Annotated in this window: 51 protein-coding genes and 1 riboswitch (1 of these 52 running past the window's edge); of the genes, 38 read left to right on the top strand and 13 right to left on the bottom strand. The window is 40.5% G+C overall.

Annotated elements, in window-relative coordinates; genetic code table 11:
* The 12 genes from B3394_RS12205 to B3394_RS12150 all read left to right on the top strand — a co-directional run.
* A protein-coding gene (locus tag B3394_RS12205; protein ID WP_177732077.1) for a T9SS-dependent choice-of-anchor J family protein crosses the window boundary here: on the top strand, positions 1-97 show its final stretch. 902 nt of this gene lie to the left of the window's left edge; only the last 97 of its 999 coding nucleotides appear in the window; its start codon lies off the left edge, out of view; its stop codon occupies positions 95-97.
* A 178-nt stretch (positions 98-275) separates the two neighbouring features.
* Positions 276-1,211, top strand: coding sequence for a T9SS-dependent choice-of-anchor J family protein (locus tag B3394_RS12200; RefSeq protein WP_286923728.1), 936 nt, complete (start codon positions 276-278; stop codon positions 1,209-1,211).
* A gap of 563 nt (positions 1,212-1,774) precedes the next feature.
* A complete protein-coding gene (locus tag B3394_RS12195; RefSeq protein ID WP_286923725.1) occupies positions 1,775-3,073 on the top strand; it encodes an O-acetylhomoserine aminocarboxypropyltransferase/cysteine synthase family protein in 1,299 nt (432 codons plus the stop codon).
* A complete protein-coding gene (locus tag B3394_RS12190) occupies positions 3,070-3,528 on the top strand; it encodes an OsmC family protein (RefSeq protein ID WP_177732087.1) in 459 nt (152 codons plus the stop codon). The genes B3394_RS12195 and B3394_RS12190 overlap by 4 nt, the downstream gene beginning before the upstream one ends.
* Positions 3,529-3,636: 108 nt before the next feature.
* Positions 3,637-4,629, top strand: a complete 993-nt coding sequence (locus tag B3394_RS12185) for an alpha/beta fold hydrolase (protein WP_286923703.1) — start codon at positions 3,637-3,639, stop codon at positions 4,627-4,629.
* The gene (thrA, locus tag B3394_RS12180; RefSeq protein WP_286923699.1) at positions 4,626-7,037 is read left to right on the top strand and encodes a bifunctional aspartate kinase/homoserine dehydrogenase I; all 2,412 of its coding nucleotides are present in this window, start codon (positions 4,626-4,628) and stop codon (positions 7,035-7,037) included. The genes B3394_RS12185 and thrA overlap by 4 nt, the downstream gene beginning before the upstream one ends.
* 40 nt (positions 7,038-7,077) lie before the next feature.
* Positions 7,078-8,250, top strand: coding sequence for a trans-sulfuration enzyme family protein (locus B3394_RS12175; protein WP_286923686.1), 1,173 nt, complete (start codon positions 7,078-7,080; stop codon positions 8,248-8,250).
* 77 nt (positions 8,251-8,327) lie between these two features.
* Positions 8,328-8,449, top strand: a riboswitch (SAM riboswitch).
* A 180-nt stretch (positions 8,450-8,629) separates the two neighbouring features.
* Complete coding sequence (locus B3394_RS12170) at positions 8,630-9,631, top strand: homocysteine S-methyltransferase family protein (protein WP_286923682.1); 1,002 nt, start codon at positions 8,630-8,632, stop codon at positions 9,629-9,631.
* Complete coding sequence (gene metH / locus B3394_RS12165) at positions 9,631-12,312, top strand: methionine synthase (RefSeq protein WP_286923676.1); 2,682 nt, start codon at positions 9,631-9,633, stop codon at positions 12,310-12,312. The genes B3394_RS12170 and metH overlap by 1 nt, the downstream gene beginning before the upstream one ends.
* A 24-nt stretch (positions 12,313-12,336) precedes the next feature.
* A complete protein-coding gene (gene metF / locus B3394_RS12160; protein WP_286923628.1) occupies positions 12,337-13,293 on the top strand; it encodes a methylenetetrahydrofolate reductase [NAD(P)H] in 957 nt (318 codons plus the stop codon).
* A gap of 192 nt (positions 13,294-13,485) precedes the next feature.
* Positions 13,486-14,577 (top strand): acyloxyacyl hydrolase, encoded by a 1,092-nt coding sequence (locus tag B3394_RS12155; protein WP_286923610.1) that lies wholly within the window; start codon positions 13,486-13,488, stop codon positions 14,575-14,577.
* On the top strand, positions 14,577-15,338 hold the full coding sequence (locus B3394_RS12150) for a head GIN domain-containing protein (RefSeq protein ID WP_273245603.1): 762 nt from the start codon (positions 14,577-14,579) through the stop codon (positions 15,336-15,338). Before B3394_RS12155 ends, B3394_RS12150 begins: the two co-directional genes overlap by 1 nt.
* A gap of 2 nt (positions 15,339-15,340) precedes the next feature.
* Here B3394_RS12150 and gldA read toward each other — a convergent pair whose 3' ends face one another.
* Entirely contained in the window at positions 15,341-16,243 is a 903-nt protein-coding gene (gene gldA / locus B3394_RS12145) for a gliding motility-associated ABC transporter ATP-binding subunit GldA (protein WP_177732115.1), read from the bottom strand.
* A gap of 294 nt (positions 16,244-16,537) precedes the next feature.
* Between gldA and B3394_RS12140 the strand changes: the two genes are divergently transcribed.
* The 10 genes from B3394_RS12140 to queA all read left to right on the top strand — a co-directional run bounded on the left by B3394_RS12140 (position 16,538) and on the right by queA (position 26,441).
* Positions 16,538-17,365, top strand: coding sequence for a prephenate dehydratase (locus B3394_RS12140; protein ID WP_286923591.1), 828 nt, complete (start codon positions 16,538-16,540; stop codon positions 17,363-17,365).
* Positions 17,362-18,507, top strand: coding sequence for a pyridoxal phosphate-dependent aminotransferase (locus B3394_RS12135; protein WP_286923586.1), 1,146 nt, complete (start codon positions 17,362-17,364; stop codon positions 18,505-18,507). The genes B3394_RS12140 and B3394_RS12135 overlap by 4 nt, the downstream gene beginning before the upstream one ends.
* Positions 18,507-19,400, top strand: a complete 894-nt coding sequence (locus B3394_RS12130; protein WP_286923571.1) for a prephenate dehydrogenase — start codon at positions 18,507-18,509, stop codon at positions 19,398-19,400. Before B3394_RS12135 ends, B3394_RS12130 begins: the two co-directional genes overlap by 1 nt.
* Positions 19,390-20,472: a bifunctional 3-deoxy-7-phosphoheptulonate synthase/chorismate mutase type II gene (locus B3394_RS12125; RefSeq protein WP_177732127.1), complete on the top strand. Its 1,083-nt coding sequence runs from the start codon at positions 19,390-19,392 to the stop codon at positions 20,470-20,472. Before B3394_RS12130 ends, B3394_RS12125 begins: the two co-directional genes overlap by 11 nt.
* Before the next feature lie 53 nt (positions 20,473-20,525).
* Positions 20,526-22,181 (top strand): hypothetical protein, encoded by a 1,656-nt coding sequence (locus B3394_RS12120; protein ID WP_286923566.1) that lies wholly within the window; start codon positions 20,526-20,528, stop codon positions 22,179-22,181.
* A gap of 71 nt (positions 22,182-22,252) precedes the next feature.
* Complete coding sequence (gene rsgA, locus B3394_RS12115) at positions 22,253-23,221, top strand: ribosome small subunit-dependent GTPase A (RefSeq protein WP_177732133.1); 969 nt, start codon at positions 22,253-22,255, stop codon at positions 23,219-23,221.
* 11 nt (positions 23,222-23,232) lie between these two features.
* Complete coding sequence (dtd, locus tag B3394_RS12110; protein WP_286923521.1) at positions 23,233-23,685, top strand: D-aminoacyl-tRNA deacylase; 453 nt, start codon at positions 23,233-23,235, stop codon at positions 23,683-23,685.
* A 19-nt stretch (positions 23,686-23,704) separates the two neighbouring features.
* Positions 23,705-24,031, top strand: coding sequence for a nucleotide pyrophosphohydrolase (locus B3394_RS12105; RefSeq protein WP_177732141.1), 327 nt, complete (start codon positions 23,705-23,707; stop codon positions 24,029-24,031).
* A 37-nt stretch (positions 24,032-24,068) separates the two neighbouring features.
* Entirely contained in the window at positions 24,069-25,304 is a 1,236-nt protein-coding gene (locus B3394_RS12100) for a 3-phosphoshikimate 1-carboxyvinyltransferase (RefSeq protein WP_286923474.1), read from the top strand.
* 87 nt (positions 25,305-25,391) lie between these two features.
* Entirely contained in the window at positions 25,392-26,441 is a 1,050-nt protein-coding gene (gene queA, locus B3394_RS12095) for a tRNA preQ1(34) S-adenosylmethionine ribosyltransferase-isomerase QueA (protein ID WP_177732147.1), read from the top strand.
* A gap of 63 nt (positions 26,442-26,504) precedes the next feature.
* Here queA and B3394_RS12090 read toward each other — a convergent pair whose 3' ends face one another.
* Entirely contained in the window at positions 26,505-27,236 is a 732-nt protein-coding gene (locus B3394_RS12090) for an SIMPL domain-containing protein (RefSeq protein ID WP_273245621.1), read from the bottom strand.
* A gap of 106 nt (positions 27,237-27,342) precedes the next feature.
* Here B3394_RS12090 and kynU point away from each other — a divergent pair, with 106 nt between their 5' ends.
* From kynU to B3394_RS12075, 3 genes are all read left to right on the top strand, one after another.
* On the top strand, positions 27,343-28,617 hold the full coding sequence (gene kynU, locus B3394_RS12085; protein ID WP_177732153.1) for a kynureninase: 1,275 nt from the start codon (positions 27,343-27,345) through the stop codon (positions 28,615-28,617).
* 92 nt (positions 28,618-28,709) lie between these two features.
* Positions 28,710-30,773: a T9SS type A sorting domain-containing protein gene (locus B3394_RS12080; protein WP_286923468.1), complete on the top strand. Its 2,064-nt coding sequence runs from the start codon at positions 28,710-28,712 to the stop codon at positions 30,771-30,773.
* Between the two features lie 134 nt (positions 30,774-30,907).
* Complete coding sequence (locus B3394_RS12075; RefSeq protein ID WP_286923421.1) at positions 30,908-31,990, top strand: agmatinase family protein; 1,083 nt, start codon at positions 30,908-30,910, stop codon at positions 31,988-31,990.
* 32 nt (positions 31,991-32,022) lie between these two features.
* On the opposite strand, the gene B3394_RS12070 is transcribed toward B3394_RS12075, so the two are convergent.
* Positions 32,023-32,181 carry a lmo0937 family membrane protein gene (locus B3394_RS12070; RefSeq protein WP_177732162.1) on the bottom strand — a complete coding sequence of 53 codons (159 nt, stop codon included), beginning with the start codon at positions 32,179-32,181 and terminating at the stop codon, positions 32,023-32,025.
* A 223-nt stretch (positions 32,182-32,404) separates the two neighbouring features.
* Between B3394_RS12070 and B3394_RS12065 the strand changes: the two genes are divergently transcribed.
* Positions 32,405-33,754 (top strand): FAD-dependent oxidoreductase, encoded by a 1,350-nt coding sequence (locus B3394_RS12065; RefSeq protein ID WP_177732165.1) that lies wholly within the window; start codon positions 32,405-32,407, stop codon positions 33,752-33,754.
* A gap of 60 nt (positions 33,755-33,814) precedes the next feature.
* Here B3394_RS12065 and B3394_RS12060 read toward each other — a convergent pair whose 3' ends face one another.
* From B3394_RS12060 to B3394_RS12050, 3 genes are read right to left on the bottom strand one after another with little or no spacing between them, the layout of a single operon-like run.
* Entirely contained in the window at positions 33,815-34,177 is a 363-nt protein-coding gene (locus B3394_RS12060; RefSeq protein WP_177732168.1) for a cupin domain-containing protein, read from the bottom strand.
* A 6-nt stretch (positions 34,178-34,183) separates the two neighbouring features.
* On the bottom strand, positions 34,184-34,552 hold the full coding sequence (locus B3394_RS12055; RefSeq protein WP_177732171.1) for a DMT family protein: 369 nt from the start codon (positions 34,550-34,552) through the stop codon (positions 34,184-34,186).
* Between the two features lie 2 nt (positions 34,553-34,554).
* Complete coding sequence (locus tag B3394_RS12050) at positions 34,555-36,072, bottom strand: helicase HerA-like domain-containing protein (protein WP_286923408.1); 1,518 nt, start codon at positions 36,070-36,072, stop codon at positions 34,555-34,557.
* Between the two features lie 367 nt (positions 36,073-36,439).
* Between B3394_RS12050 and B3394_RS12045 the strand changes: the two genes are divergently transcribed.
* The 9 genes from B3394_RS12045 (at position 36,440) to B3394_RS12005 (ending at position 43,597) form a co-directional block, all read left to right on the top strand.
* Positions 36,440-37,276 carry a MotA/TolQ/ExbB proton channel family protein gene (locus B3394_RS12045; RefSeq protein ID WP_177732177.1) on the top strand — a complete coding sequence of 279 codons (837 nt, stop codon included), beginning with the start codon at positions 36,440-36,442 and terminating at the stop codon, positions 37,274-37,276.
* 88 nt (positions 37,277-37,364) lie between these two features.
* Positions 37,365-37,979, top strand: coding sequence for an ExbD/TolR family protein (locus B3394_RS12040; RefSeq protein ID WP_273245633.1), 615 nt, complete (start codon positions 37,365-37,367; stop codon positions 37,977-37,979).
* A gap of 20 nt (positions 37,980-37,999) precedes the next feature.
* Entirely contained in the window at positions 38,000-38,554 is a 555-nt protein-coding gene (locus tag B3394_RS12035; RefSeq protein ID WP_177732183.1) for an ExbD/TolR family protein, read from the top strand.
* Positions 38,555-38,585: 31 nt separating this feature from the next.
* Positions 38,586-39,407, top strand: a complete 822-nt coding sequence (locus tag B3394_RS12030) for an energy transducer TonB (RefSeq protein WP_177732186.1) — start codon at positions 38,586-38,588, stop codon at positions 39,405-39,407.
* Positions 39,408-39,411: 4 nt separating this feature from the next.
* Positions 39,412-39,633, top strand: a complete 222-nt coding sequence (locus B3394_RS12025; protein ID WP_246297045.1) for a hypothetical protein — start codon at positions 39,412-39,414, stop codon at positions 39,631-39,633.
* 95 nt (positions 39,634-39,728) lie between these two features.
* A complete protein-coding gene (locus tag B3394_RS12020; RefSeq protein ID WP_273245637.1) occupies positions 39,729-40,652 on the top strand; it encodes a PstS family phosphate ABC transporter substrate-binding protein in 924 nt (307 codons plus the stop codon).
* Positions 40,653-40,684: 32 nt separating this feature from the next.
* Positions 40,685-42,346 carry a tetratricopeptide repeat protein gene (locus B3394_RS12015; protein ID WP_286923317.1) on the top strand — a complete coding sequence of 554 codons (1,662 nt, stop codon included), beginning with the start codon at positions 40,685-40,687 and terminating at the stop codon, positions 42,344-42,346.
* Between the two features lie 171 nt (positions 42,347-42,517).
* The gene (locus B3394_RS12010) at positions 42,518-43,150 is read left to right on the top strand and encodes a 7-carboxy-7-deazaguanine synthase QueE (RefSeq protein ID WP_177732195.1); all 633 of its coding nucleotides are present in this window, start codon (positions 42,518-42,520) and stop codon (positions 43,148-43,150) included.
* Positions 43,151-43,189: 39 nt separating this feature from the next.
* Positions 43,190-43,597 carry a DUF2059 domain-containing protein gene (locus tag B3394_RS12005; RefSeq protein WP_286923274.1) on the top strand — a complete coding sequence of 136 codons (408 nt, stop codon included), beginning with the start codon at positions 43,190-43,192 and terminating at the stop codon, positions 43,595-43,597.
* 51 nt (positions 43,598-43,648) lie between these two features.
* Here B3394_RS12005 and B3394_RS12000 read toward each other — a convergent pair whose 3' ends face one another.
* Positions 43,649-44,362, bottom strand: a complete 714-nt coding sequence (locus B3394_RS12000; protein WP_286923270.1) for a class I SAM-dependent methyltransferase — start codon at positions 44,360-44,362, stop codon at positions 43,649-43,651.
* Positions 44,363-44,438: 76 nt separating this feature from the next.
* Between B3394_RS12000 and B3394_RS11995 the strand changes: the two genes are divergently transcribed.
* Entirely contained in the window at positions 44,439-44,933 is a 495-nt protein-coding gene (locus B3394_RS11995) for a YkgJ family cysteine cluster protein (RefSeq protein ID WP_177732203.1), read from the top strand.
* 1 nt (position 44,934) lies between these two features.
* Positions 44,935-45,342: a PH domain-containing protein gene (locus B3394_RS11990; RefSeq protein ID WP_273245646.1), complete on the top strand. Its 408-nt coding sequence runs from the start codon at positions 44,935-44,937 to the stop codon at positions 45,340-45,342.
* 16 nt (positions 45,343-45,358) lie between these two features.
* Here the strand turns inward: B3394_RS11990 and B3394_RS11985 are convergent, their stop codons facing one another.
* From B3394_RS11985 to B3394_RS11960, 6 genes are all read right to left on the bottom strand, one after another.
* Entirely contained in the window at positions 45,359-46,123 is a 765-nt protein-coding gene (locus B3394_RS11985; protein ID WP_273245648.1) for a LytR/AlgR family response regulator transcription factor, read from the bottom strand.
* 59 nt (positions 46,124-46,182) lie between these two features.
* A complete protein-coding gene (locus tag B3394_RS11980; RefSeq protein WP_286923206.1) occupies positions 46,183-47,502 on the bottom strand; it encodes a RagB/SusD family nutrient uptake outer membrane protein in 1,320 nt (439 codons plus the stop codon).
* A gap of 12 nt (positions 47,503-47,514) precedes the next feature.
* Positions 47,515-50,856 carry a SusC/RagA family TonB-linked outer membrane protein gene (locus tag B3394_RS11975; protein WP_286923204.1) on the bottom strand — a complete coding sequence of 1,114 codons (3,342 nt, stop codon included), beginning with the start codon at positions 50,854-50,856 and terminating at the stop codon, positions 47,515-47,517.
* Between the two features lie 14 nt (positions 50,857-50,870).
* Positions 50,871-53,462 (bottom strand): zinc-dependent metalloprotease, encoded by a 2,592-nt coding sequence (locus B3394_RS11970; protein ID WP_286923177.1) that lies wholly within the window; start codon positions 53,460-53,462, stop codon positions 50,871-50,873.
* Between the two features lie 108 nt (positions 53,463-53,570).
* Positions 53,571-55,133 (bottom strand): histidine kinase, encoded by a 1,563-nt coding sequence (locus tag B3394_RS11965; RefSeq protein WP_177732221.1) that lies wholly within the window; start codon positions 55,131-55,133, stop codon positions 53,571-53,573.
* Positions 55,134-55,147: 14 nt separating this feature from the next.
* Positions 55,148-56,404: an exo-beta-N-acetylmuramidase NamZ family protein gene (locus tag B3394_RS11960; protein WP_286923164.1), complete on the bottom strand. Its 1,257-nt coding sequence runs from the start codon at positions 56,402-56,404 to the stop codon at positions 55,148-55,150.
* A 5-nt stretch (positions 56,405-56,409) separates the two neighbouring features.
* Between B3394_RS11960 and B3394_RS11955 the strand changes: the two genes are divergently transcribed.
* Positions 56,410-57,651 (top strand): ABC transporter permease, encoded by a 1,242-nt coding sequence (locus B3394_RS11955; protein WP_286923158.1) that lies wholly within the window; start codon positions 56,410-56,412, stop codon positions 57,649-57,651.
* The last annotated feature ends 20 nt before the right edge of the window (positions 57,652-57,671 follow it).

Raw genomic sequence — 57,671 nt, 5'->3', positions numbered from 1 at the left:
AGTACAGATCAATGTAGCGGATCTGACTGCCGGAGCATATTTTATTTCGGTAGAAACGAATGATGGAAACGCAACATCTAAGTTCTTAAAGAACTAAAAAAATAACGTTTTAGAATATTAAAACCTGTCCGGTTCCGGGCAGGTTTTTTTATGCTGTAAAAGCTGGTTATTAGGGGGTTGTAAATGTTAAAAGTAGTTTTTTGGTATTAAAACATTGTGATTCAGTGCGGTAAAAAGGTTATATTAGGGGATTATGAACTTTTAAAAATAGAATCATGAAGAAAAAATTACTTTCACTTTTTTTGTTATTATCAATAACAGCGGGTGCTCAGACAACTCTTTTTGAGGATAGTTTTGAGACGTATAATGACTTTATCATCCAGAACATTGGTTCCTGGATTACGCTCGATTTAGACGGTTCTACTACGTATGCTGATGACGGTACGATAGTTTGGAGTAATAAATTTTTACCACAGGCATTTATCATTTTTAACCCTTCGGTAGCCGGAGTCACAAACGCTGCTTCGGGTAATGAACTCCGCAATTACGATCCGAAAACCGGAAGCAAATATGCCGGCTCATGGGCGGCGGTTTTACCGGGTGACGGCGTTGGCGGAACCGGTCCGAATAATGACTGGCTGGTAAGCCCTCCCATCCCGCTTGGAGCCTCGGATAATGTTGTCAGCTTTTGGGTAAAATCAATGTCAAGCTCCTATGGACTGGAAAATTATACGGTTGGGGTATATACCGGTTCCGGTGTACCGGCAGTTTCTTCCGATTTTACGCTTATTTCCGGCGGCGGATCGCTAACGGCACCCTTTCCAAACTGGGAACAAAAAACCTTTAACCTGGATGCCTATGCCAATCAGACGGTGCGGATTGGGATACACTGTGTTTCTGTAAACCGGTATTTTTTTATGGTTGACGATTTTAAAGTCACCACAGCCACATTGGGAGCCCGGGACTTTTTTAATCAGCATTTTACAATTTTCCCGAATCCGGCAAATGAGGTGCTGCATGTTTCGGCTAAGAACAATACCGGGATTAAAGGGATTCAGATCACCGATTTAAACGGCAGAACCGTAAAAAAAATAGAGCAGCCGCCAGTGGAAGCATTACAGCTCAATGTGTCCGATCTGACTGCCGGAATGTACCTGATTACGGTGCAGACAAATGACGGAAATGCGGTTTCCAAGTTTCTCAAAAACTAAAAAAACAGCGAATGAATTACTAAAACATCCCGTTTGCCTGTTGGTTTTTAGAAATTTATAAAAAATTTAAATACGTAGTATTTATATATATAACCAAAAAATATAAATGTTAAAATTTCTGTTTTTGTTTGGTCAATTCAAAATTAGTTTTCAATTTTGCTCCATCAAAACAGAAGAAAAAATAATGAAATCAATTAAGCGATATATGTGTATGATGATGTGGAAATGTTCCGCAGAGGATACTATTGCTTAATTTGAAATTTCAATTTTAAATATACAGCATAAGCCTCTGCCCAAAGCAGAGGCTTTTTTGTTTTCTGCAATTATTGAAAAAACGAAAACGAAAAGAAATTCAGAAAACTAAACAGAAGAAAATGAAAGCAATAGCAACAAAAAAAATGATGATGAAACGAATGATGTGCATTTCCATGTATATCCCACCCTGCTATTGCCAAAAGCGAACGACTTAATCTTGTTATAGTTCAAACTGTAAAAGTCCTTTTGGTAAAAGCACCGAAAGGACTTTTTTTTTAATCGAAATCTAACTTCAAAATCTATAAAACATGAGCACTCAAAAATTTTCAACAAACGCACTTCACGCAGGACACGACGTAACTAAAAACGCAGGAACCAGAGCGGTACCGATTTATCAGACCACTTCCTATGTGTTCAACAATACAGAACATGCAGCAAACCTATTTGGTCTTACCGAAGCAGGATATATTTACACCCGTTTGAATAACCCGACAAATGATGTGTTGGAACAACGTCTTGCCGCCCTCGAAGGAGGAATCGGAGCTGTTGTGACTGCTTCGGGAACGGCCGCAATTGCCACAGCACTTTTAGTATTGCTAAAAGCCGGCGACCATATTGTAGCTTCCAGCAGCCTGTATGGCGGAACCTATAACCTACTGAATGTTACCTTGCCAAGACTGGGAATCACAACAACATTTGTGGATCCTTCCGATGCGGAAAACTTCACTAAGGCAGCAAAAGAAAATACCAGAGCCTTTTTTGCGGAAAGTTTAGGAAACCCGAAACTGGATGTACTGGACCTGAAAGCCATCGGACAAGGAGCCAGGGCATTTAAAGTTCCGTTTATCGTGGACAATACGGTAGCTACCCCATACTTACTGAATCCGATTGAACACGGTGCCAACATTGTGATTCACTCGTTAACAAAATATATTTCCGGAAACGGAACCTCTTTAGGCGGCGCCATCATAGACGCCGGAAACTTTGACTGGAGCAACGGGAAATTCCCGGAATTCACAGAACCGTCAGCAGGATACCACGGATTGGTATACCATGAAGCTTTGGGAAATGCAGCCTTTATTGCCAAAGTGAGAATCGAAGGACTGCGGGATTTCGGAGGCGCTTTAAGTCCGTTCAATGCCTTTCAGATCATTCAGGGTCTGGAAACTCTGGATATCCGGGTAAAAAAGCACAGCGAAAATGCCTTGGAACTGGCAAAATGGCTGGAACAACAGGAAGAAGTAGCTTGGGTAAACTATCCGGGATTACCCTCCAGTAAATATTACGACTTAGCCCTGCAATACCTGCCGAAAGGACAAAACGGAGTGGTAACATTCGGACTAAAAGGAGGATTTGAAGCGGCACGGCAGGTAGCCGATACCACGAAGATCTTCTCTCTACTGGCAAACATCGGAGACTCTAAATCTTTAATTATTCACCCAACGAGCACTACGCATCAGCAATTAACGGAAGAACAGCAATTGTCGACGGGAGTAACAAAAGATTTAATCCGCTTATCGGTAGGATTAGAGGATATAGAAGATTTAAAAACAGATTTGGCAGCAGCATTTGCAATAGTCAAAGCAAAAAGAACGATAACATCATGAGCACTAAAATAGTAAACGTATTAGGATTTGTAGGGAATGACGCGCAGTTTGTAGTAAAAGCGCAGGATTTCAAAGTAAGAATAAGCAGCAATGTTGCCGGAACCTCGGCAGAAGGGCCCAGTCCGGTAGAATTTTTATTAGCCGGATTTGCCGGAAGCATCAACGCGGTAGGACAGCTGGTTGCCAAAGAACTGAACCTGAACCTGAAATCACTTCAGGTGGAAATTTCCGGAGAGCTGGAAACCAATAAAGCCGAAGGAATCGCCACCCGATCAAGGCCGGGTTTCAGAAGAATAGAAGTAGTGGTAAAACCCACTACCGATGCACCGCTGACCTTATTAAAAGAATGGATCGACACGGTAAAAGACAGATGCCCGCTAAGAGACAATCTGCTCAACACCACACCGGTTTTGTTAACGCTGGTTAAGGAATACAACCAGTCGGAAGTAGCATAAAGCAATCCCGCTTTGGGATCATAAAAAGGAAAATTAAGTTGTTTTGTTTGTTTATACTGCCTCTAACGAGTCTGCAAAAAGTTAGAGGCAGTTTTTAAAAATGTAAAAATGGATACGCTGAAAAAAATAGATCTTTTCGATTTTACGTTACACAACGGGGTAAATAAAAGATGGCTGTCGTTGTACTATCAGGTCTTCGGACAACCGATAGGAACCGCTCCGGTAGTGTTGGTCAATCACGCGTTAACGGGCAATTCGCAGGTAACCGGACAAAACGGATGGTGGACCAGCCTGATTGGACCGGATGCCGTGATCGATACCGGTTTTTACACCGTGATCGCGTTTAATATTCCCGGAAACGGCTATGACGGAAATACCGAAAGCCTGATCCATAATTATCGGGACTTTACCACAAAAGACATTGCCAGGATATTTTGGGAAGGCTTACAATTTTTAGGAATCAAACAACTTTTTGCAGTAATAGGAGGAAGCCTTGGCGGAGGAATCACATGGGAAATGACGTTACTGCAGCCGGAAAATATTCGGCACCTCATTCCGATAGCAGCAGACTGGAAAGCGACAGACTGGCTCATTGCCAATGTGCTGGTTCAGGATAAAATATTGAACAACTCCGATAATCCTGTCCATGATGCCCGACTGCATGCCATGTTACTGTACCGCACACCGCAATCGCTAAAGCAGAAATTCAACAGAACCAAAAACGAAACACAAAGCATTTACCAGATTGAAAGCTGGCTGCTGCACCACGGCGAAAAACTGAAAGGCAGATTTCAGTTGGCATCCTACAAACTGATGAACCACCTTTTAAAAACCATAGGCGAAGATTTGAATTGCGGCAGTTTTCTCAGACTGGGAAAAGAAACCAAAGCACAGATACACATCGTTGCCGTAGACAGTGATTATTTTTTCACCGCAGCGGAAAATAAAGAAACCTATGAAATTTTAAAAAGGGTTAAAGAAGACGTTTACTATCACGAAATCCAATCCATACACGGGCACGATGCCTTTTTGATTGAATTCGAACAATTGAACAACATACTCAAACACATATTTATAACAACAAAACAAACAATACAATGAAGATTTTAAAATTTGGAGGAAAATCACTGGCCTATGATGGCGGATTTGATAAGGTACTCCGCATTATTCAGGATAAGGCGGATAAACAGGAAAAGATAGCCGTTGTGGTTTCCGCTATCGGGAATGCCACAAATGAACTGGAACAGATACTGGAAGCAGCCTCAAAAAACCAGACCTATACGGAACAATTAAACCACTTTAAAGAACAACAGCAAGGCAGGCGGGCAGTCGATTTATCAAACGAATTCTCCCTTTTGGAAAAACTGTTTGAAGGAGTGGCACTACTGGGAGATTACAGTCCGAAAATCAAGGATAACGTATTGGCACAGGGAGAAGTCATCGCTGCTAAAATTGTAACGGATGCTTTAAAAGAAAAAGGACTGAATGCCAATTTTTCGGATGCCCGCTTACTGATCAAAACCGATACCCGTTTCGGAAGTGCCCAACCGCTGGAACAACTGTCCCGAAAGAACGTACTGAATCACTTCAAACAAAACAACGGTACAACCATTAATGTGATTACCGGATTCATTGGTTCCAATGCCAATAATGAAACAACTACACTGGGCCGGAACGGAAGCAACTACACCGCGTCACTGATTGCCAATTACCTGGAAGCAGAAGAACTGCAAAACTATACCCACGTTGACGGTATTTATACCGCTAATCCCGATCTGGTAACAGATGCCAGAAAAATAGACCGCCTGTCGTTTAATGAAGCCAACGAACTGGCCAACTTCGGAGCCACCATATTGCATGCCAAAACGATTATCCCTTTAATCGAGAAAAACATCCCGCTGCGCATTTTGAATACGTTTAACAATAACAATCACGGTACCCTGATCACTTCCGTATCCGATAATGAAGGAATCAAATCCCTTTCGGTACTGGACAATGTCGCCTTGATTAACCTGGAAGGAAGAGGACTTTTGGGTAAAACCGGAGTCGATGCCCGTATTTTCAGGGTAATGGCAGAAAACGATATCAGTGTAAGCATTATTTCGCAGGGGTCTTCCGAAAGAGGAATCGGGATTGTGGTCGCTGCCGATAAAGCCACCAAAGCCGTTATCGGGCTGGAAAAAGAATTTGAAAACGATTTTTATACCAAAGACGTCAATAAAATTTCGGTGACAGATGATGTTGCGGTGATTTCGATAATAGGGCAGGATCTGAGTACTTTCCACAAACCGTACACAGCCCTGATCCGAAACAAAATAGTACCAATCCTTTTCAATAATACCGTTACCGGAAAAAATGTGAGCCTGGTAGTGCAGAAAGGGCAAATCCACAAAGCGCTGAATGTGATCCACGGTGAAATATTCGGGGTGTCCAAAAAAATTAATGTTGCGGTTTTCGGGCACGGACTCGTAGGCGGTACGTTAATCGACCAGATCCTGGCTTCGGCAGAAAACATTGAAAAAATAAAAGGCATAAAAATCAATATTTTTGCAATTGCCAATTCTAAAAAAGCCTTGTTCAACAAATCCGGAATTACCGCAGACTGGAAAAATGATATCCGGGAAAACGGAGCGGCTTATACGGTAGCGGATATTATCGGCTATGCAAACGAACATCACCTGGAAAACCTGATCGCAATAGACAACACGGCGAGCAGTACTTTTATTGAAAACTACATTGCCCTGGCAGAAAACAGTTTTGACCTGATCTCTTCCAATAAGGTGGCCAATACGGTAAGCTATGATTTCTACAAAAAACTCAGAAAAGTACTGGCCGAAAATCAGAAGAATTACCTGTATGAAACTAATGTTGGTGCCGGATTACCGTTAATTGATACGATCAAATTGCTACACCTTTCCGGGGAGAATATTACCCGAATCAAAGGTGTCTTTTCCGGAACATTGAGCTATTTATTCAACCATTTCTCGGTGGAGAACCGGCCTTTCAGCGAAGTGCTGCAGGAAGCGATCGACAACGGATTTACAGAACCGGACCCAAGAGAAGACTTATGCGGAAATGACGTGGGTCGGAAATTACTGATCCTGGCCAGAGAGCTCGATTTACAGAACGAGTTTGAGGAAATTCAGATCCGGAACCTCATTCCGGAAAACCTGAGAGCCGGTAATGCAGCAGCATTCCTGACGCGAACAAAAGAACTGGACACTATTTATGATGAGCTGAAAGCTGCTCAAAAACCAAATCATGTGCTGCGTTATATCGGGGAATTATCCGGCGACCTGCAGCAGGACAAAGGCAATCTCGAAGTAAAACTGGTTTCCGTACCAAGTGATTCCGCCTTAGGACAGCTAAAAGGTTCCGATTCAATTTTTGAAATCTATACCGATTCATACGGAGATCGTCCCATCGTAATACAGGGAGCCGGTGCAGGCGCTTCCGTAACGGCGAGAGGCGTTTTTGGCGACATACTAAGACTATCGGAAAAAAAATAAGCATAAAACAAAACCAGCAACAACTTAATACACAAATAAAATGAGTACTGAAACCTTCGGATTTGAAACCCGGGCCATACGTTCGCAGTTAGAACGTTCGCAATATTTGGAACATTCCGTGCCTTTATACCTTTCGTCAAGTTTTGTCTTCGAAGATGCCGAAGACATGAGGGCTTCCTTTGCTGAAGAAAAAGACCGGAATATCTACAGCCGTTTCAGCAATCCGAATACGACCGAGTTTGTAGAGAAAATCTGCCAGATGGAAGGAGCCGAAGCCGGATATGCTTTTGCAACCGGAATGGCAGCGGTCTATTCCACCTTTGCCGCATTGCTGAACTCCGGGGACCATATTGTTTCTGCCAGCAGTGTCTTTGGTTCTACACACACGCTGTTTACCAAATACTTCCCGAAATGGAATATCACGACGTCCTATTTTAGCATTGCCGAACCGGAAACGATTGAACGTTATATTCAGCCGAATACAAAAATCCTGTATGCCGAATCGCCAACGAATCCCGCTGTAGATATACTGGATCTGGAATATTTGGGAGCGCTTGCGAAAAAGCACAACCTGATCCTGATTATCGACAACTGTTTTGCAACACCCTATATCCAGAACCCGATAAAATTTGGTGCCGATCTGGTGATCCATTCGGCAACAAAACTAATAGACGGTCAGGGAAGGGTACTGGGCGGTATCACGGTAGGAAAAGAAGATCTGATCCGTGAGATCTATCTGTTCTCCCGGAATACCGGTCCGTCTTTATCGCCGTTCAATGCCTGGGTATTGTCCAAAAGCCTGGAAACTTTGGCGGTAAGAGTCGAGAAGCACTGTGAAAATGCAGAGAAAGTAGCGGCATTTTTAGAAGAACACCCGAATGTAAAAACGGTGAAGTACCCGTTTTTAAAATCCCACCCGCAATATGAGATCGCTAAAAAGCAAATGCGATTGGGCGGAAATATTGTCGCTTTTGAAATCAAAGGCGGTATTGACGCCGGAAGACAGTTTCTGGATAAGATACAATTGTGTTCCCTGTCGGCTAACCTGGGAGATACCCGGACGATAGTAACACATCCGGCATCGACAACACACAGTAAACTGACGGAAGAAGAACGACTCGCAGTGAGCATTACCGATGGACTGGTACGCGTATCGGTAGGACTGGAAACGGTAACCGATATTATTAACGATTTAAAACAGGCGCTATCCTGATAAGCAATAACTTATAAGATAGATTTGGTTGGTATAAAACAATTGCTTTACTTTGCACTGTTCTTATACACACTGAAATGTTATCACGAAAGGCGGAGGGATTAGACCCATTGAAGCCTTAGCAACCCTTTATCTATAAAGAAGGTGCTACATTCTACCTTATAAACGGAACCTGTTTCGGTTTAAGGATAGATAACAAAGAATACTTTTCTGGTATTCTCCTCCAATTTTCTGATGACATTTTTTTATTCCGGACCCGGTTCGGAAGCTGCTAAAGACAATATAAAACAGTCCCGGTTTTCGTATATCCATACGTTAACTGCGTTGTAAACAGTATTGTGCTTTGGCAAAGTTTGTGAACAAAATAAAAAACAAACCAATGTCAAAAATTAAAGAAGCCATACAAAACAGGATACTCATTCTCGACGGAGCAATGGGAACCATGTTGCAGCGCTATAACTTCTCTGAAGAAGATTTCAGAGGCGAACGTTTTAAAGATTTTCCACATCCGTTAAAAGGAAATAACGACTTGCTGTCGCTCACTCAGCCGCAGGCAATCCGTGAAATTCATGCCAAATATTTTGAAGCCGGAGCCGATATTGTGGAAACCAATACTTTTTCCGGAACCACTATTGGTATGGCCGATTATCATCTGGAAGACCTGGTGTACGAACTCAACTACGAATCGGCTAAAATAGCCCGTGAAGTTGCTGATGAGTTTACGGCCTTAAACCCTGAAAAACCAAGATTTGTTGCCGGTTCCATCGGGCCGACCAACCGTACGGCAAGCATGTCGCCGGATGTAAACGACCCCGGATTCAGGGCGGTTACTTTCGACGATTTGAGAATTGCCTATAAACAGCAGGTAGAAGCGTTGATCGATGGAGGAAGCGATATCCTTTTGGTTGAAACCATCTTCGATACGCTCAATGCCAAAGCGGCCTTATTTGCAATAGATGAGGTAAAGGAAGAACGCGATCTGGATATTCCTGTCATGGTGAGCGGAACAATTACCGATGCTTCCGGAAGAACATTATCCGGACAAACCGTAGAAGCCTTTTTGATCTCCATCTCTCATATCCCCTTGTTAAGCGTAGGCTTTAACTGCGCCTTGGGAGCCGATCAGCTAAAACCCTACTTAAAGCGATTGGCACACAACACGTCCTTTAATGTATCGGCACATCCGAATGCCGGATTGCCGAATGCTTTTGGACAATATGACCAGACGCCGGAAGAGATGCAGTTGCTGATCAAAGAATACTTAGACGACAACCTGATCAACATCATCGGAGGATGCTGCGGAACAACGCCGGAGCACATCAAACTGATTGCTGAAGTGGCAAAAGAATACAAACCAAGAATTTTAGAAGTAAACGCATAATGGCAGAAGCAGACTGTAAAAAATATTTAAAATTATCAGGACTCGAACCGTTGTTAATCACACCGGAAAGTATTTTCGTGAATGTCGGGGAACGTACCAATGTTACCGGCTCGCGAAAATTTTTGCGTTTGATAAAAGAAGAGAAATATGAAGAAGCATTAGATATTGCCCGGATGCAGGTAGAAGGAGGGGCACAGATTATTGATATTAATATGGATGAAGGAATGCTGGATGGTGTTTATGCCATGACAAAATTCCTGAATTTGATTGCCTCCGAACCGGATATTTCAAGGGTTCCGGTAATGATTGACAGTTCCAAATGGGAAATCATTGAAGCCGGATTAAAAGTAGCCCAGGGAAAATGTGTGGTAAACTCCATCAGCTTAAAAGAAGGGGAAGAACTGTTTATTCATCATGCCAAACTGGTAAAACGATATGGTGCGGCGGTAATTGTCATGGCCTTCGATGAGGTCGGACAAGCCGATACTTACGAACGCCGTATCGAAATCTGCAAACGTTCGTATGACGTTTTAGTGGATAAAGTAGGATTCCCGCCCGAAGATATTATTTTCGATCCCAATATTTTCCCGGTAGCAACCGGAATGGAAGAACACCGCCGTAATGCGATCGATTTCTTTCTGGCAACAAAATGGATCCGGGAAAACTTGCCGTATACCAATGTGAGCGGCGGGGTGAGCAATGTTTCCTTTTCTTTCAGAGGAAACGACAGGGTACGGGAAGCGATGCACTCAGCCTTTTTATACCATGCCATTCAGCACGGTATGTCGATGGGTATTGTCAATCCGGAAATGCTGGAAGTATATGATGAGATCCCGAAAGACTTACTGGAACATGTAGAAGATGTACTGTTAGACCGCCGGGACGATGCCACCGAACGCTTGCTGGCATTTGCCGAAAATGTAAAAGGCGATGTAAAAACAACCGAAAAACAGGCTCAGGAATGGCGAACCGGTTCGGTACAGGATAAACTCACGTATGCTTTGGTAAAAGGAATCGATGAGTTTATAGAAACAGATGTGGAAGAAGCAAGACTACAGGCAGCGAAACCTATTGAAGTAATTGAGATCAACCTGATGAACGGTATGAATGTCGTGGGCGATTTATTCGGCAGCGGAAAAATGTTCTTGCCACAGGTTGTAAAATCGGCGCGGGTTATGAAAAAAGCGGTTGCCTATCTGTTGCCTTTTATTGAAGCGGAAAAAGGCGGGGCTTCCCGTTCTGCCGGAAAAATACTGATGGCAACCGTAAAAGGCGATGTACACGATATCGGTAAAAACATCGTATCGGTAGTATTGGGATGCAACAACTTTGAAATTATCGATCTGGGAGTAATGGTGCCGCCCGAAAAAATCATTGAAACGGCGGTAAAAGAGCAGGTCGATATTATCGGATTAAGCGGACTGATCACGCCGTCATTGGATGAAATGGTTTACCTGGCCAAAGAAATGGACAAGCTGAATATCAAAATTCCGTTGATGATTGGCGGTGCGACCACTTCACGTGCACATACGGCAGTGAAGATTGCGCCGGAATATTCCGATACCGTAGTCCATGTAAACGATGCCTCTAGAGCGGTAACCGTTGCCGGAAACCTGATTAATCAGCATGTAAAGCTTGATTATGCGAAAACCATCCGTTCCGAATATGATGAACTGCGCGAAGGATTCCTGAATCGTTCCCGTGATAAAAACTTCCTGACTATTGAAGAAGCACGAAAAAACAAACTTCAATTGGATTGGGATGGTTTTACGGCGCAGCAGCCCAATTTTACAGGAATCCGGACAATAACCCTGAATGTAAGCGAACTGGTGGATTATATCGACTGGACACCGTTTTTCAGAACCTGGGATTTACACGGGAAATACCCGAATATCTTAGAAGATGAGATAGTAGGCGAACAGGCGGTGATCTTATTCCAGGATGCGCAAAAAATGCTGCAGCAATTAATTGCCGAAAACTGGCTGGAAGCCAAAGGGATTTACGGCATCTTTCCGGCCAGCCAGATTAACGATGACGATATAGAACTGTATGATGAAAACGGAAATGTACTCGACACCTTTTTGACGTTGCGTCAGCAATCCCAAAAAACAAAAGGAGCACCGAATATTGCACTATCCGATTTTATCACGCCGAAAGCCATTGGCAAAAAAGACTATATGGGCGCTTTTTGCGTGACCACAGGATTTGGTGTCGATGAAAAAGCGGCGGCTTTTGAAGCGGAACATGACGATTACAACTCCATTATGATAAAAGCATTAGGCGACCGTTTTGCGGAAGCTTTTGCCGAATACCTGCATGAAAAGATCAGAAAAGAAATCTGGGGGTATGCTTCCGATGAGGTATTGAGTAATGACGAACTGATTTCCGAAAAATACAAAGGGATTCGTCCGGCTCCGGGATATCCGGCCTGTCCGGATCACCTGGAAAAAAGTACCATCTGGAAAGTATTGCAAGTCGAAGAAAATATAGGGGTAACGCTAACGGAAAGCCTGGCGATGTGGCCGGCGTCTTCTGTATCCGGATACTATTTCGGCAACCCCGAAAGCAAGTATTTCGGACTCGGGAAAATCAAAGAAGACCAGGTCCGGGATTATGCCAAACGAAGAAATGTTTCCTATGAATATGCCGAAAAATGGCTTAACCCGAATATCGCCGACTAAACGAACAAATAATATAGTACTGAAATGAAAGTTACCCAACATATAGAAAACGCCCAGGGAAAATCATTATTTTCCTTTGAGATATTACCGCCTTTAAAAGGACAGAACATCCAGTGTATTTTTGACAACATTGAACCTTTAATGGAATACAAACCGCCGTTTATAGACGTGACTTACCACCGGGAAGAATACGAATATAAAGAATTGCCAAGCGGACTGCTCGAAAAGAGGATCGTCAAGAAACGTCCCGGAACAGTTGGTATTTGTTCGGCAATTCAGAATAAATACCAGGTGGATGCCATTCCGCATATTTTATGCGGCGGGTTTACCAAAGAAGATACCGAAAATTTCCTGATTGATATGGACTTTTTAGGGATCGATAATGTTGTGGCATTGCGTGGTGATGCGGTAAAAAGTGAGATTTACTTTAAACCGGAAAAAGAAGGAAATCATTATGCCAGTGAACTGGTAACCCAGATCAGTAACCTGAACAAAGGGATCTACCTGGATGATCATTTGCAAAACACGAACAAGACCAACTTTTGCATTGGTGTGGCCGGTTACCCGGAAAAGCACATGGAAGCGCCCAGCCTGGACAGTGACATTCACTTCCTGAAACAAAAAATACACAACGGAGCCGATTATATCATCACCCAGATGTTTTTTGACAACCGTAAGTTTTTTGAATTTGTAGCCAAATGCCGCAAAGAAGGGATCACCGTTCCGATTATACCGGGGCTAAAACCAATATCGACAAAGAAACAATTAAACCAGATACCACATCGATTTAAAGTGGACTTACCGGATGACCTTATTATGGAAGTCGTAAAGGCAGCCGATAACGAAGCAGTTAAACAGATCGGAATTGAATGGTGTATTGAACAAAGCAAAGAATTGGTAAAGGCAGGAATACCGGTCTTACATTACTATTCGATGGGCCGTTCCGAAAACATCAAACAAATAGCCGAAGCGGTTTTTTAGATCCGGAACATCTTACGGACGTAACACCTGGCGGATTTTTAAAATCTGCCAGGTGTTTTTTTGTGGAATGCCCCTTACAAAGGTATCATTCCGGCACGAGGCAACGGAATCCAGATATAGGCCAAACACATTTTCGAAAATTAGCCTGAAATAAATATATTCTTATATATTTGCTTGTTTTCAAAAAATCAGATGCGCGTTTATTTTAATCTTTTATTACTTTTTTCATGTATTGCCTTCTCACAAACTGCAAAGGAAAAGCAGTATTTTGTGGATGCCAATTACTTTTACGGAAACATACTCCCGCACAATAACGCAATCAAGCATTTGATAACGGCACATCCGGAAGGCATTTTGCTTAGTGTGAGCCGTAAAACTTTTGGCGATAAAGCCTGGCAGGCAGAATATAATTTCCCGGATTACGGACTTTCTTTCCAGTACCAGCACAATAAAAATGAAGCCCTGGGAAATATGTACGGGGTATACGGGCATTACAGTTTTTACTTTTTAAAACGAAACCTGCAATTCCGCGTAGGGCAGGGAATCGCTTACAATACCAATCCGTACGATAAAGAAAATAACTTCAGGAATTTTGCCTATAGTACCCACCTGATGCCGTCCACCTATTTTATGCTGAATTATAACCGGCAGCAAATCTGGAAAGGGCTGGGATTACAGGCGGGATTGTTGCTGGTTCACCATTCGAATGCCAATATCAAAGCGCCCAATACCAGTACGAATACGCTGGCCTTTAACCTCGGACTCAACTACAACCTGGAACAGCAGGAACCGGAATATCAGCACACAAAAGACAGCGTACGTTTTACTCAGCCTTTAAAATACAATGTGGTATTTCGCAGCGGAGTGAATGAAAGTGATGTGATTGGCAGCGGACAATATCCGTTTTATGTACTTTCTGCCTATGTAGACAAACGCATTGGCCGGAAAAGTGCTTTGCAGCTGGGAGGAGAAATATTCTGGTCTAAATTTCAGGAAGAATACATCCGCTATATGGCAATTGCCTATTATGAAAAAAACAATGATCCCGATGTAGATTATAGGAGAGCCGGTGTTTTTATAGGGCATGAACTGTTTGTTAATAAGCTTTCTTTTGAAGCACAGTTGGGAGTCTATGTTTATAATCCGGCAAAAATTAACGGATCGCTATACCAGCGGATAGGATTGAAATATTATTTGTCTGATAAAATATTTGGTGCCTTAAGCTTAAAGACCCATGCGGCAAAAGCGGAAGCACTTGAATTTGGTCTGGGAATCCGATTGTAATGATGAAAGTAACAAAAAAACATACCGTTATTTACCTGCTCCTGATCGCTTTTATGGGGCTCTCTTCCTGCGATTCCGGGAATGCACCGGATTGCCTGATGTCTGTTGGAACAATCGTTTCCAATGAGATTGCTGTAGCAGATTTTGATAAAATCAATATAGCCGAAGGAATTGAACTGATTGTAAAACAGGGAGCGGAAACCAAAGTGGTTCTGGAAACCGGTACCAACCTGGTTCCGGGAATCAGTATTTCGGTAGCCGACGGAGAGCTGTTTTTGCGAAACTCCAATGGCTGTAACTGGCTGCGGGAATATAACACCACCAGAGTATATGTAACCGTTCCGGATTTGAAGAACATTTATTCGGCTTCACAGTTTAATGTGAAATCAGACGGAGTGTTACACTTTCCCGATTTTAAACTGCAATCCGGAATGTTTGCCGACACGGCTTCCGGTATTTTTGAACTGGAGGTAAACTGTACGAATCTTGTTGTAGAAGACAACCGCGCGAGCCTGTACCGGATTTCCGGGTATACCGAAAACCTGAATATCGCTTTTTACTCCGGGGAAGAACGTTTTGAAGGACAAAACCTAAGCGTTCAGAATGTTTATGTCTTCCAGAGAAGTACCAACGATATTATCGTAAAACCGCTCCATGAAATAAAAGGCAATATTTACAGCACCGGAAATGTCGTACTCAAAAGTACGCCGTCAACGGTAGAAGTTACCCAGCATTATACCGGGCATTTGATCTATAATTAAACTTATTTCTTTTTGGTCATTTCACGGAAAACAGCTTCCAGATTCTTGTTTTTAAGATTCAGCTGTAACGTTTTTAATCCGTTATCCTGCGCAAAATCAAAAACAACAGGACGCATATCCTTATCGGTCGAAAACGTAAGCTCCCAGGTATTATCGTGAATGTTCTTGTAGGATTTCAGGTTGGAGATCTTAGCAATAAATTCCTCCTCGATCTTATAGTCAAATTCCACTTCGATAACCTGTTCTTTTTCTTCAGACATCAGGTTGTTCAGCTTCTTGTCGGTAACGATTTTACCGTTGTTGATGATGATGACGCGGTCGCAGATGGCTTCCACTTCCTGCATAATGTGTGTGGAAAGAAAAACGGTCTTGTTCTTACCGATGCTTTTAATCAGCTCGCGGATTTCAACCAGCTGATTCGGATCCAGACCCGTTGTCGGTTCATCCAGAATCAATACCTCAGGATCGTGCAATAAGGCTGTTGCCAACCCGACACGCTGACGGTATCCTTTTGATAGTTCCCCGATTTTTTTATGGCTTTCCGGTGTTAATCCGGTTAAAGCGATCACATCGTCAATACGCGATTTCGGAACTTTATATACGTCGGCATTAAAAGACAAATACTCACGAACGTACAAATCAAGGTATAACGGATTGTGTTCCGGCAAATAACCCACGGCTTTCTGTACCGCTTTCTGAGCCGCATTAACATCATTTCCGTTTACGGAAGCAGTGCCTTCATCGGCGTTTAAAAAAGTCGTTAATATTTTCATTAAAGTCGATTTTCCCGCGCCGTTAGGGCCCAGAAAACCAACGATTTCACCTTTTTTAATGGAAAAAGAAACACTGTCCAAAGCTTTTTGCTCGCCGTAATTCTTAGATATATTTAGAACCTCAATAGACATATAATACCTGATTTGGAGCAAAAATAAGAAGAAAATGATGCGGATTATTTTTAAAAACTTAAAATTTTCAAAAAATGTAGGCTGGAAATAATTTTTTACTAATTTTGTCCTTCAAATCGCTTAGCAAAAAAAGCAATGAATTCAAATAACACTTTTTATTACAACAATTTCTTTTATTTTTTCTGGAGAGAAGAAAGGGATTGTCGTATGGTTATTTGATTGAAATCAAAAATTTAGTAAACAACTATAGTACACACAATCCCGATGGTCTCATCGGGATTTTTTTTTGGCGTTATGGAAAGAAAAATAGCAATTCAGGGAATAAAAGGCTCTTTTCACCACCAGGTGGCAAAGGAGTATTTCAACGAAAATAAATTGTTGATTGAATGCATGTCGTTTGATGAATTGGTTAAAAATGTAGTAGGGAACAACCAGAATTTAGGCATCATGGCATTGGAAAATTCAATAGCAGGTTCGATCATTCCGAACTATGCTTTGATCGATAACAACCGGCTGCACATCATCGGGGAACACTATCTGGATATCCGGATGAACCTGATGACATTACCCGGGCAAACGATTGAAGATATTCAGGAAGTACACTCACATCCGATAGCCCTGCTGCAATGCAAAAAGTTTTTTAGCGGCTATCCGCACATCAAACTGGTGGAAGATGCCGATACTGCGGAAACCGCAAGACGCATCCGCGAAAAAGGATTAACCGGTATTGGCGCAGTAGGCAGCAGCGTAGCTTCCGAAATGTATGAACTGCCCATTATTGCCGAAAACATACACACCGTAAAAAGTAATAAAACCCGATTTGTAATCGTAAAAGCTGAAAATTCCGTGATACCGAAAAATGAGATCAACAAAGCGTCTTTAAAATTTGAATTGGACGACATGCAGGGAAGCCTTGCCGGGATTCTGAATATCATGAATGAATGCGGGCTGAACCTCACTAAAATTCAGTCGATGCCGGTAATAGAAACACCCTGGCAGTATTCTTTTTTTGTGGACATCACGTTTAACGACTATGCAGATTACGAAAAAGCAAGAAAACAACTGGAAGCGGATACAAAAGAATTTAAAGTTCTTGGAGAATATAAAAAAGGAGCGGCATGATAACAACAGCAAGAAGATTAGACCACGTGCAGGAATACTACTTCTCCCGGAAACTGAGGGAAGTGAGAGCACTACAGTCTGCAGGAAAACCGGTAATCAATATGGGAATCGGAAGTCCGGACTTAGCACCGGCCACCGCAGTAATGGAAGCGGTACAAAAAGCAATGTTACAACCTATGGCACACCAATATCAGAGTTATCAGGGATTACCGGAACTCCGTGAGGCCATGGCTCATTTTTATAGCCGGAATTTTCATGTGATGGTAAATCCGGATTCGGAGATTTTACCGTTAATGGGATCAAAGGAAGGGATATTGCACATTGCGATGGCGTTTTTAAATGAAGGGGACGGAGTGTTAATTCCCAATCCGGGTTATCCGACCTATGCATCCGTAGCCAATCTGGTAGGAGCAGAAAGTGTTTTTTACGATCTGAAAGCCGGCCGCAATTGGGAACCGGATTTTGAAGCTCTGGAAAAACAGGACCTTTCCAACGTGAAATTAATGTGGGTAAGCTATCCGCACATGCCAACCGGAGCCACCGGAAGCCTGGAGTTATTTGAAAAACTGGTGGCATTCGCGAAGAAGCATCATATATTACTGGTAAATGACAACCCGTATAGTTTTATACTGAATGACAATCCGCAGTCTATTTTACAGGTGGAAGGCGCTAAAGAAGTAGCCCTGGAACTAAACTCACTGAGCAAAACCTTTAATATGGCTGGCTGGAGAGTAGGGATGGTGCTGGGCGAAAGCAAACTGATCCAGGCCGTATTAAAGGTGAAGAGCAACATGGATAGCGGTATGTTTTACGGTATTCAGAAAGGTGCTATTGAAGCCCTGAAAAGTGATGCCGCCTGGTTCGGACAGCAAAATGAGATCTATACCCAAAGGCGGCAGCTGGTTTTTGAACTGGCACAAAAGCTGAACTGTACGTATGATGAAAACAGTGTGGGCCTGTTTGTCTGGGCAAAACTTCCGGAAGGAGAAACATCGGCGGAAGCCTTTGTAGACCGGTTATTGTACGATAAAGATGTATTTATCGCACCCGGAACTATATTTGGAAGCAATGGAGAAGGATATATCCGTTTTTCATTGTGTGTGGAAGAAGCGAAAATAAAAGAAATTCTAAACCGGTTTTGATGGAGGATAATGAAAAAGAAAATGTTTTTATAATAGGATTGGGATTGATAGGCGGCTCATTGGCGCTGGATATCAAAAAGGCAAATGCCGCCGCGGTTATTCATGGAATAGACCATAGCGATGCCCATCAGGAAGAAGCATTACAGCTGGGGATCATTGACCGGAAAGCCGGTTTTGAAGCCCTGCCGGAAGCCGACTGGGTCATACTGGCCATTCCGGTTGATAAAATGGTAAGCGTTTTACCGGAAATACTGGATATCGTAAAAGAAGATGCCGTAGTTTTGGATGTGGGTTCCACGAAAGAACAAATCTGTAAAGCCGTTGAAAATCATCCTAAAAGGCGTAATTTTATTGCTACGCATCCGATAGCGGGCACCGAGTTTTCCGGACCGTCCGCAGCACAGGAAAAATTGTTTGAAGGAAAGACAAATATTATCTGTGAAGTTGAAAAAACGGCTTTTACCATTCAGGAAAAAGCGTTGCAGCTGTTTAAAAAGCTAAAAATGAGAATCCGTTATATGGATCCGAAATCGCATGATAAACACATTGCCTATGTTTCGCACCTGTCGCACATCAGTTCGTTTATGTTAGGAAAAACGGTTATTGAAGAAGAAAAAAACGAGCGGGATATTTTTGATATGGCCGGAAGCGGATTCGAAAGTACGGTGCGGCTGGCAAAAAGTTCCCCGGCTATGTGGACGCCCATTTTTCAACAAAATAAGGAGATGGTATTAAAATCCCTTTCGGAATACATTGACAATTTGAATAATTTTAAAGAATTATTAGCAACAGAAGACTTTGGATCGGTTTATGCCGAAATGGAGCAAACCAATAAGATAAAAGAGATATTAAAAGGAATACATTTAAGAAAAGAGATAAGTTATGGAGAATAATGCAGGAATGAGAACATGGTTAGACGCATTCAATTTAAGCCATCCGCTGGTAATTGCAGGGCCATGCAGCGCCGAAACAGAAGAACAGGTTTTAAAAATAGCACACGAATTAAAAGACTCTGACGTGAGTATCTTCAGAGCCGGTATCTGGAAACCGAGAACAAGACCGGGCGGATTTGAAGGCGTGGGTGCTATCGGTTTGAAATGGCTGCAGCGTGCAAAAGCAGAAACAGGGCTGTTACTGGCTGTGGAAGTGGCGAATGCCCACCACGTGCAGCTGGCATTGGAGCACGATGTGGATGTGTTGTGGATTGGTGCCCGGACAACGGTAAACCCGTTTGCCGTTCAGGAAATTGCCGATGCTTTAAAAGATACCGATAAAATCGTATTGGTTAAAAATCCGGTGAATCCCGATTTGTCCTTATGGTTGGGCGGTGTAGAGCGTTTGTACAATGCGAATATTAAAAAGCTGGGAGTGATCCACAGAGGATTTTCGACCTACGAGAAAACAAAATACAGAAACAATCCGGAATGGCAGCTGCCGATAGAGCTGCAAAGCAAATTTCCTGATTTGCCGCTAATCTGTGATCCGTCGCACATTACCGGAAAAAGGGATATGATACTGGAAGTATCGCAACAGGCATTGGATCTGAATTATGACGGTTTGATTATTGAAACCCATATTGATCCTGAAAATGCATGGAGCGATGCCGCACAGCAGGTAACCCCGGCAGCTTTAAAACAAATTTTCAGAGACCTGCGAATCCGTAAGGAAACGGACGAAGCAGATGAATACAATCAGAAATTAGCCGGACTGCGTACGCAGATTGATGAAATCGACAGCAAACTTCTGAATATTTTAGGGAAGAGAATGAAGATCGCAGACAGTATCGGGGCGTTGAAAAAAGAACGTAATGTTGCGGTTTTACAAAACAAACGCTGGAATGAGATTTTAGGTAAAATGGTACTTGAAGGAGAAGAAAGAGGGTTGAGTGAAGAATTTATTTTGAAAATGTTTAAAGCGATTCACCAGGAAAGTATTGCGCATCAGGAAAAAATTATAAATAGTTAACAGTTTTTTTGAAGAAAATTCGTATCATCGCGGGATTTTTTAAAAAACGATGTATGAAAAAACTATTACTATTATTGGCTGTTACGTTATTCAGTAATTTTTCAGCTTTCTCACAGTATAAAATGGAAAATGTTTCCATGACTTATGGTGAAGAGATCACCGAAGAGAAAGGTAAAATTATCAAGATTATTGGAGAGACCAATAACAAAATTTATGCGCTGGGTCTGAAAGGGAAAAGCGATTATTTCTTAAAGATCTTCGAATCCAAAGCAATGAAGCTGATTTCGAATAAGCCTATTGTATTGCCGGAACTGAAAGACAAAGACATTGATTTTGAGGAAATAGTTATACTGAACGGCAGACTGTATGTGATTGGAAGTGTTTACCACAGAAAAGACAAGGTTTTTACATTGGTAGGAATCGAATATTCGGAAGATGGTAAACTGAGCAATAACATGACCACAATGTTTGAGGCACAGGTTGCCAGAAGCTCAGACCGTGGCGGATTCTATTTTAAAACATCGCCGGACGAGCACATGCTGCTTGCCATGCACACGGCGCTTTATGAAAAAGAAGATGCGATGAAATATGAATTGAAATTGTTTGATCCAAGTCTGAAACCGGTTTTTACGAACATTGAAAAAGTGTCGTATGATGACGATAAGAAAGATTTTGAATTTACAATTGCCGATTTTGACGTGAATGCGAAAGACGATGCTTTTGTGGTAATCAATGAAAGCTACCGCGACAAAAAGAAAAAAGAAAAAGTAGAGAAATTTCAGGTATTTGCTTTCAAGAATGAAAACGGATACAAGAAAGATGTGATTGATATCAATTTTACAGGAAAAGAAATTATTAACTGTAAAATGTTGTCAACCAGTAAAAATACGGTACAATTGGTAGGTTTTTATTCCAGTGTCCGCGAAAACGGAAAAGCGAATAAAGAGCTGAAAGGCGTTTACAATGCTACAATTAATTTAGGGACTAATACGAACGATAATCTGAAATTTAATGAGTTCGATTATGCGACCAAAGTGAAATTGTTAGGAGAGAGAAGAGCGAAAAAAGGGAAGGATTTAAAGCCGTTGTATATCATTCACTCTATTATTGAGAAAAATGACGGCGGCCTTATCGTGATCTCAGAATACCGATTTGTATATGTTGGTCAGAAACAGGGAATCGGACCGTTAGGAGTACAGCCGATAACCTATACAACTAACGAAATGATTGTTACGTCGTTAAAACCGGATGGTTCATTGGATTGGAGTAATGTGGTGGCAAAAGACCAGTCGGCTACCGTTACCGTGGCTTCGCTGAACTTCTTTGGAGTAGGAGGCGGATCGTCAAACTTTAACGTAGCGTTGGGATTATCGATCCCGTTAGGGGTTATGGGGAAAGGACCGGAGTATTTAAGTGCTATTCCTATTTATAAAGACGGGCAGTTGAGTATCCTTTTCAATGACAATAAAAAGAATAAAGGAATTACCGATATCGAAGAGATCAAATCGTTAGGAAACTATAATAATGCGGTTCCTACGGTATTTGTTTTTGATGATAAAGGGCAGATTTCCAGAAAAGATCCGGAAGAAGCAATTAAAAATGAACTTGTAATCCGACCAGGAATTTACTACAGAAAAAATGAGAAAGAATTCTTGATCTATGCATCCAGAAAATCTCAGGATAAGTTAGGAAGAATGGTTTTACAATAATAAGATTCAGAAAAGGTTGCTTAAAAAGCAACCTTTTTTTTGTAATAAATAAAGATGGCTATCTTTGCAGTATGACAGGAGTTGTTTATAAATCTACAGGAAGTTGGTACAGCGTTAAAACCGAAGATAATCAGGTTTTTGAATGCCGTATAAAAGGGAAATTCCGAATGAAAGGTATTAAGAGTACCAATCCTATTGCAGTGGGTGATGTTGTTGATTTTGAGTTGGACAATTCCACCGATGAAATTGCCGGTGTTATTCACAATATACACGACCGGAAAAATTATATTGTCCGCAAATCGGTTAATCTGTCGAAGCAGACGCACATTATCGCGGCGAATATCGATATGGTTTTTCTTTTGGTGACAATTAATAATCCGCCAACCACAACCAGTTTTATCGATCGTTTTCTGGTAACAGCGGAAGCTTACGGAATTGAAGCGGTGTTGCTGTTCAATAAAATCGATACTTACGATGAGGCAACGCTGGACGAGCAATTGTATCTGCAATATGTTTATTCCAATATCGGTTACAAATGCCTGCGTATTTCTTCAACTGAAGGAAAAGGGATTGAAGAACTAAAAAGCCTGATGAAAGATAAGGTATCCATGTTCTCCGGACATTCGGGTGTAGGGAAATCGACACTGGTTAATGCTCTGGAGCCTACTTTGAATTTAAAAACCAAAGCAATATCCGATCAGCATCAGCAGGGACAGCATACGACCACTTTTGCAGAAATGTTCGAACTTTCTTTCGGAGCCCGCATCATCGATACGCCGGGCATCAGGGGATTTGGAATTGTAGACATGGAAAAACAGGAAATAGGAAACTACTTTCCGGAATTCTTTGCGTTAAAAGACCAGTGTAAATTCAATAACTGCCTGCATAAAGAAGAGCCGCATTGTGCGGTTAAAGACGCCTTGGAAAATGACGAAATAGCCTGGTCGCGCTATAAAAGTTATATCCAGATTCTGGAAGGAGAAGACGAACATTACCGAACGGATATTTACGGCGAAGGAAAAGCAAAAGATACCGAATAAAAAAATACGATTTGAAAGCAGTAATACAAAGAGTTTCGGAAGCTTCGGTAACCATAGACGGAAAAGTTACCACCGAAATTCAAAAAGGACTATTGGTGTTAATAGGAATAGAAGATGCGGACGGAGCGGACGACATACAATGGCTGACTTCTAAAATAGCGAATCTCCGCATTTTTGGCGACGAAAATGAGGTGATGAATTTATCCGTGAAAGATGTTGATGGCGCGATGATCGTGGTAAGTCAGTTTACCTTACATGCCCAGACCAAAAAAGGCAATCGCCCGTCGTATATTAAAGCGTCAAAACCCGATGTTGCCATACCGCTTTATGAAGGTTTTGTGCGCCAGATGGAGACAGAACTCGGTAAAAAAATCCAGACCGGTGAATTCGGCGCCGATATGAAAGTCCGCTTGTTAAACGACGGACCGGTAACGATCATTATTGATACGAAGAATAAAGAATAAAGAATAAAGAAAATAAGCTATGGATATAAAAAACGCACAACAGGACGTTGATAACTGGATTAAAAACCACGGGGTTCGTTACTTTAACGAACTGACGAACATGGCGCAGCTTACAGAAGAAGTTGGAGAAGTAGCCCGAATCATTGCCCGCCGTTATGGGGAGCAATCGGAAAAAGAAAGTGATAAAAATAAAGATCTGGGTGAAGAACTGGCAGATGTTGTTTTTGTGGTTTTATGTCTGGCGAATCAAACGGGAGTCGATTTACAGGCGGCGTTTGATAAAAAACTGGACTTAAAAACAAAGCGGGATCACGATCGTCATCACAACAATGAAAAATTAAAATAGACGCATCAGGGCATAAGTGCCTGTAATACCTGGAACAATGAAAATAAAACTCCTGCCTTCCGAAATAAACAGTTCGTCTGCAATTGCCATAACCGGTTCTAAAAGTGAAACCAACAGGCTGTTATTACTGCAGGCCTTGTATCCGGAACTGATTTTAAAAAATACATCCAATTCCGATGACAGTCAGGTCATGACCAAAGCATTGAAGTCGGAAGAAACGGTTGTGGATATCCATCATGCCGGAACAGCGATGCGTTTTCTGACTTCCTATTTTGCAGTTCAGCAGGGCAGAGAAGTGGTATTAACGGGTTCTTCCCGCATGCAGGAACGCCCGATCAGTATTTTAGTGGATGCGCTGCGGCAATTGGGTGCCGATATCACATACGAAAAAACGGAAGGGTATCCGCCCATCCGTATAAAAGGAACAAAAATTGAGAAACGGCAGGTAAGCCTGAAAGCGGATGTCAGCAGTCAGTATATTTCGGCATTGCTCTTAGTGGCACCCGGTCTGGAAAACGGACTGGAGCTCACGCTGGAAGGAACACTCACGTCTATTCCATATATTAAAATGACACTGGCATTGTTAGCCGAAATCGGGATAGCCACAACATTTGAAGGCAATACAATCACGGTTGCCCATCAGGCAAAAACAATCACAGCACAGGAAGTAACGGTGGAAAGCGACTGGAGTTCGGCATCTTATTTTTATTCGATTGCCGCTATGGCAAAACCCGGAACAACGATTGCACTGACCAGCTATAAAGAAAACAGCTTTCAGGGCGATAGCGACCTGGTGGCACTATACCGCCATTTTGGAGTCGAATCCGTTTTTGAGAACAATACGCTTACGCTGAAAAAAACAGCTGTAAAGATCGAAGATGCACTATCGTTTAACCTGCAGAACACACCGGATATCGCCCAGACGATTGCCGTAACCTGTTTTGGTTTGGGAATAAGCTGTCACCTTAGCGGTTTGCACACTTTAAAAATTAAAGAAACGGATCGTTTGCTGGCATTGCAAAACGAGCTGACAAAATTAGGCGCTGTCATTACAGTCACCAATGACAGTCTTACGCTGGAAGCCGCTGCGGTTATAAACCCCGATGTTCCTATTGCAACCTATCAGGACCACCGCATGGCGATGGCTTTTGCACCCTTGGCATTACGGGTTCCGTTAGTTATAGAGGAAGCCGGAGTAGTCTCAAAGTCATATCCGGATTTTTGGGAAGATCTTAAGAAAATCGGCTTTAAAATACAGGAAATAAATGAGTAAAATCCAAGTTTTTAAAAATAAACCTTAAAAGACTTGACAACCCCTATCGTGCGATAGTATATTTGCACTCAATTTAAAATTTGTACAATGAAGTTATCTCATTTCAATTTCAATTTGCCAGCGGAATTGTTGGCAGAATTTCCTGCTGAAAACAGAGACGAAGCTCGTTTGATGGTTGTGAACAGAAAAACACAAACTATCGAGCACAAGCTTTTTAAAGACATTCTGGATTATTTTGATGAAGGAGATGTAATGGTGTTGAATAATACTAAAGTTTTTCCGGCTCGTCTTTATGGTAACAAAGAAAAAACGGGAGCAAGAATTGAAGTTTTTTTATTGAGAGAATTAAATGCCGAGCAGCGTTTATGGGATGTATTGGTTGATCCTGCCCGTAAAATCCGTATTGGTAATAAATTATATTTCGGTGATGATGATTCCTTAGTAGCGGAAGTTATTGATAACACAACCTCAAGAGGAAGAACACTACGTTTCTTATATGACGGTTCTTACGAAGAATTCAGAGCAAAATTACTGGAACTGGGAGAAACTCCGATACCAAAATACATCAACCGTGATGTAACGCCGGAAGATGCAGAAAGATACCAGACTATTTATGCTAAAGAAGAAGGTGCTGTAGCTGCTCCAACCGCAGGATTGCACTTCTCGAAACACTTGATGAAACGTTTGGAAATTAAAGGTGTTAATTTTGCCGAAATAACATTACACGTAGGTTTGGGAACATTCAACCCGGTTGAGGTGGAAGATTTATCCAAACACAAAATGGATTCGGAAGAATTGAGAATTACCGAAGAAGCTTGTGAAATAGTGAATACGGCAAAAGCCAACAAAAAAAGAGTTTGCGCTATCGGAACAACAACCATGCGCGCGATGGAAAGCTCTGTATCTTCTGCTAAAACATTAAATCCGTATGAAGGATGGACGAATAAATTTATTTTCCCTCCTTACGATTTCAGTGTAGCCGATTGTATGGTAACCAATTTCCATACTCCGAAATCGACTTTATTAATGATGATTTCAGCATTCTGCGGACATGATTTAATGCGTAAAGCGTATGATGAAGCAATCAAAGAAGGCTATAAATTCTACTCTTACGGTGATGCTATGTTAATCCTGTAATCTGAGAATTATAATATAAATAAAAAACGTTCCATTCCGGAACGTTTTTTTTATGACATATTTTTAATTTACCTGATACACCAGTTTCATGGTAATATTGGCAGTTTTCTTTTTGGAAGCCGTATTAAACGAACCGCCCCAGGAATATTCCTCAGATGAGTTCTGGGCGATGATCTGGAAAACCCCCATATCCGATCGCTTCAATTTACCCAATTTGGCATCGGCATTTTCGGCAATCTTTTCGGCACGGGAATTGGCGTCTTTAGTTGCTTCTGCAATCATTTCCAATTTAAGTGCGGCAAGTTTGGTGTAATAATATTCCGGCGGATTGGAATAAAGTTCCACACCCGAATTGATCAGCTCGGTCACTTCACGCGAAATGCCTTCTACTTTATCAACCTCTTTACTTTCTATCTGAACATTCTGGGAAAGCGAAAAACCGGTAAAGATTTGCTGACGGGTGTTGCCGTCGTTGTCATAAGTATTTTCAAAATCCTTATTAATATTTACAGCAGAAAAAACAATATTGCTCTCCGGAACTCCTTTTGAAATCAGATAGGATTTGATGATCTCCCGATCTTTATCCAGCGAGGCATAAGCTTCTTTTAAATTCATATTCTTTTTAGAAAAGGAACTGCTCCATACGATCAGATCGGAAACAAAATCTTTTTTACCTAATCCGGTTACACTAATAGTGTCATTGCTTTGGTTTCTGTTCTTAAAAGCACTGGAAAACAGGAACGCCGAGATAACCACTGCAACCGCTATAATGGCTGCATTAAGATTGTTTTTCATAACTAATAAATATTTAATTGTTATAAATGTATGAAATATCGCTATTACTTTCACAAACGTAAAATCTTATTTTTTCTTATTTTTACCAAAACCAAAATAACACATAATGATATTTCAAAATACTCGTGAGTTTGCAAAGCAACTGGATGAAAAAGATGTTTTAGCGAAGTACAGAAGCGAATTTATATTCCCGCAGGTAAATGGTAAACAAGTAATATATTTCACAGGAAACTCTTTGGGATTACAGCCCAAAAGAACAAAAGCCTATGTGGATGAGGTAATGAACGATTGGGGAAACCTGGCTGTGGAAGGACATTTTTATGCAGACAAACCCTGGTGGGATTATCACGAAAGATTTGCGGCACCACTAAGTACCGTTGTAGGAGCGAAACCAGCTGAAGTAACGGTAATGAACACACTGACCGTAAACCTGCACCTGTTAATGGTTACGTTTTACAGACCGACAGCTAAGAAATATAAGATTATATGTGAAGAAAAAGCCTTTCCAAGCGACCAGTATATGTTTCAGAGTCAGGTGCATTTTCACGGATTGGACCCGAAAGATACGATCGTAGAAATCAAACGCAGGGAAGGAGAACACAATATCCGTCTGGAAGATGTGCTGGCAAAAATTGAGGAAGTAGGCGACGAGCTGGCTTTAGTATTAATGGGTGGTGTAAATTACTATACCGGTCAGGTATTTGATATGAAAACCATAACAGAAGCCGGACATAAGCACGGGGCTTACGTTGGATGGGATTTAGCCCACGCTGCCGGAAATATTAAATTGCAGCTGCACGACTGGAATGTGGATTTTGCTGCCTGGTGCAGTTACAAATACATGAACTCCGGACCAGGAAATGCATCAGGCTGTTTTGTACATGAAATGCATCACAACGATACCGACCTGCCGCGTTTTGCCGGATGGTGGGGACATAATAAAGAAAGACGTTTTAAAATGGAACCGCAGTTTGATCCCGTGCGCAGTGCAGACGGATGGCAGATCAGTAATTTACCGGTTTTATCCTTAGCGCCTTATCTGGCTTCTGTGGAAATGTTTGCCGAAGTAGGGATGGACAAACTAATCGAAAAAAGAAACCTGTTAACAGCCTATCTGGAATTTATCTTACAGGAAGTCGATAAAGAAGTAGCTAGCGAATTTGAAGTGATCACACCGTCAAATCCGGAAGAAAGAGCCTGTCAGTTATCCGTGTTCCTGCATGGAGAAGGCAGATCCCTTTTTGAGTACCTGATGAAAAACGGCGTTATTACCGACTGGAGAGAGCCGAATGTGATTCGATTGGCTCCGGCTCCGTTTTACTGTTCTTTTGAAGATATGTATGAATTTGGGCAGATATTACGCCAGGGGATATTGAAATAGTAAACAAAATAAATATTTTTTGTGTTTTCTCTTCATTTTTAGCTATTTTAGCTGTTAAACTTAACTAAATTTAACTAAAACCTAATTTAAAAATGAAGAGAAGACTACTTAAGTTCGCCTTTGTTTTGTTTTTATTCTCGCTGCAGGCCAATGCCCAGAGTTCTGAAAACGAAAGAGCAGCCAGAGACTTTATAAAGTCGCAGGCAAAAGATTTGGAGATAAAATCGTTTCATGATTTTAATCTGCGATTCAACCGGAAAGGACCTTCAGGAGAAACCTTGCGTTTCCAGCAGACCTTAAACGGGGTTCCGGTTTTTGAATCGGAAATTGTGGTTCATTTTTCACCGGATGGAAAAATAACCTATTCTTCTAACAGTTACGATAAAACAGTAACGAATATTAGTGTTTCCCCTCAGTTTAACGACAAAAAAGCAATAAGCATTTCAGACAAGGCGCTGGCATTTGAAGGTGCGATAACGTCACAGGAATGCAAACTGTTTGTATACAATAAACTAGGCAAAACAACCCTGGTGTATAGAGTGGTAACGGCTGCCGAAGACCTGAAAGGACACTGGGAAGCGATCATCGATGCACAAAGCGGAGACATGCTGAGCCTTAAAGATGTTGCCTATTATGCCCATTCGCACAATAAGGATAAAGATAAAAAAGACAAAAAAGAAAAACAATTCGGAAAAAGCATAGCCGGTACGGCACAGTCGGCAACCGGAACAGCCATGATCTTTAATCCGGATCCGTTGTCTGTTGCAGGTGTGGCCTACGGTGGTCAGTATGTAGACAATAATGATGCGACCAATGCACAGCTGGATGCGGCAAGAAGCCAGGTAGAATTGGTTGATATCGAACTTTTGTCCGGTGTTTATAAGCTGAAAAGCCAATATGTGGAAATAAAGAACCTGCAAAACCCAAATACAGGACTTTTTACACAAAATACCAGTTCCTTTATTTTTAACCGGTTCGATGCCGGATTTGAAGCAGTTAATGCCTTCTACCATATCGATAACAGTTTCAGATATATTAACGGAACATTAGGGATTCCTTTGGTACCGCTGCAAAATAACGGCGTGGTATTCTTTGATCCGCACAGTTTTAACGGAGCAGATAACTCGAGCTACGGAGGCGGTGCCTTGAATTTTGGTGAAGGTGGTGTTGATGATGCTGAGGATGCCGATGTAATCCTGCACGAATTAGGCCACGGTTTGCACGACTGGCTAACAGGTGGTTCTTTATCGCAGGTTAACGGACTTAGTGAAGGTTCCGGAGATTACTGGGCACAATCCTATAGCCGAAGTTTAAGTCAGTGGACATCTTCTCAGGCGGCTTACCACTATGTATTCAGCTGGGACGGACACAATCCGTTCTGGGCAGGAAGGGTAACCAATTATAATGCTACCTATCCGGGCGGCTTGGTAGGACAAATCCACCAGGACGGGCAAATCTGGGCTACAGCTTTAATGAAAGTGTACGATCAGATCGGAAGAACAAAAGTTGACAAAGCATTTTTAGAAGGTCTGGCAATGACGAATAGTTCTACAAGCCAGCAAAATGCAGCCATTGCGGTAAGACAGGCAGCTATCGATATGGGATACAGCTGTCAGGATGTGCAGGCTTTTACAACCCATTTTACAGCTACAGGATATGTGTTGCCGGCTTTACCTTTAACCATTCACTGTCCGGGTACGCAAACGGTTAATGCCGGTAGCGGCGGGACTTATGTAGTTCCGGATTATAGCGGACAAACAAGTGCTGTAACGGCAAACTGTAATGCGGTTGTTACCCAGTCGCCGGCAGCCGGAACAGTTGTAAATGTTGGAACACACCAGATTACGATGACCGGAACAAGCGGCACTTCTGTGAGCTGTAATTTCTCATTGGTAGTGGAAGCACCACTGGGAACGGATGATTTTGCAAAACAAAATGTGGCAATCTTCCCGAACCCGGCAAACAATGTGCTGACCATAAAAGGCAACTTTAATGCAGCCGAAGATTTTGCAATCTATAATATGTTAGGACAAAAAGTGCTTGAAAACACTATCGAGAACGGAGAAATCACCCTTGATGTGTCAAAACTGTCAAGTGGAGTATATTCGATATTCTTTAACAACAGTAAAGCCTCTTACAAATTCGTAAAAAAATAATAGGATATTTCTTTTTTACTGATATAATGACCGGATGCAGATCCGGTCATTTTTTTTGAATATTTTTTCGCAATTATCCTAATGCGCTTATCTTTGTGACGTTAAGTTGTACCATCATCATTAGAAAATTAAAAATGAACAAACAGCAAAAAATAGAAAATTTTGATCCTTCACAACCGGGATTAGCAGATGCCAGTGTATTTGGATTGCCTTTTACAGCAGCAGAAAGCGATATTATTATTGTTCCGGTTCCCTGGGAAGTTACGGTAAGTTACGGAGCGGGAGCATCGGAAGGACCGGATGCCATTCTGGATGCCTCTTTTCAGGTAGATTTACAGCATCAGGAATTTCCGGAATTATGGAAGTTGGGAATCTATATGGATGAAGCACCCAAACATTGGGAAGAAAATTCAAAAAAGTACAAAAGTCTGGCACAACCGGTAATTGAAGCGTTGGAAAACGGAGAAGATATTGCTACATTTCCTGCTTTGCAAGCCGACCTTGATAAGATTAATAAAGTTTGTAAAGACTTGAAAAATGAAGTGAAGGACCGCGTTTTACATTGGATGAAACAAGGTAAAAAAGTAGCTTTATTGGGTGGTGACCACAGTACACCATTAGGATATTATGAAGCCTTGGCTTCCCAGCATGAGAATTTTGGTATTTTACATCTGGATGCACACATGGATTTGCGTATCGCTTATGAAGGATTTACCTATTCGCATGCTTCCATTATGTACAATGCTTTGCAGATCCCGCAGATATCTAAAATCGTTCAGGTAGGAATCAGGGATTTTTGTGAACAGGAAGTAGAAGTGGCTAAAAATGCCGGAAACAGGGTTTTGGTTCATACCGATATGGATCTGAAAGCAGAAACGTTTGAAGGCAAAACCTGGTTACAGCAATGTGATGATATCATTGCTTCCCTGCCGGAAAAAGTATGTATCTCTTTCGATATTGACGGAATGTATCCCTGGTACTGCCCGAATACAGGAACACCGGTTCCGGGTGGATTCTCTTTTGAGCAGGCGGCTTATTTGTTGAGCCGATTGGCCGATACCAATAAAGAAATCATCGGATTCGACCTGGTTGAAGTAGCACCGGGAGAAGATGACTGGGACGGTAATGTCGGCGCAAGAATGCTATTCCACATGTGTGGTGTTTTTGCAAAATCACAAAAAATGAAAGTAGGCGAGAAGATTACATTCAACCGATAAAAAAAAATCCCCAATCGGGGATTTTTCTATTTTCAGGGCTTTCTTCCGGTTGCTAATCGGTACAGTACACCAACAATTGCCAGGATAAGCAATACATGGATTAAATTGCCAACAGCTTCCCTGAATCCGAAATACCCAACTAACCATCCGAGTAATAAGATAACCACAATCAACCAAATTAAATCTCTCATAATTAATAGTTTTTAAGTTATTTCTTTAAAATTATTAATATTTATTCTTTTTAGCTTGAATTTTAATAAAAAATTAAGGTTAACGCGCTTTTTTGTGTAATTAATTGAATGGCGCTTTTTGCAGGGCTTTTTTAAAAGTGAAAAATATGATAAAATCAGTATAAAACGGCTTCAGTTCTTAATTATTAAGTATTTTTACGCCAATTATTTAGAAGTAAATTTCATGCAAACGCACCAACGAATAGCCATAGTCGGTTCAGGATTAGTAGGGACATTATTAGCGATTTATCTAAAAAAAGAAGGACATACCGTCCATGTATACGACAGGAGTCCGGATGTGAGGAATATACAGTTTTCAGGAAGGTCGATAAATTTAGCAATGTCAGATCGTGGCTGGAAAGCTTTGGATGGAGCGGGAATTGGCGACAGAATAAGAAAAGTGGCGATACCGATGGATAAAAGAGCCATCCATCTTGCCGATAAGCCGTTGGCTTTTCAAAACTACGGTATTGATGGTGAAAGTATCTATTCCATATCAAGAGGAGGATTAAACCGCCTGATGTTAACCCTGGCGGAAGAAGTGGGAGTGGAATTTTTCTTTGAGAAAAAAATATGGGATGTTACCCTTTCTGATGCGACCTTACATATCGGGGAAACCGAAAAAGGAGCATGGGAAGAAGTAAAATATGACAAAGTATTTGGTGCCGACGGAGCTTTTTCCCGAGTGCGACACCGGATGCAGCGACAAAACCGGTTTGATTATTCCCAGGACTTTCTGGATACCGGTTATAAAGAACTGAATATTCCGGCAAATCCGGACGGAACCCATAAACTGGATAAAAACTCCTTTCATATATGGCCAAGAGGGGCTTTTATGCTGATTGCACTGCCCAATATGGATGGCAGTTTTACCTGTACGCTGTTTATGCCGTTTGAAGGAGAAAACTCATTCGAATCATTAAGCGACAGACAGGCGGTTCAGGATTTCTTCCAGAAGCATTTCCCGGATACCATTAATGTGATTCCGGAATTAGTAAACGACTTCTTTAAAAATCCAACCAGTTCACTGGTAACGATGAAATGCTATCCGTGGACGTATACCGATAAGGTAGCGTTGATAGGGGATGCCGCTCATGCAATAGTTCCTTTTTACGGACAGGGGATGAACGCCGGATTTGAAGATATTACCAGTTTAGCGGAGTTGATGAAGGAATATGGCGACGATTGGGAAACTATTTTTAAACAATACCAGATAATCAGAAAACCAAATGCTGACGCTATTGCGGAATTGTCTTATCGCAACTTTATGGAGATGAGTACCAAAACAGCCGATGATAAATTTTTACTGCAAAAGAAAATTGAAAAATGGTTTGCGATCAGGCATCCTGAAAAATGGCTGCCGTTATACGACAGGGTAACCTTTAGCCACCGTCCGTATGCGGAAGCTTTAGCGATAGGGAACCATCAAAATGCCATTATGGAAGAGATCATGAGATTACCGGGCATTGAGCATAACTGGGAAACGGAAGAAGTTGAGCATAAAATATTGGCACTGCTAAAGCAGGCGTTATAAATAAAAACAAAAAAGTCGTGTCGTATAATTTATAAGACACGACTTTTTTATTTTGCGGGCTTATGCTTCCCGGTGTACGGCATCTACTGTAAAGGCCGGTTTGCAAACGGAAAGATAGTCGCAGGCTTCATCAAACGGGTTGGAATACTGAACCCGGGTGTTCTTTTCGATCTTAATGGATTGTCCGGCTTCCAGGATGATCGTTTCGCCATCAATGATAAATTGTTTCTTTCCTTTTATAATATAGGTGTATTCGTCAAATTCGGGCGTTTGAAACGGCTCACTCCAGTGTGGCGGTGCAACCATGTGGGCAATTGAAATTTCAGCATTGCCTGTCGAGGCATTGCCATGATGCTCTTCGATTAGTTTACCGTCGTCTGTTGGAACAACAAACGGACTGTTTTGGATATAATATTTTTTCATTTTGTACTATTTTTTAAATATAAAGTAAACGGCCAGGACTAAAAAGCAAAAGCCAACGGCGTGATTCCACCGGAAAGTTTCGTTTTTGAAAAAAAGCAAAGAAAAAATAACGAAAACAACCAAAGTGATAACCTCCTGGATCACTTTTAACTGCATAAGGCTAAACGGACCACCGTTGCCTTCAAAGCCTACCCTGTTTGCCGGTACCTGAAAGCAGTACTCAAATAGGGCAAGTCCCCAGCTGATTAAAACTACCGTTATTAAACCGGCGTTTTCAAACCATTTCAGTTCCTTGAATTTTAAATGTCCGTACCAGGCCAGTGTCATAAAAACATTGGAGAGGATCAGTAATCCGATAGTGATATATCCTTTCATAATTATTTTTTAAACATTTTGGATAGTATTCCGAAAGCGCCTCTTATAAATGTTGCGCTGGTCAGGACTTTTACAATCGGATTCATGGCGCTGCTCTGGCGGGTTGCCGTGCTTTTCTGTGCTTTTTCTTCGGCTTGTTTTTCTGCTTCTTTTGCAGCCACTTCCTGTGCGGATTCTATTTTTTTATTCAGTATTTCATAAGCACTTTCCCGGTCGATGGTTTCCTGGTATTTTTTGACCAGTTTGGAATTGCTGTTGATGGTGTCAATTTCAGCCGGTGTCAGGATATCCATTCTGCTCATCGGGGAACGAAGCATACAGGCTGCTAACGGTGTCGGGATCCCTTTTTCGTTTAAAGCGGTTACAAAAGCCTCGCCAATACCCAATTGGGTTATGACTTCGTCGGTTTTGTAAAACTCGGAAATCGGGTAGTTTTCAGCAGTCATTTTAATGGCTTTCCGGTCGTTAGCGGTAAAAGCGCGCAGTGCATGCTGGATTTTTAATCCTAATTGCGCCAATACGCCATTCGGAACATCGGTAGGATTCTGGGTGATAAAATAAATACCGATGCCTTTGGAACGGATTAATTTTACAATTGTTTCGATCTGATCCAGTAATGCTTTGCTGGCCTGGTCGAATATTAAATGCGCCTCGTCAATGAAAATAACCAGTTCCGGCCTTCCGCTATCGCCCTGTTCCGGCATCTGGCCGTAAATTTCAGCTAAAAGCGAAAGTATAAAAGTGGAGAATAATTTCGGTTTGTCCTGTATGTCCGTCAGCCGGATAATGTTTATATAGCCGTTTCCATTGCTGTCAATCCGCATTAGATCGTCAATTTCAAACGACAATTCCCCGAAAAATAAATCGGCTCCCTGCTCCTCCAGTTCAATTACTTTTCTCAGGATGGAACCGGTGGAAGAAGTGGAGATCCGCCCGTATTCTTTTTCAAATTCGGCTTTGCCTTCTTCGGTGGCATATTGCAGCAGTTTTTTAAAGTCTTTTAAATCCAGCAGTGGTATCTGGTTGTCGTTACAATATTTGAAAATGATGGAAACAACGCCGCTTTGGGTGTCGTTCAGGTCCAGGATACGTGAAAATAAAACCGGGCCAAACTCAGAAACGGTGGCTCTTAAGCGTACGCCGTTTTGCGACGACAGGCTCATTAGTTCCACAGGGAAAGCCTTTGTTTCGTAAGGAATCCCGATCTTTTCGTGGCGTTCGGTTATAAACGATTTTTCTTCACCGGGCATGGCAATGCCGCTAAAATCACCTTTAATATCCATCATTAGTACCGGAATACCGTTTTGCGATAACTGTTCCGAAAGTACCTGTATGGTTTTGGTCTTTCCGGTTCCCGTTGCTCCGGCAATAAGACCGTGACGGTTAAGGGTTTTAAGAGGGATTTTGATTTGAGTATTCGGAACGGATTCACCGTTTAAAATAGCTCCGCCAAGTACGATATGTTCACCTTTACAATCGTAACCTGCGTTTATAGCATCTGAAAATTTTGTAGCTGTCATCTTTTGTTGTAGCAATAGTATTACGGATCGTGTTTATACAAATATACGAATCCGATTCTATAAAATATGCGGATCCGGAATATTCAAAATTGTATCTTTTTTAAAAAATTATAGAAAAAAGCAAGAATGAAAAAGAATAATAGTAACATTAAAGCGTTATTAATTTAAACTTATGTTAATGGTGGCGGGTGGAATTATAAAGAAAAGTATAGGGATTGTTAAATAATTTATTGTTAACACTTAAAAAAAATGCTTTTTATTTTTTTATTTACTCTAAAAACATAAATTTGCGAATCTTATAAGACGAGAATATTCATTTTGTAAGAAGGTAGTTATAATAAAATCAAAAAACTAAAAATTAAAAAAAATGACAAAAGTATCTAACGAAAATGTTGGGAAAGGAGCTAGCTCTAATGGATCAAGTGTATTTGCAGGTTTAGCAATTGTAATCTGTATTTTAGTCGGAGTTCTTATTTGGAAATATGTAATGGGTGCACCATCGAATTTCATCAATAACGACCCTAATGGTCATCCGCTACCTGGAAACTATTTAGGAATGGTTTACAAAGGAGGATTTATCGTTCCGGTGTTGATGGGATTATTTTTGATGACTGTTGTGTTTTCAATTGAGAGATTCTTCGTTATTTCAAAAGCAGCTGGAAAAGGGAATGTTGAAACTTTCGTTAAAAATATTCAGGTATTAATTAACCAAGGTAAAATTGATGAGGCTATCGCTGAGTGTGATACTCAAAAAGGTTCAGTAGCTAACGTTGTTAGAGCTGGTTTAACAAAATACCAAGAGGTTAAAAAAGAAGGTTTTGATAGTGAGAAAGCTACAGAAACTATTCAAAAAGAAATCGAAGAGGCAACTTCTTTAGAGATGCCAATGTTAGAGAAAAACTTAACAATTATTGCGACATTAGTATCAATTGGTACGTTAATGGGACTATTAGGAACGGTATCAGGTATGATTAAAGCGTTCTCTGGATTAGCAGCAGCTGGAGCTCCGGATCAGGCAGCATTGGCAACAGGTATCTCTGAGGCACTTATTAATACAGCAACTGGTATTGGTACTTCTACACTAGCTATTATTGCTTATAACATCTTTACTTCTAAGATTGATAAATTAACTTATTCTATTGACGAGGCTGGTTTTGCTATCACGCAAACTTACAGACGTTTCAAAGCGCGTAACAACGCATAATTATAAGGTAATTTAATAACAAATTGCAAACGGGATAGCGGAATGATGTTTCGACTATCAGGTTTGGAATTAAAAAATCTAAAAGAAAATGGCTAAAGCAAAAATGTCAAAGAAAAGCACAAGAATAGATATGACTGCGATGTGTGACGTAGCATTCTTGTTGTTATCTTTCTTTGTAATGACGTCTACGGCAAAGCTCCCAGAGCCGCTTCCGGTGGATACGCCTGCTTCTACAGTACAAACAAAATTGCCGGATGCTGATTTGGCAACAATTACCGTAGGAAAGGAAAAAGTATTCTTTGGAGTAGTAGGTAAGGATGTAAGAATGCTTACTTTGTCAAAGATGGGAGAAAAATATAATGTGAAGTTCACAGATGAAGAAGCTAAGAAATTTTCACTTATAGATGGTTTTGGAGTGCCTATCGGAAATTTAAAGCAATTGATCGCTTTAAACGGAGAAGAGCGTAACAAAGAAGGTCTTCAGCCTGGAATCCCATACGATTCTATTGATAACCAATTAAGAGAATGGATTCTGGCTGCTCGTAATGCGACAAAAGAAATAAACAATACTGAGCTTAAGATCGCTATCAAGGGAGATGCTAAAGAAGAATATCCTACTGTTAAAAAAGTAATTGATATTCTTCAAGACCAAAAAGTAAATAAATTCTTCTTGGTTACCGGTTTAAGAAGCGAAGATTTTTAATTAAAAAATAAACTGTAGAAATGGCAGAATTAAATACAGGCGACGGCGGCGGTAAAGGCAAGAAAGTAAGAAGTAAAAAACAAAACGCCGGTGTCGATTTGACAGCGATGGTGGATTTGGCATTCTTATTGATTACTTTCTTTATGTTAACGACTTCGTTGTCAAAACCTCAGTCAATGAATCTGGCAATGCCGGATAAAACGCCAAAGGATAAGCCGCAGGTTGAGCTAACTATTCCTGATGACCGTTCGTTGACAATTTTGATAGGAAAAGATAATAAAATCCTATGGTTCAAAGGACAGCCTACATCACCTTTAGAAGGTCCTACAGCTGTAGCTTTTGGTAAAGATGGGATTCGTAAGGTAATATTGGATCAGATTCAGAAAGTAAAAGGAATTTATGGAGCTGACCCTAAAAAAGGATTAATCGTTGTAATTAAACCTTCTAAGAAATCAAACTATAAAAACTTAGTGGATATTTTAGATGAGATGGCGATTACATCTGTTCCGACTTATGCGATTGTTGATATTACACCAGACGAACTTAAAATGTTAGATAAAGAAGGAATTAATTAATTCTTTCCGGACTAATTAAAAAAACTAAATTATGTCAAGATTAAACATATTTAAAAAAGGGTGGATTGATATGGTTTTTGAAGGCCGTAACAAAGCCTATGGTGCTTATCAATTACGTTCAGAGAACCCTAAAACTACAACAAGAGCACTTTTTCTTGGAATAGTTTTATTCGGTTCTGCAGTAAGTGCTCCTTTGATCATGCGATTTATCTCTGAGAATATCGGTGTTGAGAAAAAGGAAAACATGGACAAGGTAATTGAAACAGCATTATTGCCACCACCGCCAAAAGATGAAATTTTACCACCACCACCACCACCGGAGCCACCAAAGTCTGTAAACGACCAGGTGAAATTCCCTCCGCCGAAAGTGGTTGATAAAAAATTAGTGCGTGACGAAGATCCGCCAACGGTTAAAGATTTGGAAACTGCCGATCCTGGACAAAAAAATGTTAAAGGAGATAAAGAAGCAGGAGATATCCTGATCGACAAACCAGCGGGTGACGGGCCTAAAAACTCGGATATCGTTGACGATGGAAATAAAGTATTCTTTACTGTAGAAGTTCCGCCGGAATTTCCAGGAGGTATGGCTGGTTTCAACAAATACGTTCAGAAAAACTTCAGAGCTCCTGATGTTGATGAAGGTGTTAAAACATTAAGAGTTATTGTTGGTTTCGTTGTTGAAAGAGACGGATCATTAACAGACATTAAAGTTTTAAGAGATCCAGGTTACGGAATGGGTAAAGAAGCGATCCGTATGTTGCAGAATGCACCAAAATGGAAAGCCGGAGTTCAAAATGGTAGAGCGGTACGTGTAGCGTATAACTTGCCAATCACTATTCAAGTAGGAGAATAATTCTATGAATATATTTCAAATTTTTAAGCAGAAATCGCCTAAACAGCGATTTCTGTTTGTTTTAGGACTTATCTTCTTGTGTTTGTATGTCTTTATGGGATTGACTTTGATTATATGGAAATCAATGCCCATTGAGCTTTCCTATACAAGAAGAGTAATACTGGCAATTTTATTGATGATTTATGCCGCTTTCCGGTTTTTCCGTTTAATGCAGCAGGAAGATTAACCAAATATTAGGTTTAATTTCACGTTTTTAAGGTTTTGTAAAATAAAAAAAGGACTAACTTTGTAGCTATGGCTATTGCAGCTTAAATGTTTTTGATGAAAAAGATTGCTTTAAAATTATCTGTTTTACTTGGAGTGGCTTTCCTGACATTCCAAATGGGGTGTAAAAAACCAAGTGACAATCCGGAAGAAATTGAAGAAACACCTGTTTCGGGAAAAGCGACCGTTTCGGTTGAAGAAACGATCTTCCCGATAATGGAAGACGAAGTGATTATCTTTGAAAATGATTACAATCGTGCAAAGATTGAATTGCATAAAAAAACGGAAACCGAAATACTAAAATCTATTTTTCAGAATAGTTCGCAGGTGGTTGTACTGCCACGAACGTTAGACTCTGTCGAACTGAAGAATTTCAAAAGTAAAAGTATTATACCGCGTATTACGGAAATCGGAACCGATGCCTTAGCTTTTATCGTAAATGCTAAAGAAAAAGATTCCACCATCACCACTGAGGAAATTGTAGCAGTGATGCTGGGGAAAAAATCTACAAGAATCAAAAATCTGGTCTTTGATAATGCCAACTCAAGTTCCGTGAGAACAATCAGAGAATTGGCCAATGTACAGGTATTACCAAAAGAAGGTGTCTTTTCCTTAAACTCAAATGAAGAATTAATCAGGCATATTGCTGCTAACCCTGGAACAGTAGGAGTTGTTGGCGTAAACTGGCTGCTTCAGGCACCAAAAGACCTTCAGCCGTATGTTGAAAATGTTAAAGTTTTAGGGGTTAACAACAATAAACTGAAAGATAATAAGTTCTATAAACCAACGCAAAGCGCTATTGCTAAAGGTGATTATCCGATTACGCGAAAGCTGTATTTGTTAAATTTTCAGGGAACCACCGGTTTAGGCATGGGGTTTGCATCTTTTGTTGCAGGGAATAAAGGACAGCGGATTATTTTAAAATCCGGATTAGTTCCCGCAATAATGCCAAGTAGAGAAATACTGGTTAAGGATAAATAGAAGAAACCAAATAATAATAAATAACAATAAAAATGAAGAATGTAAAAGTTTTTACTTTGTTACTGTCTGTGATTGGTACTGCCACTTTTGCACAGGATTTGGAACAAGCAAAAAAAGCAGTTGATGCAGAGCAATATGACAAGGCAAAAAAAATATTAAAATCTTTAGTGGCGTCTGATGCCAATAACGGTAGAAATTTTTTCTATTTAGGAGATTTGTATTTGAATGAGAAATCTGTGGATTCGGCTAAAATCTATTTTGAAAAAGGATTAGCAGCTAAAGATAAAGGAGCACTTAACTATATCGGACTTGGGGAAATGAACCTTGACAGTGGTGATGGTTTCGGAGCGGAAGCTAATTTTGCCAAAGCAACAAAAGATATTAAAAAGAAAGATACAGAAGAATTTTTGTTAATCGGTAGAGCTTATATTAAGTCGGATCGTCCGGACTTTAAAAAAGCGATCGAAAGCCTGAAAAAAGTACTGGTTGTTGATCCTAAATCGGCTCAGGCCTATTTGAGCTTAGGTGATGCTTACTATGGCGATCGTAACATAAACGAGTCGTACAGTGCTTACCGTAATGCCTACGATTATGATAACACGTTGTTGCTTGCAAAAGTGAAATTAGCAGCGATTACAAAAAATACAAAAGCTTTCCCGGAAGCAGTAAAAGCGTTTAACGAAATTGTAGCCATCAACCCGAACTTCGGACCGGTTTACAGAGAGTTAGCAGAAACGTACTATTACTGGGGTGCCAGTGAAACAACAAACTATAATGCTTATGTGAAAAAAGCATTGGAGTACTATGAGAAATACATGAGCCTTACCGATTACTCTTTGGAGTCCCGTATGCGTCATGCCGATTTCTTAATCCTGGCAAAAGACTATAAAGCATTGGAAGCAGAAGCTAAAAAAATGCAACAGCTGGATAAAGTGAATCCGAGAATCTTACGTTATCTGGGATATTCTGCTCATGAGAACGGAAACCACCAGGAAAGTGTAAAAGCATTAAATGAATTTATTGCAAAAGCAGAAGCTAAGAAAATCATTGCCAGAGATTACCTGTATTTAGGATTAGCTAAAATCGGATTGTCTAAAAAGGCAGATGGAAAATCGTATGATAAAACGTTCTTTGACGAAGGGGTAGTTGAAATCAACAAAGCAGTAGAAAAAGATCCGGTTATTGCCAGCGAATTAAACGAGTTTGGTTTAAAACTATTCAAAGAGAAATTCTACAGAGAGTCTGGTAAAATCTTTGAAGTAGCGGTTAAAAATCCAAAATCGAAAAACTATTTGTATGATAACTTCTATTTAGGATATTCATTATACTTCAATTATGATGAGAAAACATCTCCTAAAGACGAGTTGACTAAAGCAGATCTTGCCTTTACAAATGTAATTGCAGCATCGCCGACAACTCAGGATGCACACTTATTCAAAGCGAAAGTTAACCGTATTATCGATACTCCGGAATCTAAAAAAGTAATGGTGGGTTCTTATGAAGAATACATCAAAATTGTAAAAGAAAAAGGAGAAACGGAAAAAGCTAAAAACAACCTGATAGAAGCATATACTTATGTTGGGGCTTATTATGCTAATAACGGTGATAAAGCGAAAGCAGTAGAAAACTTACAGGCACTTTTAGTATTGGAGCCCGGTAATAAATATGCTACAGACACGTTGAAAAAATTGTAATCCGCAGGGATTTCGAAATACAAAGCAAACCCGGTAACACTGTTACCGGGTTTTTTTATTTGAGAATGCCGGCCCGGATAATAAACTTTAGTTAATTATGGTTAAGCTTTTTAAGATTTCAAATTATAAAGTTTTCAAAATAACTATCTTTGCAGACTATTTTAGAAACACATGCTTAAAAAAGAAATTCAATTAGCGGTAGAAAGAGGCGAAATGTTGCCTTTAATGGAGGAATTTTACACCATTCAGGGTGAAGGCTATCATACCGGTACAGCGGCTTATTTTATACGGATAGGCGGTTGTGACGTAGGATGCCATTGGTGTGACGTAAAGGAAAGCTGGAATGCCGAACTGCATCCGCCAACAGCAACGGACCTGATTGTTGAGAATGCAAAAAAATATGCTGAAACCGTTGTTATAACAGGTGGAGAACCGTTAACGTGGGACATGACTACGTTAACCCGTAAATTAAAAGAAAAGAACCTTCGGGTACATATCGAAACCTCCGGAGCCTATCCTTTAACGGGAACCTGGGACTGGATTTGTTTGTCGCCAAAAAAGACAAAACTTCCTAAGGATGAAGTCTATGAAAATGCACATGAACTAAAAGTGATTATTCACAACAAACACGATTTTCTTTTTGCCGAAGAGCAGGCTGCTAAAGTAAACGGCAAGGCTATATTGTTCTTACAGCCGGAATGGAGTAAGAAAGAGGAAATGACACCGCTAATCGTGGATTACGTGATGAACAACCCCAAATGGCGCGTATCATTACAGACGCATAAATATTTGAATATTCCATAAAATAGTTTACTTTTATCCTGGTTAATTAACAAAATAACAATGAAAAAAATAGTATTAACATTTGCCTTTGTTTTAGCAACGCAAATAGGAATGGCCCAAACGAATGAGGCTTTCAAAAAAGATGTATTAAAAGTGATCGATGTTACCGGTTCTGCGGGACAAATGAAGCTTGTTAAGGATCAGATCATCAAAATGATCCCTAAAGAAAAACAAGCTGCTTTCCTGGTAGAATTTGAAGCAACTTTACCGTCGCTATACGATAAAATCGCAAATGTTTATATGCAGGAATATACTCACGATGATATCAAACAGATCTTGAAATTTTACGAAACTCCGATTGGTAAAAAAATGACTGAAAAAGCGGGTGTTATCGCAGAGAAAAACATGACAGCAAGCCAGGAGTGGGGAAGCTCATTACAAGGAATGATGATGAAATACATGCAATAAGCACTGTAGCAACAACAATAAAAAAAGCCTGAGATTTTCTCAGGCTTTTTGTTATAATTTAAGATGCGTCAGTCGTGCCAGGTATTCAAAATGCGGACCTTCTTTTATCAGTTTGCAATGCAGGCCGTTTGCATGTGCCGCATTTTGCAGCGTATTGTAGTCCACATAAACCCAGTCAAAAGGATCTTCCTTTTCACCCTTATAGCTAACATTAAAAAGTACTTCGCCATAATAATCCACATCGGATGGAATCCATTTTCCGCCGTCTTCATCTTCATCGAACATATAAATAATATCGGAACTGTCAATTAAAATCTGTCCATGTATGGATAATAAAGTTTTTAGTTTCTGAAGAAACGGAGCGATCCGGTTCAGCTTTCCGCAAATACCGGTTCCGTTCATCAGCAGCAGGATCGTATCGAACGGCGCAGCTGTAAGCGTCATCATGTCCTGGACAAAAGCGTTTTGAAGACCTCTTAACTTACAGGCTTCAACAGCGTTTTCCGAAATATCAATAGCCGTAACATCAAACCCTTTTTCCTGTAAATACAGGCTGTGGCTTCCGGCACCGCAGCCCACATCGAGAACCCTTCCTTTGGCAAGCTGCAGTGCTTTTTGCTCGATTTTCGGCATTTCTTTAAAACTGCGGAAAAGATAGGCAACACTCATACTGTCGGCTTCGGTAATTGAAGTTTCGGTAATGATGTCTTCCGGTGCGTTATGCGTCTGATAATCCAGTATTGCTTTTCCTATTAGGTCTTTCATTATTTAGTTTGTATCTTATATCGGTTATTTGTTTATTTGCTGCAGATTTATTGAATAACCTAGCTGCATATCCAAAATGGACAATCTTATAAAAAATCTTCCAAAGCTTGCCAAAGATAAGCATAACGAAAACAAAAAGTATTTCGATAAGCTGAAAAAGAAAACGCCCAAGAATCTGGATTATGTGATGCAGGAACTGCATGATGCCGAGTTTAAAAGAACGGATTGCCTGAAATGTGCCAATTGCTGTAAAACAACAGGACCTTTGTTTACAATTGCCGATGTGGAACGGATTGCCAAACATTTCCGGATGAAACCGCAGCAGTTTATAGAAAAATACCTCCGCATTGATGAGGACAACGATTATGTGCTGCAAAGTGTTCCCTGTACTTTTCTGGATCATGAAAATTATTGTATGATCTACGATGTGCGCCCAAAAGCCTGCCGGGAGTTTCCGCATACCGACAGGAAGAAATTCCAGCAGATAGCAAATCTTACTTTAAAGAATGTTGCCATCTGTCCGGCCGCGTATAATATAGTGGAAGAAATGAAGAAAAAAATGCCGCTTTAAGTTGAAAACATTCCGATCCAAAACCGATTCCGCAATCATTATGATTCTTGCCGCCTCTTTTATAGGTCCGGCAATACTGTTTATCAGTCAGAAGGATTGGAAAGGAGCATTGCTTATGTGTGCGGTGCTGGCGTTTATTGTTTACCTGTTCCTGGAAACGAAATACTACATTAAAGGGGATATTTTACAGGTAAAAGCAGGATTTTTGGTCAATAAGAAAATAAAGATCATGTCCATTCAATCGGTCATGAAAACCGATTCGGTATTAAGTGCGCCTGCAAATTCGATTACGGACAGGATTGAAATAAAATATGAAGACTCAAAAAGCGTTATTATTTCCCCAAAAGAAAAGGCAGCATTTGTTACGGAATTGCTGGCCGTGAATCCCGCTATTGTTGTGCAGTTATAAACGCAGACCGATTTATTTACCGGTCCAGCCACTTTTTAAAGTTGGCAATCTCATGTTTGCTGACCAATATCGGACTGCTGTCATTGATGGCGGCGGTAACTTTAATTTCTACTTTCTGGCTGGAATGGCGAATGACTTCTTTGATCGCCGAGATATGGAAAATGTATTTCCGGTTAACTTTAAAAAAGAACTCCGGATTGAGTTTGTTGATAACATCCTTGATGGTGTCACTGTACAAATAACTGTTGCCGTTTGAAGTGTAAATAAAAAGATGCTTTCCGGAACCCATAAAGCAATCAATATCGGAATCGTTTATTGAAATAAACTTATAACCGTGATTCACCAGAAAACGTTTCTGGTAGGAATCGGCGTTTTTGTTTTCGATGGTTGCCAGCGATTGTACCGTCTGATTCAGGTCGAAAGCGCTTTTCATCTTTTTGTATTTCGATATTGCGGCAAGCAGTTCCTGTTCTTCAAAAGGCTTGAGCAGGTAATCGATAGTAAAATGTTTGAAGACCTGTATGGCATAAGCATCATAAGCCGTAACAAAGATAATCGGACTCGGAATAGAAATTTCTTCAAAAATGTCCAGACTTTTGCCGTCACCCAGGTGAATGTCCATAAAAACCAGGTCGACAGTATGCTCTTTAAAGAAAGCAACCGCTTCTTTTACAGATTTTAAAATAGTTATTTTAGACACTGCAATGACGTCCTGTTTCTCCAAAATCGATTTGAGATAACCGGAAGCCAGATGCTCATCTTCTACAATAGCTACTTGCATTTTACTTTTTTATGTAAAAGTAAAAAAAAAGCCCGGTTTTAAAACCGGACTTCCTGAAATTATAAATTAGGGTTATTCAACTGCGCATTTCGTGGATAAGGCAGCGTATAACGCGGGTCATTCTGAATAAGCGTATAATCCTGTCCGTCTATCTGGTGAATGATCTGTTTCTGATTCATTCTTCTCAGATCAAACCAGCGATGCCCTTCTACGGCTAACTCACGTCTTCTTTCTTCAAAAAGGAAGTTGGTGAAATCCTGGGCAGACATGTTGTTCACCTGGGCACTCAACTGGGTATATCCGGCCGGCGTATATCTTTTCTGTAACAATGGCAATACCGTTGCTTTTGCTTCGGTAACGTTGTCCAGTCTTAACTGCGCTTCCACTTTGATTAAATACAACTCGGAAGTTCTGAAAGTACATTTCTGATCCTGCTCACCACCTTTTTTAAATTTGAAGCGGCTGCCCGATGCCTGGAAATACAACGGAAAACGAAGGTCATTCTGCTGGCTGAAAGCACCAATCAGATCTGCAGAAGCATAAGAAGCCGTTTTTAAAGTACTGATAAAAGCATCGTCTAAAGCCATTACCGATTCCACTCCGTTGAATTTGTTTGGTAACACAGCGGCACTGTTCAGGTCGGCAAGCTCACTTTTATAAGTCAGAGCCGTATTGGCAGCATCCAGTGCTTTTTGCCATTCGTTACGGTACAAACGCACTCTTGCTTCTAAAGCAAAAATGGAAGCTTTGGAAAAACGGTAGTTTAACCCTGTCGCCTGTGTAGACTGATTCAATAAATTCTTAGCCTGGTCGATATCGAAAAGGATCTGATTGTAAACATTGGCAACACTTTCCGGAATGAAATTCTGTTCCAGATCCACTTCCAAAGCCAAAGGCACACCTTTATCACTGCCAGATGTCGCTGCGTTGTATGGTTTCCCAAACAGGTTGATCAGGTCAAAATAGGTAAGGGCTCTTAAAGCATGTGCTTCACCGATTAGCTGGTTCTTTTCTGTTGAAGCCGGAACTTTTGCACTGGCTTCGTTAATCACAACATTCGTATAGAAAATAGTGTTGTACAGCTGTCCCCATTGAAATGTGGTTGTTGCCGGATCCGGGTTGGCATCTTTCCAGATATAGATGTCTCTGTAATAAACCAGCTGATCGTCAAATTCGTTCAAGGTCAGCTCGTCTGCGCGTAATGAAGCAAGCGATTTGTGTCTTGGAAAAGCATTATATCCGGTTGTCAGTACGGCACGGAAATCTTCCAGCGTTTCCGGAATCACTTTTCCTTCCGGTTTAATGTCCAGGAACTCATTACAGCCGGTCATTCCGATAGCAGCAGCAAACAGAACGATATATTTTGATATTTTTTTCATGATTCTCAATTTTTAAAAAGTTAAGTTTACACCCAATGTTATTGATCGTTGGATTGGCTGTGCATAAATGTTACCAAATGTTTCCGGATCAAAATAACCTTTGTAATCAGAACTAATAACGAAAAGATTTCTTCCCTCAACGCTGAATCGAACATTCTGAATGCTCATTTTTTCAGTTACCGCTTTCGGTAAGGAATACCCCAAACGAATACTGCTGATTCTCAAATAACTCATTTCTTCTACCCAGGTATCCAAAAGCGCATAAGTGTTAATTGGCGATGCGTTTGCAAACCACTGGTATGCCATCCAGGAATCTCCGGTACCGGATTGCTGACCTACGATTCCCGGTAAGTTAGAATTCGGGTTGGAAGGCGACCATGCATTTAAAATATCTGTGGTGAAGTTCTGACCTCTGTCCACTTGTGTTCCGTTGTATGGCGGTCTTTTAACAACCGTTTGTTTTAAATTAAAAGCTGTTGAAACCGTTAAATCGAAATCTTTAACCTTAAAGGTATTGATAAAACCTCCTGTAAATTTAGGATCCTGGTCACCCATATAGGTAAATAAATTTCTGAATTCCGATGCGCTTAAAGCAGACTGGGATAATTCTCCCGGTAGGAAATCGGCATACGGGTCAAACAATTTAAAGAAATTCACAGCGCTAACCACTTCACCATTGTTGTTTAAAAACTGTGGATAACCATTAGCATCGATTCCGGCAGTTTTCAAAGCGAAAACGGCATTAACCGGATAGCCTTCTCCTGATGGCAGGTAGCTGTTCGCTCTCACTTCTACACGGTCAATATTACTCTTGTTATGTGCAAAGTTAAAGTTGGTAGACCATTTGAAATTAGGATTATCAATGTTCTTAGTCGATAATGAAATCTCAAAACCTTTGTTCGTTACCTGAGCCCAGTTCATGTTTGTATATTCGAAACCGTTTTCAAGCGGTAAAGCACGGATACCTAATAAATCGGTACTCTTTCTGCCATATAGATCTGCCGCTACATTAATACGGTTTTTTAAAACACCTAAGTCCAGACCAAAGTTAACGTTTTCTGTTTTCTCCCAACGCAATTTGCTGTTTGGAGGACTGGTCACCACAATAGTCGGCTCCGATTGTCCCGGAAGAATACTGGTGTTGTTATAGTTTCCTACTACGAACGGAGAAGTACCTTTGTCTATATTTCCTTGTAAACCGTAAGAAGCACGAAGTCTTAAATTGCTAATTGTCGGAACATTGTCTTTTAAGAAGTTCTCTTCTGAAGCTAACCAGGAACCGGAAATAGACCATAACGGAAGGTATTTGTATTTAGGATCTACTCCGAATAGATCGGAACCGTCATATCGCACACTTCCGAAAACAGTATACTTTCTGTCGTAGGTATACGAAGCTGTTGCATAGAAAGAAGCAAAAGCATTCTCGTTTTTCGTTCTGTTGTACATTTTATAATCGGAACTGTTTGCTGTTTCCTGGTTCGGGAAAATTGGCTGAATAGTGTTTCCGGTTTTACGGTCATAACCAAATCCTCTGGTATAGATACTCGTATTATAGGTTCTTCTTAACTCATTACCCACAAGAAGGTCCAATTCGTGTTTTTCATTGAAAGTCTTGTTGTAGGTTAACTGTGTTTTTACGTTATACTGGAAAAAATCGGTATTCCAGTTTTGAATGATCCCGCCATCCGGTAAGAAATAGTAATAATTTCCATTGCTGTATCGTCTGGTTTTTTCTCTTTCCTTACGGGAGAAATATGTTTCTTTTCCGGCATATTTTTCGGTACCGGAATTATCCAGCTGTAAACCGATTTGAGAAGTCAGTTTTAAATCATTGGTGATTTTATACTCCAGATCAAAAATCGCTTTTAATGCTCTTGTTTTTAATTCATACGAAGTGTTTTCTCTTTCTTCCAGGAAGTTGAACGGAACATAACGATCCGAATATCCCTGGATATCTTTGTCATATACATAATTACCGTTGGCATCAATTGGCGATAAATACGGATTAGCACTACGGGAATAATTAGCAGGATTGGTAAAAGCATCCGTATCGGAAATATAGGAAGTGTTTTTACTCTGACTTCCGAATAAACCAACACCTACTTTAAACTTGTCTGATAATTCGTAATTGTTTTTTAACGTAAGGTTATATCTTTCAAAACCGGTTCCTATGGTCGCTCCTTTTTCGTCATAGTATCCTAATGAGAAATAGTAGTCTGATTTTTCACCACCACCGGAAATACTCAATCCGTATTGTTTGTTTACAGCTGTACGGTATAATAAATCGCCCCAGTTGGTTTGATTTTTACGCAAAGCGTTAATCGCCTGCTGTGTTCCCAGAGTCAATGCAGAGAATCCACCGGTTCTGTAAGCGCTTAATTCACCGGCACCGTTAAGAATACGGGAAATTTCACCGTTTCCGTCTCTGTAGGTTAAATCAGAACGTCCTGCCAAAGCCAGTTCGAAATCCACTTTCTGGTCGGCATTCATTAAATTTAACTTCGAAAAATCCGGTTTTTGCGTTACGAAGGTATTGGCAGTGAAATTCACAGCCATTCTTCCTTTTTTACCTTTTTTAGTGGTAATCACGATAACACCGTTAGCCGCTCTTGCACCATAAATTGCTGTTGCAGCGGCATCTTTTAAAATAGTAATATCTTTAATATCATCCGGATTTAAACCGGCAATAGAAAAGTTATTCAACTGGTCAATATTGTCTTTGTCATTAAATTTCGGAACGTCATTTCCTTCTAACGGAAGTCCGTCCAATACCCATAGCGGATCCTGCGGTCCGGAAAGAGAGGCAGTACCCCTGATCCTGATTTTTGCAGCACCACCCGGGGCACCATTTCCGGGAGTAACGGCTACACCGGCAACCTGACCCGCCAATAACTGGTCAACGCTGGCAACACCGGCTTGCTGAATGTTCTCCATGTCTACTTTAGTCAGGGCAGCTGTAAGTTTACGTTTCTCAATTTTCTGATAGCCCGTAACCACAACTTCCTGCAATTGATTCATGTCGGCTTTCAAAGAAACATTATAGTTACTTTGTGACGACAGGTCAATCAGATATGATTGGTAGCCAATAAAACTAACCCGAAGGCTTTTTACATCTTTGGAAATTTCCAATTTGAAATGACCATCCATATCGGTAACTGTTCCGACACCGGTACTCTGAATAATACCATTTTGTTCCGTTTTGTTGGAAATGGATTGGTTCTCAACATATACCGAAACACCCGGCATAGGTAACTTATCTTGGGAATCGGTTACCTTTCCGGTAACCGTCCTGGTTTCTTGGGCATGGCTAACATAGGAGAGGAGGATAGCCATTAAAAAAATTAGTTTTTTCATTTTTGTCAGTCAGTTTATAGTGGATTGTTTAGTGCTTTGTCAATACGATTAATTAAATCGGCATAATGATTTCGGGTTTCCTGGTTTCCGGTATTCTTCTTCAATCTTAACAGTTGCAGAATCTTGTTTAATTCCCCTTTCTTTTCGGATGTTACCTCGGTAACTCTTTTTAAAGAAGACTGGTTGATATTTCGCACCATTCGATCTTCATGAAGATGGTTACATAAGGTTGGCATACTCAGTGTTTTCGAAAACTGTAGCGATTTCTTGGCATCCGTTTTTTCAAACAGTTTGTTTGTGGAAACGATCAATACATCTACATAGTTCTTTTGTGTCATACGCTCCAGAATGGATAGTGATTTATTCTGAAGAGTAGCCCCGAAGATCTGCTGATGTACTTTACCAAACAAATTACTTACCGTGAACAATTTATCGTTACTGTTGTTTCGTTGATACAATTCGTTTTCAATCATACGAAGCAAACGCTCATCGCTGAAAAGATCATATAAAATACCATACTGCAATTCTCTCGACAGGGTATAAGGCGTATATTCATAAGGGCCAACCGGCGAATCTTTTAATGGATTGGTTTTGTCAAGTATTGAATTGAAAAACAACCATTCCGGAATTGTAATCACATTTCTAAGCAAATAATCGGTTGCTTTTCGCTGCATTGCTGCCGGAACCGGAATATAACTGGCCTTGTTGTCACCGTGTACTGTAGTGTTCAGATACACACCGCCAATATTGTTCAGTACATGACGGTTGTACAATTGCCATTGCCCGATAGTTCCGATATATAATTTCCCTGTTTCATAATATGACTCATCTTTGTCGTATGTCCAGGTCAGGATATTATTGACAACGCGTTTTAAATTCTTTAAACCGTATTCACTGGCTTTAACAGCGTCATTTCCTAAGTCTTCCGACTGAGAACGAGGGTCAATTATAGCCGCACCGTCCTGCTGTTCACCGTAAAAGTAAATAGGATCATGCTGATGTTTTGTGATTAAAGCGTTCAATTTTGTTTTTTCTTCCGTTTCATCTGGATACCATCGGTATCCCCATTCTATCGCATATTTGTCATATTCTCCAATTTTAGGAGTAATCGCTGTAACACCGTCTTCCGGTTGTGCCACATAGTTGTAACGGGCATAATCCATGATTGAAGGTGCTGTTCCGCCCATCTTTTCAGTAAACGCTTTGGAACGAAGTGAATCTACTTCAAACGCAAAAGAAGAGCCCATATTGTGTTTTAATCCAAAAGTATGCCCCACTTCATGCGAAGAAACAAAACGGATCGCTTCTCCCATGTGTTCATCACTAAATTTATTACCTCTGGCTTTCGGATCTATTGGTCCGGTCTGGATACGCATCCAGCTGTGCAAAGAGGTCATTACATTGTGCCACCAGATAATATCGGCTTCTAATATCTCACCGCTTCTCGGGTCTACTACAGACGGGCCCATTGCATTTGCTTTTGGTGAAGCGGCATAGGTAATTACCGAATAGCGCACATCATTTACATCAAAATCGGTATCGGCTTCGGTAGGTTCCTTAGCAATTACTGCGTTCTTGAATCCTGCTTTTTCAAAAGCGGCCTGCCAGTCATGTACCCCGTCAATAATATATTGTCTCCACTGTTTTGGGGTGGATGGGTCAATATAATACACTATCGGTTTTTTAGGTTCTACCAATTCCCCTTTCAGGTATTTTGCTTCATCTTCTTTTTTAGGTTCCAATCGCCAGCGGGTGATCAATTCCTTTTCAACCATGGCATGCTGGGTATCGTTAAAATACCAGTGCTTTTCTGTAAAATAACCGATGCGTTTGTCTAAAAAGCGGGATTGCATCGGAACCTTGTCCAACAATACAATATTGCTGGTAACACCTAAAGTTACGGATAAAGCAGGTCCGCCTTCGCTGATAGAGGTCGTTAATTGCGATTTTACCACCACATTGCCCGGAAAGGTCTTTACACTTTCTATATACGATAAATCAGACTTAACAGATCCGCCAAATCCAATCGAACTCAGTACATCGTTAAAACTCTTCTGCTTTCCGTCAAAGATCTTGTTTACTTTAATGACTACTGCTGTCGAATCACTGTTTTTGGTTTCAATGTCAAAAACCTCAATAATGGATTCCGAAAAATTGTTTTTTACCGATTCGGTTATCGCATCCGTTTCCGGTGAAGAAACTTTTGGCAGGAATGATTTCACCCATACTTTTTTGGCAACCGTATCTTTGTAAAAGGTAATTACTTTGTTTTCATAATTCATTCCTTTGTTTAATCCGGCTTCATTAACCTGCATCGGTACTTGCGATAATTTGTTTACCACAAGGAATTCTCTCCCCATTAAACTATCGGGAATTTCAAAATAAATATCGGTCTTGACCTGAATCGTATTAAAAAGCCCTTTTTTCAAAGTTCCTTTTTTTAATAATTCTGCGTAACCTTTTGTTTTTGTAATCGTAGTGTCTTTTGTCGTTTCTGATTTTGTATCTTTTTGCTTTTTCTTTTGGGAAAATGCGGCAACATTACTTAGTAAAAACAATAATATCAATACATATTTTGTGTTTGATATGAATGCCTTTTTGCTCATCTATGTTAAGTTTAGGTTAAATAATTATCGCGAAATTTAGAAGCTTTGGCGGCGATAAAAAAACAAAACGGAGTGAGTGGCTATTTTTTGAGAGTGAGTGCTCTTTTTTTAATCAATAAGAGGTAGGATACAAATGAAATTTCCGTTTTCTTCAAATGTTTTGAAGTCTTTTTTCGAATAATAATTATATATACTTTGTAAATATTTCAGCCCAAAATTATTACTTTGTTCAGGACTGGCCTTTTTTTGTAAATTATTGCTAATAATTACGCTGTCTTTTTTAATAATAATGCGGGTTTTTAAAGGCGATTCGATGGTCGCAGAATTGTGCTTTATCACATTTTCAATACAAATCTGAAGCGCCAGATACGGAATATCTTTAATCAGACCCGAATCTTCTTCAATTTCAATGGAAAACTGCAATTCTTCATTGAACCGCGTCATCTGTAGAAAGATATATTTCTCTATAAACGATAGCTCATCGCTCAACGGAACGATGTTTTCCTGTGGCGGATCGATAAGATAACGGTAAATTTTGGAAAGATTCAGCGTGAACTTTTTAGCGGTTTGCGCATTGACATCAATCAGCATATAGAGTGAATTCAGCGTGTTGAATAAAAAATGCGGATTGATCTGTTCCTTCAGCTGTTGCAGCTGGATCAGCGCCTTCTCTTTGGTAACCTTTTCGTTTTCCAGTAATAAATTGTTTTTGTCCTTGATCAGGGCTTCTTTTTCCAGATATTCCTTCCGGTTGGCACGATTGAACAGATAGAAAACAAAAACCAGGATAAATGTCGTGGTCAGGTAAATGGCCGAAGCATATTTTTTGACATTGTTTACATTCTCATCGGCAATCATTTTGGGGAAGTTAATACAGATGTACCAGTCGATACCCTCAAAATGAAGCGGTTTTACAAAGCGGATAACGTCCAGCTGCAGGTATTCCGACATGGCAATCTCCTCATTGTAGTCCGTTTTCCTTTTGAAAATAGTATCGGAAGGCTTCAGATTGGAAAAAGTAAAAATGTTTTTACCGTTCTTTTCAATATCCGGATGGAAAATGCAGGTGCCGTTTTTGTCAAACACAAAAGCATAGTTTGGCGCATTCTCATCTATCGTGGAAAAATACTGATGCAGCTTTTTTAAATCAACATCATAACCGTAACGGATGGCCGTTGTTTCGTCTTTTCTGATTTTAAAATAATTGCGCCAGATTAAAGTATCGCCCTTGCGGAGAATAAGACTGGTGTTTTCTTCCTTATTAATAGGATCGACCAGCAGATTGAGATTCTTCTCAAAAGATGTTTTTTGAGAAGAACTGTTGCTGTAAATTTTGCCGTTGTTAATCTGGAACCAATTGGAGATAACAACGGGATTGCTAAGCTGGATCGCATTTAAAACCGAAAGGTTGTTGGCCAGATTCTTGTCGGTACTGATTTTTAAAACCTGGTTGACATTCTTTTTCTGCTCCAGTAATCGCGAAAACTCCTGCTGGAAAACATCATATTTCTTTAAAAAACTTCTTTGTGCAATTTCCTGATTGGATCTTTCGGTGATTTTGGTGATCAGGTTGCTCAAAAAATAAATAGCAATCATGGTCATAACAATGACGCCAAGACTGGTTATTAAAAACGTTCTTCGGGAAATAGTATTTTTTAAAGGAAATCGCAAAGATAAATCAGTGTTTAGTTTTCATATATAAGATAAGGTGCTCTTGTTTTTTGAAAAGCAGTCAGCCCTTTTTCCCATGTTTTCCGGATCTCCGTTTCGCTCAGCCCGGATTCGATTTGCTGTTGTAACTTTTTAGTGCCGGCTAATTTACTAAAGAAACTGTTGAAAAAAGCTTTTTTATCGGTAGTTTCCTGATACGCCTTTATCAGCCACTTCAATTCTAAACGGGAAACGGGAGTAGCCTGCGACAGGTCTTCACCATAGCATAACTTTCCGTTGTAAGGCGGTTCTTTAGCACCGGTATTGGGCGATGGCGTAAAGCTGAAATCGGATTTCGGTAAAAACGGAGAACCGTAAAGCTGGAATTGTTTATCTGTTCCGCGGCCTACACTAACATTTGTTCCTTCAAAAAAACACAGGCTGGCATATAAATTTATCGACTGGTCATTCGGAAGATTCGGTGACGGTTTCACCGGAAGGCTGTAAGCCAGCGTTCTTTTGTAATTGGAGCATGGGATTATTTCCAGCGGACACTGAATCCCATTCTTTAACCACTTTTCCCCATTGATCATTTTGCCGTATTCCCCGATGGTCATACCGTGCAAAACCGGGATAGGGTGCATTCCTACAAAACTGGTAAACTCTTTCTCCAAAACGGGTCCGTCAACGATTTTACCATTCGGATTCGGTCTGTCCAGGATAATTAAAGGAATGTTTTCCTCTGCACAGGCTTCCATGATATAGTGTAACGAGGATATATAGGTGTAAAAACGCGCACCGACATCCTGTAAATCAAAAACCAGGACGTCAATATCTTTCAACTGTTCCGGTTTTGGTTTTTTGTTGCTGCCATATAGGGAGATGATCGGTAATCCGGTTTTGGTATCTTTACCGTCTTTGATTAATTCACCGGCATCGGCAGTGCCTCTGAAACCATGTTCGGGAGCAAATATTTTTTGAACATCAATTTTATTGACCAAAAGAAAATCAACCAGATGTACCGGTTGGGCTGTTTTCTTGCGGGAAGTATTATAATTTACAATACCGGTCTGATTGGTAACCACCCCGATTTTTTTGCCTTTTAACAACGGCTGGTATTTTTCAAAATTATCGGCACCGGTAAGTATTTCGTTCTTTTTTGAATCCGCTGCTGCAATACTGCTTGAAGTTGCTGTTTTTTCTTCTTTACTCTTAATGATAGAATTTCCACAGGAAACTGTCGCTAAAACCAAGAATAAAACTGTATTTTTGAAAACCGAATTTGATATCATAAGACTTGAGATTAGAATATTTTATAGCAAAAAGATTAATTACTACTAAAAACTATAAAAGTAGTATTTCTGCACCAATAATAAAAATTGCAATTGCAGCCATCGCGATCGGTATTGTGATGATGATTGTTTCCGTGGCGACCGGAGTAGGATTGCAACAAAAAATACGCCAGAAAATTGCCGCATTCAATGGACACGTTATTATTTCTAATTATGATAACAACCAATCCGAAGTGAGTGTGGAGCCCATTTCCATAAATCAGCCGTTTTATCCTAAGTTTAAAAATGTAGAAGGCATCAGCCATGTTCAGGCTACAGCTTCCAAAGCCGGGATTATCCGGACAGAAAATGCATTTGAAGGAATTGTATTTAAAGGAGTGGGGAAAGATTTTAGCTGGGATAAGCTGAAAGAATATATTATAGCGGGCAGGATCCCGAATTTAAAAGCCGGTTTGAATGCCGAAGTGATCATTTCGCAATATCTGGCAAACAGACTCCAGTTAAAATTAGGCGATAAATTCAATACGTTCTTTATGAAAGAGGACGGAGGGAATAACCAGATGCCGAATTTGCGCCGGTTTGAAATTGTCGGTATTTATAATTCCGGATTTCAGGAATTCGATGCCTCTTATGTATTGGGTGATATCCGCCATGTTCAACGAATCAATAAATGGAGTAAGGATGAAGTAGGAGAATTTGAAGTGTTTATTGATGACTTTTCAAAGATTAAAGAAAAAGGAGAAGAGATCTATTCCGAAATTCCGCCTACCTATAATAGTATGACTATCCAGGATAAGTACTTTAATATTTTTGAATGGCTGAAACTATTCGACTTTAATATCGTAGTTATCCTTATTATTATGATAGTAGTGGCAACCATTAATATGGTTGTGGCGCTATTGGTACTCATTTTGGAGCGTACGCAAATGATTGGTATTTTGAAATCGATAGGTGCCAACAATTGGATGATCCGGAAAATATTTCTTTACAATGCCTTATACCTTATTATAAGAGGACTGTTTTTTGGAAATGTTATCGGGATAGGTGTGTTGCTGATCCAGAAATATTTTGGAGTTGTCAAACTAAATCCGGAAAACTATTATGTTACCGAGGCACCGGTGGTTATTGATATACTATATATAGGTGCATTAAATGTGGGTACGATACTGGTGTGTCTGGTTGTTTTGCTGATTCCGTCCTATATTATTACCAAGATTTCGCCGGTAAAAGCAATCCGATTCGAATAATGACGGTCAAAAAGTAGTCA

This window comes from Flavobacterium sp. UBA4197 (assembly GCF_002379575.1).
Classification (GTDB): domain Bacteria; phylum Bacteroidota; class Bacteroidia; order Flavobacteriales; family Flavobacteriaceae; genus Flavobacterium; species Flavobacterium inviolabile.
Note: the sequence above shows the minus strand (reverse complement) of the source record. Positions and strands in the feature narration are given on the sequence as shown.

Coding starts and splice junctions, on each gene's coding strand:
- B3394_RS12060 (WP_177732168.1), bottom strand. CDS start 34,177: ATGAAAAAATATTATATCCAAAACAGTCCGTTTGTTGTTCCAACAGAC.
- rsgA (WP_177732133.1), top strand. CDS start 22,253: ATGACAGGAGTTGTTTATAAATCTACAGGAAGTTGGTACAGCGTTAAA.
- B3394_RS12035 (WP_177732183.1), top strand. CDS start 38,000: ATGGCAGAATTAAATACAGGCGACGGCGGCGGTAAAGGCAAGAAAGTA.
- B3394_RS12150 (WP_273245603.1), top strand. CDS start 14,577: ATGATGAAAGTAACAAAAAAACATACCGTTATTTACCTGCTCCTGATC.
- B3394_RS12045 (WP_177732177.1), top strand. CDS start 36,440: ATGACAAAAGTATCTAACGAAAATGTTGGGAAAGGAGCTAGCTCTAAT.
- B3394_RS11995 (WP_177732203.1), top strand. CDS start 44,439: ATGGACAATCTTATAAAAAATCTTCCAAAGCTTGCCAAAGATAAGCAT.
- B3394_RS12065 (WP_177732165.1), top strand. CDS start 32,405: ATGCAAACGCACCAACGAATAGCCATAGTCGGTTCAGGATTAGTAGGG.
- B3394_RS12190 (WP_177732087.1), top strand. CDS start 3,070: ATGAGCACTAAAATAGTAAACGTATTAGGATTTGTAGGGAATGACGCG.
- thrA (WP_286923699.1), top strand. CDS start 4,626: ATGAAGATTTTAAAATTTGGAGGAAAATCACTGGCCTATGATGGCGGA.
- B3394_RS12030 (WP_177732186.1), top strand. CDS start 38,586: ATGTCAAGATTAAACATATTTAAAAAAGGGTGGATTGATATGGTTTTT.
- gldA (WP_177732115.1), bottom strand. CDS start 16,243: ATGTCTATTGAGGTTCTAAATATATCTAAGAATTACGGCGAGCAAAAA.
- B3394_RS12015 (WP_286923317.1), top strand. CDS start 40,685: ATGAAGAATGTAAAAGTTTTTACTTTGTTACTGTCTGTGATTGGTACT.
- B3394_RS12020 (WP_273245637.1), top strand. CDS start 39,729: ATGAAAAAGATTGCTTTAAAATTATCTGTTTTACTTGGAGTGGCTTTC.
- B3394_RS12135 (WP_286923586.1), top strand. CDS start 17,362: ATGATAACAACAGCAAGAAGATTAGACCACGTGCAGGAATACTACTTC.
- B3394_RS12130 (WP_286923571.1), top strand. CDS start 18,507: ATGGAGGATAATGAAAAAGAAAATGTTTTTATAATAGGATTGGGATTG.
- B3394_RS12025 (WP_246297045.1), top strand. CDS start 39,412: ATGAATATATTTCAAATTTTTAAGCAGAAATCGCCTAAACAGCGATTT.
- B3394_RS12105 (WP_177732141.1), top strand. CDS start 23,705: ATGGATATAAAAAACGCACAACAGGACGTTGATAACTGGATTAAAAAC.
- B3394_RS12055 (WP_177732171.1), bottom strand. CDS start 34,552: ATGAAAGGATATATCACTATCGGATTACTGATCCTCTCCAATGTTTTT.
- queA (WP_177732147.1), top strand. CDS start 25,392: ATGAAGTTATCTCATTTCAATTTCAATTTGCCAGCGGAATTGTTGGCA.
- B3394_RS11960 (WP_286923164.1), bottom strand. CDS start 56,404: ATGATATCAAATTCGGTTTTCAAAAATACAGTTTTATTCTTGGTTTTA.
- B3394_RS12000 (WP_286923270.1), bottom strand. CDS start 44,362: ATGAAAGACCTAATAGGAAAAGCAATACTGGATTATCAGACGCATAAC.
- B3394_RS12185 (WP_286923703.1), top strand. CDS start 3,637: ATGGATACGCTGAAAAAAATAGATCTTTTCGATTTTACGTTACACAAC.
- B3394_RS11970 (WP_286923177.1), bottom strand. CDS start 53,462: ATGAGCAAAAAGGCATTCATATCAAACACAAAATATGTATTGATATTA.
- B3394_RS12125 (WP_177732127.1), top strand. CDS start 19,390: ATGGAGAATAATGCAGGAATGAGAACATGGTTAGACGCATTCAATTTA.
- B3394_RS12080 (WP_286923468.1), top strand. CDS start 28,710: ATGAAGAGAAGACTACTTAAGTTCGCCTTTGTTTTGTTTTTATTCTCG.
- B3394_RS12200 (WP_286923728.1), top strand. CDS start 276: ATGAAGAAAAAATTACTTTCACTTTTTTTGTTATTATCAATAACAGCG.
- B3394_RS12100 (WP_286923474.1), top strand. CDS start 24,069: ATGAAAATAAAACTCCTGCCTTCCGAAATAAACAGTTCGTCTGCAATT.
- metH (WP_286923676.1), top strand. CDS start 9,631: ATGGCAGAAGCAGACTGTAAAAAATATTTAAAATTATCAGGACTCGAA.
- B3394_RS12140 (WP_286923591.1), top strand. CDS start 16,538: ATGGAAAGAAAAATAGCAATTCAGGGAATAAAAGGCTCTTTTCACCAC.
- B3394_RS12195 (WP_286923725.1), top strand. CDS start 1,775: ATGAGCACTCAAAAATTTTCAACAAACGCACTTCACGCAGGACACGAC.
- B3394_RS11985 (WP_273245648.1), bottom strand. CDS start 46,123: ATGCAAGTAGCTATTGTAGAAGATGAGCATCTGGCTTCCGGTTATCTC.
- B3394_RS12050 (WP_286923408.1), bottom strand. CDS start 36,072: ATGACAGCTACAAAATTTTCAGATGCTATAAACGCAGGTTACGATTGT.
- B3394_RS12040 (WP_273245633.1), top strand. CDS start 37,365: ATGGCTAAAGCAAAAATGTCAAAGAAAAGCACAAGAATAGATATGACT.
- B3394_RS12175 (WP_286923686.1), top strand. CDS start 7,078: ATGAGTACTGAAACCTTCGGATTTGAAACCCGGGCCATACGTTCGCAG.
- B3394_RS12070 (WP_177732162.1), bottom strand. CDS start 32,181: ATGAGAGATTTAATTTGGTTGATTGTGGTTATCTTATTACTCGGATGG.
- B3394_RS12155 (WP_286923610.1), top strand. CDS start 13,486: ATGCGCGTTTATTTTAATCTTTTATTACTTTTTTCATGTATTGCCTTC.
- B3394_RS12075 (WP_286923421.1), top strand. CDS start 30,908: ATGAACAAACAGCAAAAAATAGAAAATTTTGATCCTTCACAACCGGGA.
- B3394_RS12010 (WP_177732195.1), top strand. CDS start 42,518: ATGCTTAAAAAAGAAATTCAATTAGCGGTAGAAAGAGGCGAAATGTTG.
- metF (WP_286923628.1), top strand. CDS start 12,337: ATGAAAGTTACCCAACATATAGAAAACGCCCAGGGAAAATCATTATTT.
- B3394_RS11975 (WP_286923204.1), bottom strand. CDS start 50,856: ATGAAAAAACTAATTTTTTTAATGGCTATCCTCCTCTCCTATGTTAGC.
- B3394_RS11980 (WP_286923206.1), bottom strand. CDS start 47,502: ATGAAAAAAATATCAAAATATATCGTTCTGTTTGCTGCTGCTATCGGA.
- B3394_RS12090 (WP_273245621.1), bottom strand. CDS start 27,236: ATGAAAAACAATCTTAATGCAGCCATTATAGCGGTTGCAGTGGTTATC.
- B3394_RS12170 (WP_286923682.1), top strand. CDS start 8,630: ATGTCAAAAATTAAAGAAGCCATACAAAACAGGATACTCATTCTCGAC.
- B3394_RS12005 (WP_286923274.1), top strand. CDS start 43,190: ATGAAAAAAATAGTATTAACATTTGCCTTTGTTTTAGCAACGCAAATA.
- B3394_RS12120 (WP_286923566.1), top strand. CDS start 20,526: ATGAAAAAACTATTACTATTATTGGCTGTTACGTTATTCAGTAATTTT.
- kynU (WP_177732153.1), top strand. CDS start 27,343: ATGATATTTCAAAATACTCGTGAGTTTGCAAAGCAACTGGATGAAAAA.